This window comes from Flavobacterium sp. FG19, from assembly GCF_057809475.1.
In genome coordinates this window covers 115,344-173,014 of the sequence record NZ_JBMDKA010000008.1, presented here as the reverse complement: position 1 = coordinate 173,014, position 57,671 = coordinate 115,344, and the positions used below count along the sequence as shown (strand labels likewise).

The 57,671-nt window shown below is 36.0% G+C and carries 41 protein-coding genes (2 of these 41 cut by a window edge); 36 read left to right on the top strand and 5 right to left on the bottom strand.

The window, feature by feature from the left end; genetic code table 11:
- Positions 1 to 312 carry the 5' end (the start) of a helix-turn-helix domain-containing protein gene (locus ACODST_RS10415; protein WP_488932054.1) on the bottom strand. 720 nt of this gene lie to the left of the window's left edge, so the window shows 312 of its 1,032 coding nt (coding positions 1-312); the start codon lies at positions 310 to 312; its stop codon lies off the left edge, out of view.
- Between the two features lie 107 nt (positions 313 to 419).
- Here ACODST_RS10415 and ACODST_RS10410 point away from each other — a divergent pair, with 107 nt between their 5' ends.
- The 3 genes from ACODST_RS10410 to ACODST_RS10400 all read left to right on the top strand — a co-directional run bounded on the left by ACODST_RS10410 (position 420) and on the right by ACODST_RS10400 (position 5,613).
- Positions 420 to 2,813, top strand: coding sequence for a TonB-dependent receptor (locus ACODST_RS10410; RefSeq protein WP_488932053.1), 2,394 nt, complete (start codon positions 420 to 422; stop codon positions 2,811 to 2,813).
- A 25-nt stretch (positions 2,814 to 2,838) separates the two neighbouring features.
- Positions 2,839 to 4,080 (top strand): DUF4374 domain-containing protein, encoded by a 1,242-nt coding sequence (locus tag ACODST_RS10405; protein ID WP_488932052.1) that lies wholly within the window; start codon positions 2,839 to 2,841, stop codon positions 4,078 to 4,080.
- Between the two features lie 75 nt (positions 4,081 to 4,155).
- Positions 4,156 to 5,613 (top strand): PepSY-associated TM helix domain-containing protein, encoded by a 1,458-nt coding sequence (locus ACODST_RS10400; RefSeq protein ID WP_488932051.1) that lies wholly within the window; start codon positions 4,156 to 4,158, stop codon positions 5,611 to 5,613.
- An 84-nt stretch (positions 5,614 to 5,697) separates the two neighbouring features.
- Here the strand turns inward: ACODST_RS10400 and ACODST_RS10395 are convergent, their stop codons facing one another.
- Positions 5,698 to 6,639: an alpha/beta hydrolase gene (locus ACODST_RS10395; protein ID WP_488932050.1), complete on the bottom strand. Its 942-nt coding sequence runs from the start codon at positions 6,637 to 6,639 to the stop codon at positions 5,698 to 5,700.
- A gap of 400 nt (positions 6,640 to 7,039) precedes the next feature.
- Between ACODST_RS10395 and ACODST_RS10390 the strand changes: the two genes are divergently transcribed.
- The 9 genes from ACODST_RS10390 to ACODST_RS10350 all read left to right on the top strand — a co-directional run bounded on the left by ACODST_RS10390 (position 7,040) and on the right by ACODST_RS10350 (position 18,238).
- Entirely contained in the window at positions 7,040 to 8,506 is a 1,467-nt protein-coding gene (locus tag ACODST_RS10390) for an MFS transporter (RefSeq protein ID WP_488932049.1), read from the top strand.
- A 47-nt stretch (positions 8,507 to 8,553) separates the two neighbouring features.
- On the top strand, positions 8,554 to 9,870 hold the full coding sequence (locus ACODST_RS10385) for an MFS transporter (protein WP_488932048.1): 1,317 nt from the start codon (positions 8,554 to 8,556) through the stop codon (positions 9,868 to 9,870).
- Positions 9,871 to 9,968: 98 nt separating this feature from the next.
- Positions 9,969 to 10,808: a 5-dehydro-4-deoxy-D-glucuronate isomerase gene (kduI, locus tag ACODST_RS10380; protein WP_488932047.1), complete on the top strand. Its 840-nt coding sequence runs from the start codon at positions 9,969 to 9,971 to the stop codon at positions 10,806 to 10,808.
- A gap of 4 nt (positions 10,809 to 10,812) precedes the next feature.
- A complete protein-coding gene (locus tag ACODST_RS10375) occupies positions 10,813 to 11,604 on the top strand; it encodes a gluconate 5-dehydrogenase (protein WP_488932046.1) in 792 nt (263 codons plus the stop codon).
- Between the two features lie 24 nt (positions 11,605 to 11,628).
- On the top strand, positions 11,629 to 13,032 hold the full coding sequence (gene uxaC / locus ACODST_RS10370; protein WP_488932045.1) for a glucuronate isomerase: 1,404 nt from the start codon (positions 11,629 to 11,631) through the stop codon (positions 13,030 to 13,032).
- A gap of 178 nt (positions 13,033 to 13,210) precedes the next feature.
- The gene (locus tag ACODST_RS10365; RefSeq protein WP_488932044.1) at positions 13,211 to 14,233 is read left to right on the top strand and encodes a PfkB family carbohydrate kinase; all 1,023 of its coding nucleotides are present in this window, start codon (positions 13,211 to 13,213) and stop codon (positions 14,231 to 14,233) included.
- Between the two features lie 12 nt (positions 14,234 to 14,245).
- The gene (locus ACODST_RS10360) at positions 14,246 to 14,914 is read left to right on the top strand and encodes a bifunctional 4-hydroxy-2-oxoglutarate aldolase/2-dehydro-3-deoxy-phosphogluconate aldolase (RefSeq protein ID WP_488932043.1); all 669 of its coding nucleotides are present in this window, start codon (positions 14,246 to 14,248) and stop codon (positions 14,912 to 14,914) included.
- A 214-nt stretch (positions 14,915 to 15,128) separates the two neighbouring features.
- A complete protein-coding gene (locus tag ACODST_RS10355; RefSeq protein ID WP_488932042.1) occupies positions 15,129 to 16,577 on the top strand; it encodes a tagaturonate reductase in 1,449 nt (482 codons plus the stop codon).
- Between the two features lie 38 nt (positions 16,578 to 16,615).
- Positions 16,616 to 18,238 (top strand): UxaA family hydrolase, encoded by a 1,623-nt coding sequence (locus ACODST_RS10350; RefSeq protein WP_488932041.1) that lies wholly within the window; start codon positions 16,616 to 16,618, stop codon positions 18,236 to 18,238.
- A gap of 358 nt (positions 18,239 to 18,596) precedes the next feature.
- On the opposite strand, the gene ACODST_RS10345 is transcribed toward ACODST_RS10350, so the two are convergent.
- On the bottom strand, positions 18,597 to 19,625 hold the full coding sequence (locus ACODST_RS10345; RefSeq protein WP_488932040.1) for a LacI family DNA-binding transcriptional regulator: 1,029 nt from the start codon (positions 19,623 to 19,625) through the stop codon (positions 18,597 to 18,599).
- A gap of 290 nt (positions 19,626 to 19,915) precedes the next feature.
- Between ACODST_RS10345 and ACODST_RS10340 the strand changes: the two genes are divergently transcribed.
- The 14 genes from ACODST_RS10340 (at position 19,916) to ACODST_RS10275 (ending at position 39,343) form a co-directional block, all read left to right on the top strand.
- Complete coding sequence (locus ACODST_RS10340; RefSeq protein ID WP_488932039.1) at positions 19,916 to 21,343, top strand: glycoside hydrolase family 28 protein; 1,428 nt, start codon at positions 19,916 to 19,918, stop codon at positions 21,341 to 21,343.
- Positions 21,344 to 21,383: 40 nt separating this feature from the next.
- Positions 21,384 to 24,515 carry a SusC/RagA family TonB-linked outer membrane protein gene (locus ACODST_RS10335; RefSeq protein WP_488932038.1) on the top strand — a complete coding sequence of 1,044 codons (3,132 nt, stop codon included), beginning with the start codon at positions 21,384 to 21,386 and terminating at the stop codon, positions 24,513 to 24,515.
- 12 nt (positions 24,516 to 24,527) lie between these two features.
- On the top strand, positions 24,528 to 26,213 hold the full coding sequence (locus ACODST_RS10330; protein WP_488932037.1) for a RagB/SusD family nutrient uptake outer membrane protein: 1,686 nt from the start codon (positions 24,528 to 24,530) through the stop codon (positions 26,211 to 26,213).
- 106 nt (positions 26,214 to 26,319) lie between these two features.
- The gene (locus ACODST_RS10325) at positions 26,320 to 27,255 is read left to right on the top strand and encodes an alpha/beta hydrolase fold domain-containing protein (protein ID WP_488932036.1); all 936 of its coding nucleotides are present in this window, start codon (positions 26,320 to 26,322) and stop codon (positions 27,253 to 27,255) included.
- A gap of 87 nt (positions 27,256 to 27,342) precedes the next feature.
- Complete coding sequence (locus ACODST_RS10320) at positions 27,343 to 28,566, top strand: glycoside hydrolase family 88/105 protein (RefSeq protein ID WP_488932035.1); 1,224 nt, start codon at positions 27,343 to 27,345, stop codon at positions 28,564 to 28,566.
- Between the two features lie 21 nt (positions 28,567 to 28,587).
- Positions 28,588 to 29,808, top strand: a complete 1,221-nt coding sequence (locus tag ACODST_RS10315) for a glycoside hydrolase family 88/105 protein (protein WP_488932034.1) — start codon at positions 28,588 to 28,590, stop codon at positions 29,806 to 29,808.
- A gap of 61 nt (positions 29,809 to 29,869) precedes the next feature.
- Positions 29,870 to 31,468 (top strand): glycoside hydrolase family 43 protein, encoded by a 1,599-nt coding sequence (locus ACODST_RS10310; RefSeq protein ID WP_488932033.1) that lies wholly within the window; start codon positions 29,870 to 29,872, stop codon positions 31,466 to 31,468.
- A gap of 7 nt (positions 31,469 to 31,475) precedes the next feature.
- Positions 31,476 to 33,476: a pectate lyase gene (gene pelA, locus ACODST_RS10305; RefSeq protein ID WP_488932032.1), complete on the top strand. Its 2,001-nt coding sequence runs from the start codon at positions 31,476 to 31,478 to the stop codon at positions 33,474 to 33,476.
- A gap of 23 nt (positions 33,477 to 33,499) precedes the next feature.
- A complete protein-coding gene (locus ACODST_RS10300; protein WP_488932031.1) occupies positions 33,500 to 34,855 on the top strand; it encodes a glycoside hydrolase family 28 protein in 1,356 nt (451 codons plus the stop codon).
- A gap of 167 nt (positions 34,856 to 35,022) precedes the next feature.
- A complete protein-coding gene (locus tag ACODST_RS10295) occupies positions 35,023 to 35,766 on the top strand; it encodes a rhamnogalacturonan acetylesterase (RefSeq protein WP_488932030.1) in 744 nt (247 codons plus the stop codon).
- Positions 35,767 to 36,277: 511 nt separating this feature from the next.
- Positions 36,278 to 36,862 (top strand): collagen-like triple helix repeat-containing protein, encoded by a 585-nt coding sequence (locus tag ACODST_RS10290; protein ID WP_488932029.1) that lies wholly within the window; start codon positions 36,278 to 36,280, stop codon positions 36,860 to 36,862.
- Positions 36,863 to 36,864: 2 nt separating this feature from the next.
- Positions 36,865 to 37,263: a hypothetical protein gene (locus tag ACODST_RS10285; RefSeq protein ID WP_488932028.1), complete on the top strand. Its 399-nt coding sequence runs from the start codon at positions 36,865 to 36,867 to the stop codon at positions 37,261 to 37,263.
- Positions 37,264 to 37,448: 185 nt separating this feature from the next.
- Complete coding sequence (locus ACODST_RS10280; protein ID WP_488932027.1) at positions 37,449 to 38,741, top strand: DUF4861 family protein; 1,293 nt, start codon at positions 37,449 to 37,451, stop codon at positions 38,739 to 38,741.
- Between the two features lie 425 nt (positions 38,742 to 39,166).
- Positions 39,167 to 39,343, top strand: a complete 177-nt coding sequence (locus ACODST_RS10275) for a histone H1 (RefSeq protein ID WP_012026201.1) — start codon at positions 39,167 to 39,169, stop codon at positions 39,341 to 39,343.
- A 109-nt stretch (positions 39,344 to 39,452) separates the two neighbouring features.
- Here ACODST_RS10275 and ACODST_RS10270 read toward each other — a convergent pair whose 3' ends face one another.
- Entirely contained in the window at positions 39,453 to 40,208 is a 756-nt protein-coding gene (locus ACODST_RS10270; protein WP_488932026.1) for a response regulator transcription factor, read from the bottom strand.
- Between the two features lie 222 nt (positions 40,209 to 40,430).
- Here ACODST_RS10270 and ACODST_RS10265 point away from each other — a divergent pair, with 222 nt between their 5' ends.
- Positions 40,431 to 41,612, top strand: coding sequence for a serine hydrolase domain-containing protein (locus ACODST_RS10265; RefSeq protein ID WP_488932025.1), 1,182 nt, complete (start codon positions 40,431 to 40,433; stop codon positions 41,610 to 41,612).
- 84 nt (positions 41,613 to 41,696) lie between these two features.
- Here ACODST_RS10265 and ACODST_RS10260 read toward each other — a convergent pair whose 3' ends face one another.
- Positions 41,697 to 42,737, bottom strand: a complete 1,041-nt coding sequence (locus tag ACODST_RS10260) for a GntR family transcriptional regulator (protein WP_488932024.1) — start codon at positions 42,735 to 42,737, stop codon at positions 41,697 to 41,699.
- A 387-nt stretch (positions 42,738 to 43,124) separates the two neighbouring features.
- Between ACODST_RS10260 and rhaT the strand changes: the two genes are divergently transcribed.
- The 9 genes from rhaT to ACODST_RS10215 form a co-directional block, all read left to right on the top strand.
- Entirely contained in the window at positions 43,125 to 44,174 is a 1,050-nt protein-coding gene (rhaT, locus tag ACODST_RS10255) for an L-rhamnose/proton symporter RhaT (RefSeq protein WP_488932023.1), read from the top strand.
- A gap of 26 nt (positions 44,175 to 44,200) precedes the next feature.
- Positions 44,201 to 46,342 carry a bifunctional aldolase/short-chain dehydrogenase gene (locus ACODST_RS10250; RefSeq protein ID WP_488932022.1) on the top strand — a complete coding sequence of 714 codons (2,142 nt, stop codon included), beginning with the start codon at positions 44,201 to 44,203 and terminating at the stop codon, positions 46,340 to 46,342.
- Positions 46,343 to 46,842: 500 nt separating this feature from the next.
- A complete protein-coding gene (locus tag ACODST_RS10245; RefSeq protein ID WP_488932021.1) occupies positions 46,843 to 48,117 on the top strand; it encodes a sugar isomerase in 1,275 nt (424 codons plus the stop codon).
- Positions 48,118 to 48,293: 176 nt separating this feature from the next.
- Complete coding sequence (locus ACODST_RS10240) at positions 48,294 to 49,655, top strand: FGGY-family carbohydrate kinase (protein ID WP_488932020.1); 1,362 nt, start codon at positions 48,294 to 48,296, stop codon at positions 49,653 to 49,655.
- Positions 49,656 to 49,752: 97 nt separating this feature from the next.
- The gene (locus ACODST_RS10235; protein ID WP_488932019.1) at positions 49,753 to 50,493 is read left to right on the top strand and encodes a (Fe-S)-binding protein; all 741 of its coding nucleotides are present in this window, start codon (positions 49,753 to 49,755) and stop codon (positions 50,491 to 50,493) included.
- 189 nt (positions 50,494 to 50,682) lie between these two features.
- Positions 50,683 to 52,083 (top strand): lactate utilization protein B, encoded by a 1,401-nt coding sequence (locus tag ACODST_RS10230; RefSeq protein ID WP_488932018.1) that lies wholly within the window; start codon positions 50,683 to 50,685, stop codon positions 52,081 to 52,083.
- Positions 52,076 to 52,663 (top strand): LutC/YkgG family protein, encoded by a 588-nt coding sequence (locus ACODST_RS10225; protein WP_488932017.1) that lies wholly within the window; start codon positions 52,076 to 52,078, stop codon positions 52,661 to 52,663. Before ACODST_RS10230 ends, ACODST_RS10225 begins: the two co-directional genes overlap by 8 nt.
- Before the next feature lie 196 nt (positions 52,664 to 52,859).
- Positions 52,860 to 56,897 (top strand): two-component regulator propeller domain-containing protein, encoded by a 4,038-nt coding sequence (locus ACODST_RS10220; protein WP_488932016.1) that lies wholly within the window; start codon positions 52,860 to 52,862, stop codon positions 56,895 to 56,897.
- Positions 56,898 to 57,538: 641 nt separating this feature from the next.
- A protein-coding gene (locus ACODST_RS10215; RefSeq protein WP_488932015.1) for a cadherin repeat domain-containing protein crosses the window boundary here: on the top strand, positions 57,539 to 57,671 show its start. It continues 1,265 nt past the right edge of the window; 133 of the gene's 1,398 nt are visible here — the first part of the coding sequence; it begins with the start codon at positions 57,539 to 57,541; its stop codon lies off the right edge, out of view.

Genomic DNA, 57,671 nt, shown 5'->3' with positions numbered 1-57,671 from the left:
GTTTTCTCTTAAATATTTCTCATTGTCAAGTTCCTCAATGCTGGTTTCGATATTGCTGCAGCTTATAAAATCCATTACGACACATTCTTCGGTAATTTCAAATGTATCAGTCTGGGGTTTTGCAAAATACATTTGGGTATCAATGAGTACCATCCCGTTGGTCGAAAGAATATGACTTTTTATTTCTTCGGCATCCTTTTTTTTGATGTCAATATTTTCTTCTTTTAAGATACTTTTTGGATCGTACTGATCGCAGATTTCGATGTTGATAATAGGTTTTTCATGGGCTGATAGTTGCGATTTGATTCTCAAAATTTAATCCGTTTTTACAAAATAATAATCCGTTTTTCCCTAACTTTTTTGAAGCTGTTGATGCTACTTTTGCAGCAAAGTTATTTATAATTAGTCTAATTAAAGATATGTCAACGCCAAAAATTTTATTTTTTATTTCATTTTTCTTCTTATCGTTCTTATCATTTTCCCAGCAAAATCAAGGGGTTACAGTGACCGGACAAGTTGTTGAAAAATCTGGTCAAACTGTTCCATTTGCAACAGTAGTAATAGAAAAAACTGACTTAAGTATGATTTCTGATGAAAACGGAAAGTTTGTTTTTAAAAATGTAAAACCGGGAAAGTATACTTTAAAAATTACAGCGGTAGGTTTTTCTAACCTTAAAAAAAGTATTGAAGTTTCAGGAACTAGTGTGAATATTCCGGTTCGTCTGGAAAACGAATTACAGGAATTAGAAAGTGTAACGGTTTTAGGGCGTTCAGCAGTTGATAAAATCAATAAACAAGCTTATAACGTAACAGCTGTCGATGCAAAAAAACTCCACAACTCCACTTTAGATCTGGCACATGCCCTAGACAGGGTATCGGGTGTGCGTTTTCGCGAATCCGGAGGTGTAGGATCCCGATCAGAACTATCGATTAATGGATTTTCCGGAAACCAGATTAAAATTTTTATTGACGGTGTACCGATGGATAATTTCGGCTCGTCTTTTCAAATCAATAATATTCCAATTAACCTGGCTGAACGTGTAGAGGTTTATAAAGGTGTTGTGCCTATTTGGCTGGGCGGAGATGCTTTAGGAGGAGCTGTTAATATCGTAACAAACAGCAAACCCCGAACCTATTTGGATGCTTCTTATTCTGTTGGATCATTCAACACGTTTAAAACTGCTATAAACGCAGGCTATACTTCAAAAAGTGGTTTTACCACAGAGATTAATGCATTTCAAAATTATTCGGATAATAATTACTGGGTAAATGTTGAAACTAATGATTTAGAAACGGGTAAATATTATCCGGAAACACGGGTAAGAAGATTTCATGATAATTACCATAATGAAACTGTAATTTTTAATATTGGAATTACGGGTAAAAAATATGCCGATAAATTAATGATTGGTTTCACAGCCGGACAAAATAAGGCCGATATTCAAACCGGAGCCAGAATGGTTACCGTATTTGGCGAAAGGTACAGACGAGGGAATACTTTGATGCCTACTTTAAAATACCAGGTAAAAGATTTGTTTACCAAAGGACTGAATGTAGATGTAACGGGAAATTTTAATTTTGGTTATGAACAAACTGTAGATACTGTAAACAGACGATACAACTGGTTTGGACAATACACACCAAACACAGGCCCGGGGGGAGAAGCTGGCAGATCCCTTTATAAATTTAAAAATAACAACGGAGTAGCCACTTTCAATGCGACTTATGCTATAGGAGAGCGTCATTCTTTTATGTTAAATAACACGTTTAATACTTTTGATCGTAAAGGGAGTGATGAACTTTATCCCGAATCTGTAACCTATCAACAGCCTCAAAAAACACAAAAAAATATTTTAGCAGTGGGCTATAAATTTGATTACAATAAAAAATGGAGTACGTCTGTGTTTTTAAAAGATTATAATTTAAAAACTACTTATATGTTTAGTTATAATCCTTCAGGAAATTGGGGAGATGTCGCTTACCGCAGACTCACTGACAACCGGTCTGTTTTAGGATATGGAGTGGCAAGCAGTTATTATTTAAAGGAAAATCTACAATTAAAAGCCTCTTACGAGAAGTCCTATCGATTACCTAATCCGACTGAAATTTTTGGAGATCCAAATGAAAATATACAAGGTAATACAGAATTAGAGCCGGAATCCAGTAACAATTTTAATCTGGGACTTAGTTATCAAACTAATTTTAACACGGTTAATGCCTTGTCATTTGATGTTAATGGAATATATCGTAATACTACTGGTTTTATTCGTACAGAGCTTAATAATAACCAAAACAAATATATAACTGCTAACCAGGACGATGTAAGAACTCAGGGAATTGATGGCGAGATTCGATATTCTTATAAAAAGAGATTTACTTCCGGCCTTAATATGACGTATCAAAATATTCGTAACAGAACAAGATTTCAGCCTGAACAAAATTATGTGTCTTATCTCTATAAAGACAGACTGCCTAATATTCCTTATTTGTTTGGTAATCTGGATGCAACACTTTTCTTTAATGATGTATTTAAAAAAGGAAATAATTTATCTGTAGGTTATAATCTTCTTTATGTGCATTCCTATTATTTGTATTGGCCAAGTAGTGGAACATCGAATGGAAAACATGATATCCCTGTACAGTTGAAACATGATTTGAATTTGGTTTACACTATGGCTGACGGAAAATATAATGTGGCATTGGAGTGTCAGAATTTAATGGACAACGAACTTGTGGATAACTTTTCGCTTCAAAAGCCAAGCCGTGCCTTTTATGTGAAATTTAGATATTTCTTTAATAAATCGAATAAATAATTTAATATATAAAACAATTAATACTATGAAAACAATTAGCAAATTACCTTTACTATTAACAGCATTGGTTTTGTCATTTTCCTCTTGTGAAAGTTCTGACGATGGGAAACAAGAAGAAGTTAGTGGAGATACATCAAAAACAAAATATATAGTTACTGTTACTACAGGTGCACAAGGTGTAGCTGATTATCTGTTAACAACCAGTGATATTTCAACAGGATCAATAACAACACAAGGAAACGGATTAGAACAAGACGGTACGTATCGTTATTATTTATCAACACAGAACAAATTTTTTAGTTTCCTGTATGGTCAGGGAAATCCGGGAGCTGTTACTACTTATGGCTTAACGGCAAATGGAGACTTAACCAAGACTTCAAATTTCCAGGCGGAGACCGTACAGGTTTTTGCACCTGTTAACAAAGATATCGTAATGGTAAAAGTGCCTAGAAGCGGTGCTTCAATTTCTTATATGTATAAAGTTGATGCAGAACAATCTGTACTTACAGGAACTGTATCACAAGACACGAGACTTTTAATTGGAAATAAAAATCCGGATTTAGCAGAAAGAGCTCATTTTACCTGGGCAACTCAGGTGGGAGATAAAGTATTTATGCCTTATATGAAAATTAATGGTATTGCTCCGGATACTTTTGGCTCAAGACATGCTGATAGTACCTGGGTAGCGGTATATAGCTATCCGGATCTAAAATTAGAAAAAGTAATTAAAGATGACCGTACAAGTTACTTAGGGGCTTATTTCACTAATGGATTGTTTCAGGATGAAAAAGGAGACGCTTATGGATTTTCGGGAGCTATTGGAACTGCTAATGGTGTAGTTACTTCTACAAAACCTTCGGCTATTGTTAAAATTGGTAAAGGTACTACAGAATTTGACAAATCGTATTTCTTTAATGTTGAAGAAAAATCAGGAGGGTACAAAATTTCTTCTACAAGTTATATCTCAAATGGTAAATTCTTATTATTAATGTACGGAAACCCTGGAACTAATTCAGGAGCTGTTAAGTTAGCTGTTGCTGATGTATACAACCAAACCTTTAAATGGGTTACTGGTATGCCTGCTACATTGTCAAATGCTACTACCCGTTATAATATTACAACAGAAGATGGAAATTCAGGTGTTCTTGGTGTAAATACGCCTGATGGAAACTGGATCTACACTATCAATGGTACAACTGCTGTTGCTACACAAGGTATGAAAGTTGAAGGAGGTCAGATTACGGCTATCCAGAAATTAAAATACTAATATTTTTTTGCCGTAAGTCCTTTGTTTTAATGAGGACTTACGGTCTTTTTATTTATTCTATTTATCTATCCAATTATGTTTTCTTCTTCAAAACCAAAACCTAATAATAAGAAAAAAAGTAAGAAATCGCTTTTCAAGCGTATTATGGCCTGGCTGCATTTGTGGCTTGGTTTAGCGTCCGGAATTATCGTAGTCATTGTCAGCCTTACAGGCTGTATTTATGTTTTTGAACATGAAATTAAAGATTTTATCGAAGACTGGCGCTTTGTAAAACCGCAGCAGAAAGAATTTTTACTGCCTTCTCAATTGGTTGCCATTGCAGATAAAAAAATGAAAGATAAAAATGCCACAAGCGTAACTTTTGGAGCAAAAGACGAAGCGGCAATTGTAGGCTATTTTGTTGAGAAAAAAGAAGAAGGCGAAAAGGGAAGAGGAGAAAAAGAAGAACACAAAAAAGGGGATAAAAGAAAAGATATCGCTAAGAATGAAAGTGAAAAAGGAAAATCTGAGTTAAAGACTCCGGTGAATGAAAAAGGAAAAGAGAGCGGAAAAGGGAAGGGAGAAAAAGGTAAAAAAGGCAGGGGCGGAAGAAGAGGAGGCACTTTTATTAGTGTTTACATGAATCCATATACAGGTGAGATATTAAATGTAAAAACGTTTTCAAGAGGAGAATCTCCGGATTTTTTCAGATGGATATTAAACGGCCACCGTGCTTTATGGCTTCCGTATGATATTGGAAGGCCAATTGTAGGTGTTGCAGTTTTAATTTTTGTGGTGCTTTTAATTTCAGGAATAGTGCTTTGGTGGCCAACCAAATGGATCAAATCAATTATCGATAAGAGTTTTAAAATTAAGTGGGATGCGAGCTTTAAACGCGTTAATTATGACTTTCATAATGTACTGGGTTTTTACAGCTGTATTTTTCTTTTCTTTATTGCTGTTACCGGTTTGGTCTGGAGCTTTGGCTGGTGGAGTAAATCATTATACTGGGTTACTTCCGGCGGAAAACCACTAACTGAAAACCGTGAATCTCCAAAATCGGATACAACTAATATTAAAGCTTTTAATATTACTACAGCTGATAAAGTACTGTTGAAAATGCGAAAAGAAAATCCCCAGGCTTCAGGGATTTTAATTTCGATCCCGTCAAAACCTGCAGATCCTATCGGGGCTTTTATTTACAAGCAAAAAAATACATTCTATAATATGGACCGTTATAGTTTTGATCAGCAGTCTCTGAAAGAGATTTCGATTAAAACCCCATTTTCAGGAAAATACATTGAGGCTAATATTCCGGACAAAATCAGACGAATGAATTATGATATTCATGTGGGAAGTGTATTGGGACTAACCGGGAAAATTATTGCTTTTTTAGCCAGTTTAATTTCAGCCACTTTACCCATAACCGGGTTTATTATCTGGTGGGGAAAACAAAAATTTGGAAAAAAGAAACCGGCAGCAAAGCCAAAAACAGCCGTGAAACCCATTCCGGCTGTTAAAAAAAATACAGCAGTCCAGGAAGTAACTGCTTAAGAAAAAATTAAAATTGGTTTTTAATTTCTTTTTTGTTTTTTTTTGATCAAAGGCAAAACTTGTACAGTTTTGCCTTTTTGCTTTTTAATTATATCCATTAGCTTTAAGCCATTCTTCACAATGTTTGGTCCAGTATTTACTGGTGTCATTTACGCCAAGCCCAAAACCATGACCTCCTTTTTCATATAAATGTAACTCCGCTGTAACTCCGTTTTTTTTAAGGGCCAGATAATAATTAATACTGTTTTCAGGTATTACAACCGTATCATCAGTAGCATGTATTAAAAATGCCGGAGGTGTTTGAGGAGTGACTTTCTTTTCATTCGAAAATGAATCCAAAAGCTCGGGAGAAGGTGTATTCCCCAGCAGGTTAACCTGCGAGCCTTTATGAGTAATATCATTCTGCATAGATATAACGGGATAGATCAAAAGCGAAAAATCAGGGCGGGCGCTTACTTTATAAGCAGACTCATATACTTTATCATCATAATGTGTTGACAGGGTAGAGGCCAGATGACCTCCCGCAGAAAACCCAAGAATTCCTATCTTTTTAGGATCAATATTCCATTTAGCGGCATTCTGTCGTACATAACGCACTGCTTCCTGTGCATCCTGCAGCGGTCCTATATTTTTGTTTTTCATAATCAGATCGCTTGGCAGACGGTATTTTAATACAAAGGCAGGTATTCCCAGACTTGTAAACCATTGTGCGACTTTAGTTCCTTCCTTATCAATAGCCAAATGCTGATATCCGCCGCCCGGCAGGATAATCACAGCTGTTTGTCCGGGTTTGGTAACCGCTGGAAAAAATGCGGTAAGGGTAGGAACAGTAACCTGACTGGTGCTTTGTACTTTTCCGTCATTGGTAACTTCCTTCTCTTTGTAATCAGCTGCTTTAATTTCGTCGGGAGTCCTGTTCCAGAGCGGAGTAGTCTGATTTTGTGCTTCCGCCGTCCAGAATATACCTGAAAACAGAAGAAAAATGAAGATTGATTTTCCTGAATATTGCTTTTTTTTAGTTTTCAATTTTTAATGTAATTAGTTGTTATATAAATAGTTGTGAATAATCCGGACTTGTTTCTTAATTTCTGTTTTTAATTGTAAAAAGCGTATTATAAAACAGATAAATTCCTGTACAATTTTACCCCTAAATACGGATAAATTTAGCCTTATAGCTTTTAACAAATATATTGTTTAATGTGTAATTTTGAGTTCTTTTTTTTATGCAATGTATTAATTTTGATCGTTAAAATAATTTTATATATAATTTATTTGGAATATAAGGATTAAAAACTATATTTGTGCAATCGATTACATTATTGTAAAGCTGTAATTTTAAAATCTTGATTTTAAGATGTTTGTAACTTGCTTAATACTGAATCGATTTTCCACGAAAATAACTATCAACTAAAATAACCATATTACCATGAGTCAAACCGATACTGTTACAGTAAATCAAACCCTTAAGTCTGCAGGAAAATACCGCTGGAGTATATGCGCACTGCTTTTTTTTGCCACCACAATTAATTATCTGGACAGACAGGTTTTATCATTGACTTGGAGTGATTTTATTGCACCTGAATTTCACTGGACTAATAATGACTACGGAAACATTACAGCTTTGTTTTCGATATTTTATGCAGTTTCCTTATTGTTTGCCGGAAGGTTTGTAGACTGGCTGGATACCAAAAAAGGATTTCTCTGGGCAATTGGAATTTGGTCGGTAGGAGCCTGTCTTCATGCTTTCTGCGGAATTGCTACATCCGGAATTATTACAGGAGACTGGTTTGTAGGTTTTCACGGTTCAAAAGAAATAATCAGCACTGTAAGTGACACGGCGATGGTAATCAATGTAAGTGTGGCATTATTCATTTTTGCCCGTTTTGTTTTGGCAGTTGGAGAAGCGGGAAATTTTCCTGCGGCAATTAAAACGACAGCTGAATATTTTCCTAAAAAAGACAGGGCTTTTGCTACCAGTATTTTCAACGCAGGTGCTACCGTAGGAGCTTTAGCAGCACCAATTACGATTCCGTTTATCGCTAAATCTTTTGGATGGGAAATGGCCTTTATTATCATCGGAGCATTAGGATTTGTATGGATGGGATTCTGGATGTTTATGTATGATAAGCCGGAAAGACATTCAAAAGTATCGGCCGAAGAATTGGCTTATATTCAGCAGGATGATATTGAAGACAGTAAAATAGGTTTTAGACCAGAGGCTAAAGGAAAAGTATCTTTGGTAGATTGTTTTAAATACAAACAAACATGGGCATTTGCTTTTGGTAAGTTTATGACAGATGGTGTCTGGTGGTTTTTCTTATTCTGGACTCCGGCCTATTTAAGTTCTGTGTACGGAATGGATTCTACAGAAGCAGCATTGCCGTTATTTGTTTTGTACATGATCACGTTGTTGTCAATTATCGGAGGATGGCTGCCAACTTATTTTGTAGATAAAAAAGGCATGAATCCGTATGAAGGAAGAATGAGAGCCATGTTGATTTTTGCTTTCTTTCCATTATTAGCTTTGATCGCACAGCCATTAGGTTATATCAGCTATTGGGTACCGGTTATTATTATTGGAATTGCGGGTGCGGCACACCAATCCTGGTCTGCCAATATTTTTACTACGGTGGGAGATATGTTTCCTAAAAAAGCAATTGCAACTATTACCGGAATCGGAGGTTTAGCAGGTGGAGTAGGATCAACTTTAATTAATAAAGGGTCAGGTGTTTTGTTTGATTATGCAAAAGATACCAACATGGTTTTTATGGGTTTTAAAGGAATTGAAGCCGGGTATTTTATCATTTTTTCTATCTGTGCGGTATGTTATTTAACAGGCTGGATTGTAATGAAAACATTGGTTCCAAAATACAGTCCGATTACCAATCTCTAACCAGGATTTTTCGAAACTAACTAACCAACCTAAACCAAATACCACAAATGAATCAAGCTAATGCAGCAATAGGAAAATACCGTTGGACAATTTGCAGTTTAGTTTTTTTTGCAACAACGGTCAATTATCTCGATAGAAATGTAATAAGTTACCTTAGGCCTTTTTTGGCAGAAGCGTTTCACTGGACACCAGAGCAAGAAGTTATAGATTATTCTAATATCGAGTTGGCATTTAAAATTGCATACGCTTTAGGGATGCTGGTTGCAGGAGGAATTATTGATAAGTTAGGAACTAAATTGGGGTATGCAATTGCAACGGGTTTATGGAGTTTAGCGGCAATTGGACATGCATTGGCAACTGGAACGGGAGGTTTTTTAATAGCCCGCGTGTTTTTAGGAGTTACAGAAGCGGGAAATTTTCCGGCCGCAATTAAAGCAACAGCCGAATGGTTTCCGCAGAAAGAAAGAGCTTTAGCAACTGGAATTTTTAATTCAGGAAGTAATATTGGGGCTATTATTGTTCCGTTAACAGTTCCTCATATTGCAGAAAAGTATGGCTGGCAATGGGCTTTTATTATAACTGGAATTGTTGGTTTTGTATGGCTTGCGTTATGGTTTTTATTTTATGAAGTACCTCAGAAACAAAAACGTTTATCTCAAGCAGAATTAGAATATATTACGTCAGATAAGCTGGATGAACCAGTAGAAGAATCAAAAGAAAAAGTTTCCTGGATAAAGTTGCTTTCATTTCGTCAAACATGGGCTTTTGCTATTGGTAAATTGTTGACAGATCCGGTTTGGTGGTTTTATTTGTTCTGGTTACCAGATTTCCTGATGAAACAATATAAGCTAACAGCTACTGAAATTATTTGGCCTTGTGCTTTGGTTTATATGATTGGAAGTATTGGAAGTATTGGTGGGGGATGGTTGCCGTTGAAATTGATAAATAATAATTGGCCGGCTTATAAGGCTCGTAAAACAAGTATGTTATTATATGCTTTTGCAGTTTTACCTGTTTTATTTGCACAGCAATTAGGAACAATAAATATTTGGTTTGCTATTTTGGTTATTGGTCTGGCAGTTTCAGCACATCAGGCATGGAGCGCAAATATTTTTACAACGGTTTCAGATATGTTTCCAAAAAAAGCAACTGCATCTGTTACAGGATTAGGAGGAATGTTTGGAGCGCTTGGCGGAATTTTGTTAACCGTTTTGGTTCAGAAAAATATGTTTGTGTATTATACAAAACTAGGAAAAGTAGAAACAGGTTATTTTATTATGTTTTGTATTTGTGGAGCATCATATTTACTGGCTTGGCTGATTATGCATATCCTGGTTCCAAGAATGAAAAAAGTAGAATTATAAAAGCAAAAATAGTTGAATTGAAATAATTTTTGGTTTGAATTATGGTTTTTCAATATAAAAAATTAATTTTGTGCAATCGATTACATTAAATAAAAATTATGACAAAATATAGTTCAAGATACGCGTCAAGCCCGGAAGCTGTAAAAAAATATGACACACAGCAATTAAGAGAAGAATTCTTAATTGATGACTTAATGCAGGAAGATGAAGTTGTATTGGTTTACTCTCATTATGATCGATACATTGCAGGATCTGCAGTTCCTGTAAAAGGTGATTTAGCTTTAGAAACAATTGATCCTCTTAAAGCGCCTTATTTTTTAGAAAGAAGAGAATTAGGAATCATCAATGTTGGAGGAACCGGTTCTGTGGTTGTTGAAGGAACAACTTATCAATTAGGTTTTAAAGACGCTCTATATATCGGAAGCGGTAATAAAGAAGTAATCTTCAAAAGTGATGACAGCAGTAATCCGGCTAAATTTTATTTAAACTCTGCACCGGCACATACAACATACCCAACTAAAAAAGTAAGCTTAGCTGAAGCTAATAAATTGCAATTGGGAACAATGGAAACGGCAAACCACCGTACAGTAAACCAAATGATTATTGGAAGTGTGGTGACGACATGTCAATTGCAGATGGGAATGACAGAATTAAAACCGGGAAGTGTTTGGAATACTATGCCGGCACACGTTCACGATCGTAGAATGGAAGTGTATTTTTATTTAGATATTCCACAAGATCAAGCGGTTTGCCACTTTATGGGACAGCCTCAGGAAACAAGACATATCTGGATGAACAATCATCAGGCAGTAATTTCTCCGCCTTGGTCAATTCACTCTGGTTCAGGAACCAGCAACTATACTTTTATCTGGGGAATGGCAGGTGAAAACTTAGATTACGGAGATATGGATGTTTGTAAAATCACTGATTTAAGATAAGAAAATGACAAATTTATTTGATATACAAGGAAAAGTTGCTCTTATCACAGGAAGTACACACGGACTGGGAATGGCAATGGCAAAAGGATTAGGTCAGGCGGGTGCAACGATTGTTGTAAACGGAAATTCTTCTCAGGAAAAAATTGATAATGCTGTAGCAGAATTAAAAAGCGAAGGCATCAATGCGGTAGGTTACAAATTTAATGTAACAGAAGAGCAGGAAGTAAAAACGGCTGTTCAGAAAATTGAAAGTGAAGTCGGACCAATCGATATCTTGATTAACAACGCTGGAATCATCAAAAGAATTCCGCTTCTTGATATGGAAGTTTCAGACTTCAGAGAAGTAGTGGATATTGATTTAGTAAGTCCGTTTATCGTTTCTAAGCATGTTGCAAAAGGAATGATCGAAAGAAGACAAGGAAAAATCATCAACATCTGTTCTATGATGAGTGAGTTGGGTAGAAACACCGTTTCTGCTTATGCTGCAGCCAAAGGCGGTTTAAAAATGCTGACTAAAAACATGGCAACAGAATGGGCAAAATACAATGTGCAGATTAACGGAATCGGCCCTGGATATTTTGCAACAGAACAAACAAAACCAATTAGAGTAGACGGACATCCGTTTAATGATTTTATCATTAGCAGAACCCCTGCGGCAAAATGGGGAGATCCAAGCGATTTAGCAGGAGCAGCAATATTTTTATCTTCCAAAGCGAGTGATTTTGTAAACGGTCATATTTTATATGTCGACGGCGGAATTCTTGCTACAATTGGAAAACCTTCAAACGAAGAATAATTCTCAAATTATATTTAAAAAGACATGAGCGCAAATACATTCATACATGACAATTTTTTATTAGAAAATAAATACGCTGAAGAGTTATATCATAATTACTCTAAAAATCAGCCAATTATTGATTATCATAATCACTTAAATCCGCAGTTTATTGCAGAGGATAAGATTTTTGATAACATTACCAATGTATGGATCAATGGAGATCACTACAAATGGCGTGCAATGCGTACATTAGGAATCAACGAACAGTTTGTAACCGGAAATGGTTCAGATAAAGATAAATTCTTAAACTGGGCAAAAACAGTTCCGTACACAATGCGTAATCCTTTGTACCACTGGACACATTTAGAATTAGCGCGCTATTTTGATATTTATGATTTGCTGAATGAAAAATCGGCTGAGAAAATTTATACTGAAACTACAGAGAAAATAAATTCTCAGGCTTACAGTACACAAAACCTTCTTAAAAAAGTTAATGCTGAATTAGTTTGTACCACAGAAGATCCAATTGACAGTTTAGAATTTCATAAAAAGTTCGCCAACAATTCAACCGGAATCAAAATGAGTACGGCTTTCAGACCTGATAAAGCCATCTTAATTGCTAATGATGGTTATAATGCATATCTGGACACATTAGGGGATGTGTCCGGATTTGCAATTAATTCTTATGCTGATTTATTAGCGGCATTAAGAAACAGAATTGAATACTTTAATGCAAACGGCTGTAAATTAAGTGATCATGGATTAGATCAGATTTACTTCGAAAACTTTACAGAAAGTGAAATCAATGCTATTTTTAAAAAGAAAAGAGAAAACGGGGAATTATCTCCGGAAGAAGCATTGAAATTCCAAAGTGCTGTTTTGATTTTCTTATGTGAAACCTATCATGAATTTGGATGGGTACAGCAGTTTCACTTAGGAGCATTGCGTAACAACAATGCCCGTATGCATAGAATTTTAGGTCCGGATACGGGATGGGATTCGATTGGTGATTATCCGCAGGCACAAAAATTATCAGGCTTTTTAAATGCTTTAGACAGTAAAGATAAATTGACAAAAACGATTATCTATAACTTAAATCCAGCGGATAACGAAGTTATGGCAACTATGATTGGAAACTTCAACGACGGAAGTGTTCGCGGAAAAGTACAGTTTGGTTCAGGCTGGTGGTTCTTAGATCAGAAAGACGGGATGACGAAGCAGTTAAATGCGCTTTCAAATATGGGCTTAATCAGCTGTTTTGTGGGGATGCTGACAGATTCAAGAAGTTTCTTATCGTTCCCAAGACACGAATATTTCAGGCGTATTTTATGTAATCTTTTAGGAGACGAAATTAAACGTGGAGAACTTCCAAATGATATGGAGTGGATCGGGAAATTAGTTGCTGATATTTCATACAACAACGCAAAAGAGTATTTCAAATTTTAATTTTTCTAACCATTAAGAAATTAAGAAAATTAAGTTTTTGCTCTAAATAAGTAGTTACTTAAATAATAAAGATATTTAAGCAGGTCGGCTTTATAATCTTAATCTTTAATAGTAAAGAAAGCATACAGTTAAGCTTAATTTTCTTAATCTCTTAATGGTAAAATATAAAAAAGATAGTATGAGTAGAGTAGTTGCATTTGGAGAAATCATGCTGCGCTTGTCAACAGAAAGACATTTACGCTTTTCGCAGTCTGCAGCATTTGGTGCTACATACGGAGGCGGAGAATTTAACGTATGTGTTTCTTTGGCTAATTATGGTGTTAACGCTGAGTTTGTAACAAGATTACCACAAAACGAGATTGGTTTATCGGCTTTGAAAGAAATCCGAAAAATGAATGTCGAATCCAAAAACATTGTTTACGGAGGAGAACGTTTAGGGATCTATTTTTTGGAAACCGGAGCGGGAACGCGCGGCAGTAATGTAGTGTATGACCGTGCACACAGTGCTATGTCAACCATTGAAAAAGGACAAGTTGACTGGGACAAAGTTTTAGAAGGAGCTGAATGGTTTCACTGGAGCGGTATTACTCCGGCTATTTCTCAGACTGCGGCAGAAGCCTGTTTAGAAGCAATTAAAATCGCTCATAAAAAAGGAATTAAAATTTCCTGCGATTTAAACTATAGATCGAAACTTTGGCAGTACGCAAAAACTCCGGACGAGGTAATGCCGGAAATGCTAAAATACAGCAGTGTTATTTTAGGAGACATTGATACCGCTTATTTTATGCTGGGAATCCCTAAAGTAAATCCAAATTATCAGGACGAAAAAACACTTCCGGCTGTGTACGATAAATTGTTCGAATTGATTCCGAATCTTAAAATTGCGGCAACAACACTTCGTTATTCGGTGAGTGCTTCACACCAGAGAATTGGCGGAATTTTGTACGACGGAAAAGCAGTTTACAGCGCAGCAGTAAAAGAAGTAACACCTGTGGTGGATCGCGTAGGAAGCGGTGATGCTTTTATGGGCGGATTAATTTACGGATTGTTAGAATATCAAAATAATAATCAAAGAGCTTTAGATTTTGCAGTCGCTGCCTGTTGTCTGAAACATACAATTGCAGGAGATTATAACCTGGTTACTTTAAAAGAAGTTGAAAATATGATTGATGGCGATGGTTCTGCATTAGTATCAAGATAATTTATTAAAAATATGGCAAGATATTCAAGAATAGAGGTAGCACAGACAATGAATGATAACGGAATGGTACCGTTGTTTTTTCATTTTGATATCGAATTAAGTAAAAAAGTTTTAAAAGCCTGTTATGACGGAGGTTCCCGATTAATGGAATTTACCAGCAGAGGAGATTTTGCCCATGAAGTTTTCGGAGCTTTAAACAAATATGCTTTGGCAGAACTTCCGGGAATGATTTTAGGCGTTGGTTCCGTTACAGACGCAGCATCAGCTTCATTGTATATGAGTCTGGGAGCAAATTTTATTGTAACACCGGTTTTCAGGGAAGATATTGCCATTGCCTGCAATCGTCGAAAAGTACTTTGGTCACCTGGCTGTGGTACACTTAGTGAAATAGCAAGAGCAGAAGAATTAGGCTGCGAAATTGTAAAATTATTTCCTGCCGATACCTACGGACCGGAATTTATCAAAGCCATAAAGGGACCATGTCCGTGGACGAATATTATGCCTACCGGAGGAGTTTATCCAACAGAAGAAAGTCTGAGTTCATGGCTTAAGGCGGGAGCAACCTGCGTAGGTCTGGGGTCTCAGCTAATCTCAAAAGATATATTGGAAAATAAAGATTTCGACGGTTTAACGACAAGGGTTAAACAAGTTCTGGAGATTATAAAAAAGATACGAAAATAAATAAGGAGTAATCATGCCGATTCCTTATTTGAATGCGTTTTTTTTAGATTTTAGAGATTGTAACTGAGCATTACGCTTGGAGAATAAAATCTGTGATTCCTCACAGCAGATTTTGTTTTAATTACAAGTGTAATGTTTCATTTACAATGCAGGATCCATAAAAAGAAATAAGGTTTTAAGTGATTCTTTATAACACTTTAAAGAGAGAATTAAAATGGAAAAAATTAACAGATCAAATTCAGAGTTTTCAAACAGGCTTCCTATTAAAATTGTACAATTTGGAGAGGGTAATTTCTTAAGGGCTTTTGTAGAGTATGCTATTCAGAAATTAAACCAAAAGGCAGATTTTAATGCCGGAATTGCTGTTGTTCAGCCTATTGATAAAGGGCTGGTGAATATGATCAATGCGCAGGATGGATTGTACACTTTGTTTATGAAAGGTGTAAAAAAAGGCGAGGAAATCCAGGAAAAAGAGTTGATTACCAATATTGTAAAAGCAGTAGATCCGTATGCTTCTTTTCAGGAGTATTTAGCTTTGGCTAAAGAAGAGGAACTGGCTTTCATTATTTCTAATACTACCGAGGCAGGAATCGAATACATCGCTTCTGACCTTCCGACTATGCAGCCGCCGGTATCTTTTCCTGCTAAATTAACCGTGCTTCTGCATGAAAGATTTAAGCACTTTAATGGCACAGCAGATAAAGGATTAACAATCATTCCGTGCGAGTTAATTAATTATAATTCCGATACTTTAAAAGAAATTATTCTAAAGTACTGTGTAGACTGGAAATTAGAGCAGGAATTTGTTTCCTGGCTGCTAAACAGCTGCAGTTTCCATAATACACTGGTAGATCGTATTGTTCCGGGCTATCCAAAAGACCAGATCGAGGAATACAACAGTCAGTTAGCGTATAAAGATGATCTGATTGTAAGTGCCGAAACGTTTTTCTTATGGGTAATTGAAGGTGATGATGAACTGAAAGCCAAACTTCCGTTTGATGAAACAGATCTTGATGTAAAGATTGTTGAAGATATGCAGCCGTATCGTACCCGTAAAGTTAGAATTTTGAACGGAGCACATACGGCTATGGTTCCTTTTTCTCTGCTTTACGGAAATGAAACCGTAAAAGAAACAGTGGATAATCCTTTTACAGGGGAATTTATTAATAAAGCCGTTTTTGAAGAGATCAATGAAACTCTGGAAATGGACAAGGATGAGCTGGTCAGTTTCTCTGAAGAAATCTTAGATCGTTTCAGAAATCCTTTTATCAAACACTTATTATCTTCTATTGCTTTAAATTCTGTTTCGAAATTTAAAGTACGTGTGTTACCAAGTTTAACAGGATATGTAAAAATCCATAAAAAACTTCCGGTTCATTTAACATTTGCTTTTGCGGCCCTGATCCGTTTTTATAAAGGAACATGGAACGGCGAGAGTCTTCCGGTAAATGATAGTGAAGATATCGTTACATTTTTTGATGGTTTGTGGAAATCAGATGATTATGAAAAAATAGCAAGGTTAACTTTGCAGAATAAAAGCTTTTGGGAGGAAGATTTAACAGAAATTCCTTCATTAACAAAAGCGATTACAATTGCTCTGGAAGAAATTGATGCTCACGGTGTTGAAGCCGGGTTTGCTAAATTTCAGGAAAGGATAAAATAAAAAAAAACAAAAAAAGACAAAAAGAACAAGGGTTGATTATGGCAGTGCAGAAAAAATTAATAAAAGTACATCCAACGGATAATGTTGCGGTGGCTTTGGTAGATCTTACAGCAGGTGAGATAATTGATTTCGAAGGGGAATTAGTTACAGTTGAGTCTGATGTAAAAATGAAACATAAGATTGCGATGGTCCCTTTTAATGTAGGGGACAGAATCATTATGTATGGTGTTTTAGTTGGAAAAGCAAGCGAAAGAATCGAAAGAGGAGGACTGCTTTCTACGGCCAACGTAAAACATGAAAGTGATAAGGTGACGGGTAAAACCGAAACTATTGGCTGGACAGCACCCAATATTGACAAATGGAAAGACAGAACCTGGCAGGGGTATCACAGGGAAGACGGACAGGTTGGAACTGAGAATGTGTGGTTGTTTTTTCCATTAGTATTCTGCGAAAACAGAAATATCGAGATCTTAAAAGATATTTTTGAGAAAGAGCTGATGAAGCCAAAAGAAAATGATTATCAGTTATTGCTGCGTTCTCTGGTAAAATCTGAAACAGGTGGTACAGGTAACGAAGCGGCTTCAAACGATGCAGATTTATTCAATAACATTCAGGTAAAGTTCATTACACACCAGGGAGGATGCGGCGGAATTCGTCAGGATTCTCATAGTCTGGCTAAATTGCTGGCAGGGTATGTAAACAATCCAAACGTGGCGGGAGCTACGGTCTTGAGTTTAGGATGTCAGAACCTTCAGATTCAGATTTTCAAAGATGCTTTAGATGCGATTAATCCGGACAGCAAAAAGCCGGTTTTAATTTACGACCAGCAGTCTATTGGGAAAATCGAAACGATGTTAAGCAGCGTAGTAAAAGATACTTTTGAAGCGATTAAAAAAGCCAATCAGATTCAGAGAGAACCAGCTCCATTGTCTAAATTAAGAATTGGTTTAGAATGCGGCGGATCTGACGGATTCTCAGGAATTTCTGCAAACCCAACATTGGGAGTGTTATCTGATCATTTAGTTGCTTTGGGAGGAACAACAATTCTTTCTGAATTTCCTGAGTTATGCGGAGTAGAGCAGGAATTAGTAAATCGTTGCATAGATGATAAGGATGGGAAACGTTTCTTAGACTTGATGAAATGGTACGAAAAAACAGTTGTTGATGCAGGTTCAGGATTTGATATGAATCCTTCTCCGGGTAACATTAAAGATGGTTTGATCACGGATGCCATGAAATCGGCCGGTGCTGCTAAAAAAGGGGGAACATCGCCAATTACAGGTGTTTACGATTATGGAGAATATATTAACGAACCAGGTTTTACGTTGTTATGTACACCAGGAAATGACGTAGAATGTACAACAGCTATGGTAGGTTCCGGTGCCAATATGGTATTGTTTACAACCGGTTTAGGAACGCCTACAGGAAACCCGATTGCTCCGGTTGTTAAGATTTCTTCTAATAGCCAGCTGGCTAGTAAAATGTCGGATATTATCGATATTGATACAGGTGGAATTATTACAGGAGAAAAATCAATTGAAGAAATGGCAGATGAAATGTTAGAATTTATCATCCAGATTGCCAGTGGTAACATTACAACAAAAGCGGCTCTTTTAAATCAAAACGATTTTATTCCGTGGAAAAGAGGAGTATCTCTATAATATTTAAACTATAATTCATTAAAGTCCATTCGAAACACGTTTTTGAATGGACTTTTTTATTGGTGAATTTTCTTTTTAAAAACAGTTTGTTTTCCGGGAAATTTTTAAACCATATAAGTTATATGAGTTCATTTAATAGATTCAGAATAATTCACTGTTAAATGCCGGCTTAAATCAACGCATATGTTTTTTATGTTCCTGTTTTAATGCTGCACAGTATTAAGCGCACAGTCTAAATAAACTTATATGCCCTTATATGGTTGTTCAATACGTTACGTTTTTTATGGTACGCAGTAGTATTAATACACAGTTTAAATGAGCTTATGCATACTTACATAGTTAAATTCATCAAAGCCTTTTAGAAATTTTTTCGGGAAGACGATTTGCGGATATGCAGTTCCGGTGCCAGTACCACCTTTTTCTCAATTTTAATAGTATCGGTTTTGTCAACCTGTTCCAGAAAAACACGCGCAGACATTTTACCCATTTCAAGAGGTGACTGGTCAACAGAAGTAATTGATAATTCCATGAATTTCGTAAACGGCTCGTTACTGAAACCGGCTACACAAAACTCACCTGGAATACTGATGTTTCTTTCCTTCAGTTCCTGAATGGCGCCTAATGCAGCAAAATCACTGGCAGAGAATATAGCATCTGGGGGAGTTTCTAACTGCAGTAATTTATCGACAGCTTCTTTTCCGGCTTCAACACTACTTTTAGTGTAGATTACATATTCTTCTTTAAAATCGATATTATGATCCAGTAAAGCCTGTTTGTAACCTAAAAACCTGTTTTTGAAGATTTCAAGAGACTGGTCTCCCGAAAAATGCGCAATATGACGGCAGCCTTCATTGATTAAATGTTTGGTGGTCAGGTAACCGCCTCTGAAGTCATTTATGGTAACAGAGCTTACTCCTTCAATATGTTTGCTTCGGTCAAAAAAGATCAAGGGAACATTTTTCTGTAATACATATTGAAAAGCACCGTCGTTTTCGTCAGTTACATCCGTTACAGACATTAAAATGCCATCGACCTGTGCATCGATTAAAGTATATAGATTTTCGTTTTCTCTTTTTTTACTTTCATGGGTCTGGCAGATAATTACCTGGTAACCATGCGGGTGCAGTTCCTCTTCGATTCCCCTGATGACAGAGGCAAAAAAGTTGCTGTCTATACGCGGAACAATGACCCCGATATTATTACTTCGGCCGCTTTTTAATGCTAAAGCAAGTTTGTTCTGCTTATAGTTCATTGAGGCTGCGGTTTTGATAACCAGCTCGCGGGTGCTTTCCTTTATCTTCGGGTTGTTATTCAATGCTCTGGAAACAGTAGCGGCAGTGATATTCAGTTTTTCAGCAATATCATAAATGGTTACTTTTTCGCTCATCAAAAAGAGTTTTACAAGTTAAATTAAACGACAAAAATACATTTTTTTTTATGTAATCCGATAGGTAATGTTATCGATTACCACAATTAATAACTATAAGGTTTTATATTTTACAATGATAATAAATTATAATAATTTTTGCATTAAATGTAATTATAATTCTTAATAAAAATTAAAAATACAATATTTTTCTAAATTAATTTGGTTCATTAGAACATATTTTCTACTTTCGTGTAATCGATTACATGAAATTTAAGGCTCTGGCCTTATTAAACTTGAACTCTGCACAGATGATTAGAAATAAGGATATAGCGTTTAAATTCATTGTTTTCTTAGCTTTTACAGTCGTTTTGACCATATCCTGTGCTAAAAGAACAGGAGATGTTTCAGAATTGGATCCATGGAAAAGAATGGAATTGACGATTAAAAGCATTCCCGCGGTTCATTTTCCTGATAAAACCTATAATATCAATGATTACGGTGCGGTTGCCGATGGTAAAACTATGAATACTGCCGCGTTTGAAAATGCCATTAAGGCCTGTGCTCAAAATGGAGGAGGAAAAGTTCTTGTTCCCAATGGAAAATATCTTACAGGAGCCATTCATTTAGAAAGTAATGTAAACCTTCATTTAGAAGATAAAGCAGAAATTCTTTTCAGTTTAAATCCAAACGATTATCCTATAGTACACACTTCCTGGGAAGGTACAGAACTCATGAATTATTCCCCGCTTATTTATGCAAAAGGAAAAACAAACATAGCTGTAACCGGAAAAGGAACTCTAAACGGACAGGCCGACAGTACCAACTGGTGGATCTGGTCGGGAGGCAAAGGATACGGCTGGAAAAAGGGAATCCCTTCTCAAAATGATCCTGCCAATCGTGAAGTCCTTGTTGATATGGCTGAAAAAGATATTCCGGTGGCTGAAAGAATTTTTGGAGACGGAAGATACCTGCGTCCCAATTTTATTGAGTTTTTTGAGTGTAATACGGTTTTGGTAAAAGATATTACCGTTATCAATTCTCCTTTCTGGATTCTGCATCCCATAAAAACAAACAATATGATTATCGACGGGGTAACCGTAAACAGTCACGGTCCAAATAACGATGGCTGTGACCCCGAGTATTCCCAAAATATTGTAATCAAAAACTGCACTTTTAATACCGGTGACGACTGTATTGCTATTAAAGCCGGACGTGATGCGGATGGTCGTAGAGTGGCAGTACCAAGTAAGAATATCATTGTTCAGAACTGCAAAATGATTGACGGTCATGGCGGAGTTGTTATTGGAAGTGAAATATCTGCCGGAGTAAATAATGTATTTGTCGAAAACTGCGTAATGGACAGTCCTAATCTGGATCGTGCTATTCGTATTAAAACCAATTCAAGACGGGGAGGCATTATCGAGAATGTTTTTGTAAGGAATCTGAAGGTCGGAACAGTGAAGGAATGTGTATTGAAACTGAATATGTTCTATAATGTTTACGGATCACAAACCGGAAATTTTATACCCATAATCAGAAACATAAACCTTGAAAATGTAACGGTACAAAATGGAGGGAAATACAGCGTATGGGCAGAGGGTTATAAAGAATCTCCTGTTGAAAATGTTACGCTGAAAAATGTAAAAATAGAAAAAGTAGACTCTGTTTATTTATTAAAAAATGTAAAGAATATCAATTTTATAAATACCTATATCAATGGAAAGAAAGTAGAATAATAAAAAACTTGTAACATTTAACCAAACCACAAAACCACTTATGAAAATTAAACAACTACTAAAGAAGAGAGTAAAATACAATCTCGTATTTTTATTCTTTCTGAATTTTCTGCTGAGCACCGCAATGAACGCTCAGTCTACTGTAATAGAAGGAAAAATTACAGATGCTTCCGGATTATCGCTGCCAGGTGTTAATATCCAGGAAAAAGGAACCAAAAACGGAACTTCTACCGATTTTGAGGGAAGTTTTAAAATTAATGTAACCAGCAGTAAAGCGGTTTTAATAATCAGCTATTTAGGATTTCAGACACAGGAAGTAAGCGTTGCCGGAAAGAAAAACATTACGGTAAGTCTTGCTGAACAATCTAATTCGTTAAACGAAGTGGTTGTAGTAGGATACGGTTCTGTAAAGAAAACCGACCTTACAGGATCAGTTAGTACCATTAGCGCCGCTACTATTACCGAAAGAAATACCATAAGTCCGCTGGAAGCTATTCAGGGAAGTACTCCCGGAGTGCAAATTTCCTCTTCTACAGGTCGTGCCGGAGACGGATTTAAAGTGGTGATCAGAGGAAACAATTCCCTGATTGCTGATTCAAGTAACTCCAGTATGGTGGGGTCGTCACCTTTGTATGTCGTAGACGGTGTGCCTATGGACGGAATTGATTTTCTGAATCCGCAGGATATTGCCCGAATGGACGTTTTGAAAGATGCTTCTTCAGCAGCTATTTATGGTTCAAGAGGATCTAACGGAGTTGTTATTGTAACTACTAAAAGCGGTACGAGTGCTAAAGCAGGAATCAGTGTGACTTTTGATACTTCTTACGGAAATAAAACAGCAGCCCGATTACCTAAAATGATGACAGGGGAAGAATGGTGGAAATTTCACCAGGTGGCGTATATGAGTGCAACACCTCAGACACAAACCCCGGCTCAATTAGCGGCGCTGGCCGGAAATCAAAGTCCGTTACTGGTTTCCCGTGCCAACAGCGGTTATAATTTTGACTGGTATGATGCCGTACTTCAGAGTGGTATGACCGAGAATAACTATCTAAACATTTCAGGCCGTTCAGATTCAGGTCTGAGTTATAACCTTGGATTTGGAATTCAGAGTGACCGCGGACTTATCGATAACGATTCAACCGATAAATATTCCTTTAAAGTAGGGTTAAATCACAAAATTAACGACAAGTTTTCTACCGGGGTTAATGTTACCATTGCCCGATTAGACAATCAGCTGGGGAGTGATTTAGCCATGCAGGATGCTTTTAGGTTAAGTCCGCTGATGTCGCCATGGGCAGTGGATGCCGACGGAAATGAGAGTGTGGGCACCCTGTTTTTTCTTCCGGGTAAATTAACGTATCCTGACGGTTCATGGGCCGTTAATAAAACGAGTACCGTAAATCCGTTAATGGAAATTGCCAATTCTTCGCAAACCGAAAAAACATGGCAGACTGTGGGAAATGCTTATTTTCAGTACCAGCCTTTAAAATGGCTTTCGTTTAAAACGACATTCGCGGCCGGGGTAATGGATACAAGAGAATCAGCCGCTTACAAGGCACAGACCAATGCCGGAGTAACCCTTAACGGGAAAAATTCGGCAACACTGGAAAACTTCAATAATTTTAATTATACCTGGGACAACCAGATTGACTTAAAACATACTTTTAATGAGGTACACGATTTCAGCTTATTGTTACTGCAGAGTTTGTATTCCAATGTAGACGAATACTCCTCTTTGTATTCCAATAATCAGCCTTTTGATGTAGGGACAGACAATATGGGCTCCGGTGTTCAGACCAGTTATGTAGTAAAATCTTCCTATGCTAAAAATACCCTGAATTCTTATGCTGTTCGTTTAAATTATGCCTTTAAAGACAAATATTTAATTACGGCTTCAACCCGATGGGACGGTTCTTCGGTTTTATCGGCAGGAAACAAATGGCAGAGTTTCCCTTCTGTAGCTTTAGGATGGAAATTAAGTAAAGAATCTTTCTTAGAAAACAGTTCTTTTGTTTCGGATTTAAAACTGCGCGCCAGTTTAGGATATACCGGAAATGATAATGTGGCTCCTTATACTTCTCAGGCTCTGCTAAATCAGCAGACATTTTATGCCGCAGGACCAAACGTAGTTTCGGGCTGGCAGTCTGAAAATCTGGCCAATGCCGACCTGACTTGGGAAAAGACCAGAGAGTATAATTTAGGAATTGATTTTGGATTCTTAAGAAACAGAATCTCCGGTACCATTGATGTGTACGACCGTTTATCTGATGATTTGATTTACAAGCAGCAGTTACCGGCAGAATCCGGCTGGAAAAATACATTTGCCAATGTGGGGTCTGTAAGTAACAAAGGAATTGAGGTGATGTTAACTACGAAAAATGTAAAATCTGAAAACATAAACTGGGAAACCACTTTTACTTTTACTAAAAACGTAAACAAGCTTGAATCTATTTACAATCAGGATAAAGTAAGTGATATAGGAAACAAACTGATACTGGGTGCTCCGCTGAATCCAAATTACAATTATGTGTATGATGGCGTATGGCAGGAAAGTGAAGCAGCACTTGCGGCTTCTTACGGACAGGCACCGGGTCAGGCCAGACCAAAAGATCTAAATGGTGATGGTAAATTTAATCAGGATGACAGAACGGTTATTGGAAATCCTAATCCGGAATGGCAGGGAAGTTTATATTCTAAATTAACGTTCTGGAATTTTGATTTTAATTTTTCAGTTCTTACCAGCCAGGGACAAACAGTACTGAGTACATTTCACCAGAACTTTGCCGATGTAAGCGACAGAGGACGCCAGAAATTAGCGATGGACTATTTTATTCCCACAAACGGTACGGGGATCGAAGCCAATGCCAATAATACCAACCCAAGGCCAGGACCGGTAGCAACGGGGGCAGGAGCGTACTGGACGTCATTATTTGGGTATTACAGAGATGTTTCTTATGTAAAAATCAAAAATATATCTTTAGGGTACACCTTTAATTCTGAGTTACTTAAAAGACTTAAAATTACTAATTTAAGAGTGTATGTAAATGTTTTGGATCCATTTGTATTTACAGATTTTGACGGGTATGATCCGGAATGGGCAGCTTCGCCTTTTGGAGTAAACCGTCCGGCATCTGTAACAACTCAATTGGGACTAAGTGTTAAATTTTAATGAAGATATCAAATGAAAAAAATAATAATAATGTTAGGAATATTGGCTGTATCGGTTAGTTCATGCAGTGATTATATTGAGGAAGACAGCCGTTCTTATGTACCGGCTGATGCGACCTATAAAACAGCATCCGGTTATCAGCTGCTGATCAATACCAATTATGCCTGGTTAAAAAGTATTTACGGCGGAAATCCTTGGCTTTTTGAAGCAGGAACCGATATGTATGCCGAAGGAAGAACTCCGGAGCCGGCAGGTTTGAGTCAGTACACACTTTTAATTCCTTCATCAGATAATGTGGCTGATTTGTATACACCTTGTTACCAATTGATTCAGTCTGTAAATAAATCAGTTTATTATTCGACAGTAACAGAACAAACGGCCAATTTGAACACTTTGGTTGGTGAGGCCAGATTTTTAAGAGCGCAGGCCTATTTTTTACTGGTACAAACCTATGGTGGTGTACCTATTGTAAATGAGCATATCACCACACCGGTTTTGTCGTTTTACAGAAACACTGCCGAAGAAGTGTATACTCAAATCATATCCGATCTGGATTTTGCACTGGCTAATGTGGGAACAACAGCTTACAGTACCGCAGGTAAAGTAAATAAAAGAGCGGTTAATGATCTTTTGGCTAAAGTATATTTAACAAGAGGCTATGAGACTTTTGGTAAAACCGATGATTTTTCGAAAGCGGCGGCTTATGCAGATGCTGCGATTGCAGGTCAGGGATTAAATATTCCTTTTAGTGATTTGTTTGTTACAACAGCCAACAGTGACAACGATTTAAATGCTGAAACCATTTTTTCAGTACAATATGATAAAGCATCTACAAGTACAGATCCTACGAAACTTGGAAATAATCAATTTTATTATTTTAGTTCGTATTTAGGAGGTGCTGAAACGGGTGCTCCGTTAAGAAGCTATAATTTATGCCCGACAGATTACGCTTTAGGTTTATATGAAAAAGGAGATGAAAGATGGAAAGCTACTTTCATGACAGAAATTCTTGAAGAAACAGTAACTGCAGATGGAAAATCTAAAACAACCCTTTATTATCCTTATTACAGACCAACCAATGCAAGTGCTGTAAAAGTTAGGCATTTTTACGAACCAAAGTGGTTCACCCCGGCAGACAAAGAGGCCTGGATGACAGAGAATGCCTCCAGATTATCTTCTACATTTGTATACCATCCCTGGGGGGAATACTCGGCAGCTCATACCTTAATTAAAAATTTAGATTGTTATACCATTCCAGTTAAGAAGTTTGATGATGCAAACCCTACGACTCCTTCCAGTACAGGTCCTGTGAGCACCAGAGATATTATTGTAGCAAGATTAGGCGAAACTTACCTAATTGCGGCCGAAGCCTATTTAAAAGCCGGACAGCCTGCAACAGGTTTAAACCGTTTAAATGAAGTAAGACGAAGAGCAGGAGTGACCAATGCGCTGGCTGCAGAATTTAATATTGATTATATTCTGGACGAAAGAGGAAGAGAATTATTAGGTGAATACAAACGCTGGTTTGATTTAAAACGTACCGGAACTTTAGTAGCAAGGGCTTCAGCACATAATTATAAAATAAAGGCCGCTAATTTTGTTGGTGTAGACGGTCAGCTGAAGATTTTGAGACCAATTCCGCAAACGGTACTGGATTTAAACCAGAATAAAGATTTTCCTCAAAATCCGGGTTATTAATAATTAGTTAGTTTTTTGAGAATATTTGTTTTTTTGAAGAAGTTAAAAAGGAGCCGGATCAAAGTGTCGGGCTCCTTTCTTAACTAAAAAGTAAAAGGTTTTTTTAATGCGAAAATTAGTATATTTAATAATATTGTTTTCCTGTGCTGTAAGCGCACAGACTGCTTATAGCGTTGATACGTCCTATACAGTAAAAAGTACCTATAAAAAAATAATCAAAAAATATCCTTCGATTACTATTCCGGTTTTAGAAAAGGCAAAAAATGTAGATCAGTTTTCGGATATTGAATATTTTTCGGGAAAAGAAAGACAGCTGCATCTGGACGCATTTATCTGTAATTCAAAAAAGAAAAACCCGGCGGTCATCATGATTCACGGCGGTGGATGGCGGTCAGGAAATAAAAACCAGATGAACCCTCTGGCACAGGAAATAGCGGCAAAAGGATATTCCTGTTTCACCATTGAATACAGGCTGTCACTCGAAGCTAAATATCCTTATGGAGTACTGGATGTAAAAAATGCGATAAAGTTTATAAAAGATAATGCAAAGAAATTCAGAGTAGATCCGGACAAAATTGCGGTCTTAGGCTGTTCTTCAGGAGGCCAGATGGCAGCTTTGATTGGTACTACAAATGATAATCCGCTTTTTGAAGATCCGGCTTATGCAGGTAAAGCTTCTTCAAAAGTAAATGCCATTATCAATATAGACGGTGTTTTAGCCTTCAGACATCCTGAATCTTCAGAAGGTGAGATGGCTTCTTTTTGGCTCGGAGGTACTTATGAAGAAAAAACAGAAAACTGGAAGAATGCTTCGGCTTTAAGCCATACCAATAAAAATACACCTCCGGTATTGTTTATAAACAGCAGTATAGACCGGTTTCACGCCGGACGGGATGATATGATTACAATTTTGAATCAATACAATATTTATAATGAGGTTCATACTATTGCCGATTCACCTCATTCCTTTTGGTTTTTTCAGCCCTGGTTTGACCAGACAGTCGAATTTACCACTCATTTTTTAAAGAGAGTATTCAAATAATTACATACAATCATAACAAAAATGACAGCCCGAGTTGTATTGAATAAAAAAGAAAAAATCTAAACGAACCTCAAAAAGCAAATGCATATGTGTATTTCATGTTTTACTAAAATTAATTTCAGAAGACCGGTTCTGTTTGTATGTCTTGTTGTAACGACTGTTATTTTTGGTCAGGAAAAGTCAGAAAATGGTACAGACGTTCTTCCGGACGGCTTAAAATGGTCTGAAAGAACAGCACTTTCGATACTTAATAAATATCCTGAAGCATGGCGGCTTGATGGAAACGACAGCCCTAAGTGGGATTACAAAATGGGCTTTGTATTGTCCGGTTTCGAAAAATTATATCAGGAAACCAAAAATAAAAAGTACCTTGATTATATTAAAAACTATGTAGACGAAAGGATCGACAGCGATGGAAATATTAAAAAGTATGAGCTGAAAGAATACAATATCGATAATCTGAATCCGGGAAAACTACTCTTTAATTTGTATGACCTGACCAAAGATTCCCGTTATTTTGAAATTACAGGAAAATTGAGAAATCAGCTGGAAAGTCAGCCCAGAACAGCCAGCGGCGGATTTTGGCACAAACAGATTTATCCCAATCAAATGTGGGTTGACGGTTTGTATATGGCAGAACCTTTTTATACTCAATTTACCATGAAATATGAAAAAGGAAGGAGTTTAAACGATATTGCAAAACAGTTTGAGCTGGTACATGATCATATGATTGATAAAAAAAGCGGACTGGTGTATCAGGCCTGGGATGAAAGTAAAGAAATTGCATGGGCAGACAAACAAACAGGAACTTCGCCCACAGTCTGGGGCAGAGGAATTGGATGGTATATGACAGCATTGGTCGAAACACTGGATTATTTCCCGAAATCACATCCAAAATATAAAGTTCTGGTACAGTATTTAAACGAGATAGCAAAAAGTGCAGATCAGTACAAAAGCGAATCCGGTCTATGGTATCAGGTAGCCGATAAAACGCAGCTATATGCCAATTATACAGAACCATCTGCTTCAGGAATGATTATTTATGCTTTTGCAAAAGGAGCGAATAAAGGGTATCTGCCTTCGGCTTATAAAAGAACAGCAAAAAAATCATTTGAAAGCTTTATAAAGGAATTTGTAAAAGTGGATAAAAAAGGAGAAGTCAATGTTCTCAATGTATCGTCAAATGTGGGGCTGGGAGGCAAACCTTTTCGGGATGGCACAAATGATTATTATCTTATTGCCAAAACAAAAGAAAACGGAGCAATTGGTTTAGGTGCCTTTTTATTGGCATCCATAGAATTAGAAAAATAGTAGAATTAAATATATTTTGAAATGAAGAATAGCAGGAAACACAGTTTGATGTCGGTTGTATTAGTTTGCCTAATGGCTTTTACGGGCTGTAAAGTAACGTCTCAGGAAGCGGCAGGAAAAGAGATCATGATATCCAAAGACATGAAATGGTCAGATAAAATGGCCTTAACCTTAATGAAACGCCACCCGCAGAGTTATATGCTCGATGATGCCAAAAAGCCCAAATGGGACTATGTACACGCACTGGTTTTACATTCAATAGAAGAATTAAATAAGAAAAACCCGGACCCGAGATACAAAGCTTATATAAGAGGATATGTAGACGAACTGGTTCAGGAAGACGGAAGTATTAAAACATACGAACTGGATAAATTCAATATCGATTTAGTAGTACCGGGACGTTTGCTTTTTGCTATTTATGACGAAACAAAACAAGACAAATATTTAAAGGCGTTACAATTAATACGTAAACAGCTTACAGAGCAGCCTCGTACACCAAGCGGCGGATTCTGGCACAAGCAGATTTATCCAAACCAAATGTGGCTTGACGGCTTATATATGGGAGAACCATTTTATGCTGAATATACTTTAAAATTTGAAAATGGAAAAAGTTTTGACGATATCGCAAAGCAGTTTGAGCTGATCCAGCAGCATGCTACCGATCCTAAAACGGGATTGTTATACCACGGCTGGGACGAAAGTAAACAAATGCCCTGGGCGAATAAAGAAACCGGAAATTCACCAAACTTCTGGTCAAGAGCATTAGGATGGTACGTAATGGCTTTAGTAGATGTATTAGATTATATGCCAAAAGAACATCCCAAAAGAAAAGAGCTTATCAAATACTTAAACAATGCTTCGGCAGCTTTAGCCAAATATCAGGATAAATCAGGTTTATGGTATCAGGTAACCGATAAAGGCGGAGAAAAAGGAAATTATCTGGAAGCTTCAGGTTCTTCAATGTTTGCTTATGCTTTCGCAAAAGGAGCAAACAAAGGGTATCTGCCTTCAAAATATAAAAAACTGGCCAATAAAGCTTTTGACGGACTAACTCAGGTTTTGATTAAAAAAGTAGACGAAGACGGCGGTATTACCTTAACAAACTGCTGTCAGGTTGCCGGCTTAGGAGGAGATCCTTATCGTGACGGCTCTTATGAATATTATGTAAACGAAAGAAAAAAAGACAACGACCCTAAAGCAACAGGTCCTTTTATTTTAGCCGCTATAGAACTGAACCGATAACAAGTTTCACAAACCCGACAGGTTTTTAAGATCTGTCGGGTTTAACTAAAGTAATACCAAGATGAAAAACATAAAAATCGTCTTTTTTTTCCTTTGTATTTTTTCATTTCAGAAAAATACGGCACAAGTCTGGACACCTGACAATGGAGACGGAACCTATACCAATCCTATTATTCATGCTGATTATTCAGATCCTGACGTTGTTAGGGTAGGAGATGATTTTTACATGACAGCATCGTCTTTTAACTGTATTCCGGGACTGCCGATCCTGCATTCAAAAGATCTCGTAAACTGGAAAATTATAAGTTATGCCCTGCCTAAACAGCCGCCATTTGAAACGTATGACAAAGTACAGCATGGAAACGGAGTTTGGGCGCCCTGTATTACCTATCATAACAATGAATTTTATATTTATTATCCGGATCCCGACTTTGGAATTTATATGATAAAATCTAAAAAAGCAGAAGGCCCGTGGTCAGAACCTGTTTTGATAAAAGGAGGAAAAGGATTGATTGATCCGAGTCCGCTTTGGGATGACGACGGAAAAGCCTATTTAGTGCACGCCTTTGCCGGAAGCCGTGCCGGAATTAAAAGCCTGATCGTGGTATGCAGTATGAATACTGACGGCACTATGGCTAATAATTATGAAGTAATGGTTATTGACGGCCACGATGGTGAAGGAACCATTGAAGGACCAAAATTCTACAAACGAAACAACTACTATTACATTTTTGCACCAGCAGGTGGTGTACCTACCGGCTGGCAGACCGTTTTAAGGTCTAAAAATGTTTTTGGTCCTTACGAAAAGAAAAAAGTTCTGGAACAGGGATCCACTAAAATCAACGGGCCTCATCAGGGAGCCTGGGTACAGACACAAACGGGAGAAGACTGGTTTATTCATTTTCAGGATAAAGGAGCTTACGGAAGAATTGTGCATTTACAGCCCATGAAATGGGAAAAAGACTGGCCGGTAATGGGACAGGATTTTGATAAAAACGGAATAGGAGAACCGGTTACCACTTTTAAAAAACCAAATGTTGGTAAAAAATATCCAATAGAAAATCCTGAAACGTCAGATGAATTTAATGAACCTAAATTAGGATTACAATGGCAGTGGCAGGCCAATTCACAAATCAACTGGGGTTTTCCAACCAGTATGGGATATCTGAACTTGTTTTGTCAGAACACCTTAGATGAAAATAAGAAAATATCAGATGCTCCTAATTTACTGCTTCAGAAGTTTCCGGCAGAAGAATTTACAGCAACAGCAAAAATAACTTTTAATACAAGAGTAAACGGAGAATCTACCGGTTTGATTGTTATGGGATTAGACTACAGTTATCTGTGTTTTAAAAACGATAATGGAAAAGTATACTTAACCCAAAGAACAGGAACTTTTAAAAAGACCACTCCCGAAACAGAGTCAAAACCGATTCTGATTTCTGAAAATACCATATATCTGAGAGTTAAAGTAAAGAAAGGCGGAATCTGCAGTTTCTTTTACAGCCTGGATGATAAAAAATATCAGGCAGCGGGCACTGATTTTACAGCAGCAGAAGGAAAATGGATTGGAGCCAAAATGGGTCTTTTTGCTTTAAGCGAAAAAACGACCAACGATTCAGGAAATGTTGCTGTAGACTGGTTTAGAATAACAAAATAACTTGACAATGATTCAGTTAAAGAAAAGCATAATTGTATTTATTTTAGGATTGGGGTTTAGTGCGGGCGCTCAGAACACCTATAAAAACTGGCCGGATATTATTCGTAAAAACGAAGCTTCCTGGTTTGGTACCGAAGAAGCAAAAAAGATTGCCGAAAATGTTCTGTTGTACCAGAGGGATATTGGTGGCTGGCCCAAGAATATTCAAATGCAGAATGAACTTACAGTCTCTCAGAAAAAAGAACTGCTTGAAATAAAAAAGACCACCAAAGAAACCACAACAGACAATGGAGCAACCACTCAGGAAATGCTTTTTATGTCAAAAATGTATGCACAGGTAAAAGAGGAACGTTACAAAGCGTCTTTCTTAAAAGGACTGCATTATTTACTGGAAGCTCAGTATGCCAATGGCGGCTGGCCTCAGTTTTATCCGTTGAAAAAAGGATATTATACCCATATCACTTATAATGATGATTCTATGGTGCGCATTCTTACTGTAATGAAAGAAGTAGCCAATGAAACTGATTTTTACAGTATTAAACCCTCAAAGGAAATGGTATTACAGGCAAAAACAGCTTTTGATAAAGGAATCGACTGTATTCTTAAAACCCAATACCAACAAAATGGTGTTTTAACGGCCTGGTGTGCCCAACACGATGAAGTAACGTTACTGCCTGCCAAAGCAAGGGCTTATGAACTTCCTTCACTCAGCGGGAAAGAATCGGCCAAAATTGTCCTGCTTTTAATGTCTGTTGAAAAACCTTCACCGGAGATTGTTACCGCTGTAAAAAATGCTTATGCGTGGTTTGAAAATACAAAAATCACCAATCTGGAAGAAAAACGTATTGTAAACGAAGCAGGAAAAATAACAGACAAGAAAATGATTCCGGTTCAGAATGCACTTCCTATCTGGGCAAGGTTTATGGAACTGGACACTAACGAACCTTTTTTTTGTGATCGTGACGGAATTAAAAAGAAATCGCTTGATGAAATTGGTTCCGAACGCAGAAACGGTTATGCCTGGTATACAGATGAGCCTAAAGAAGTTTTAAAAAAATACGCTGCCTGGGCCGTAAAAAACGGTACGAAGGTTTCGGAATCAGATAAAAAAAGTATTACTTACATTACCGTAGCACAAGACGGTTCAGGAGATTTTGAAAAAATTCAGGACGCTGTATACGCTTGTCCGGCATTTCCTTATGAGAAAGTTACCATCTATGTTAAGAACGGAACTTATAACGAAAAAGTCCGAATTCCGGAATGGAACACCAATGTTGTTTTACAGGGAGAGAGTAAAGAAAAAACCATTATCACCTTTGATGATAATTTTTCTAAAATTAGTTTAGGCAGAAACAGTACTTTTTATACTTATACCGTTTTAGTCGAAGGCAATGATTTTTCGGCTTCTAATTTAACCATTAAAAATGCATCGGGAGATAAAGGGCAGGGAATTGCCTTGTCCGTTACCGCTAATCGCGTTAAGATTTCAAACTGTATTATGCTGGGGAATCAGGATACTTTATATCTCTCAGGGCAAAACACAAAACACTATTTTAAAGACTGTTATATCGAAGGAACTACTGATTTTATTTTTGGAGGAGCTACTGCTTTGCTTGAAAACTGTACTATTCACAGTATTAAAAGCTCCTATATAACAGCAGCTTCCACTCCCGAAGGCATTCCATACGGTTTTGTTTTTAAAAATTGTAAACTGACAGCAGAACCTTCTGCCAATGCCGTTTATCTGGGAAGACCCTGGCGTATTTATGCCAAAACGGCTTTTATAAACTGCGAAATGGGAAAACAAATAAAACCCGAAGGCTGGGAGAACTGGTCAAAACCAGAAGCAGAAAAAAAAACTTTTTATGCAGAATACAACAACAGCGGAGAAGGATTCCAGCCGGCAAAAAGGGTATCATGGTCGCATCAGCTTAAAAAGGCAGAAGCAGAAAAATACACAATAGAAAATATTCTAAAAGATGCAATTCCTAACTGGTATTTAAAATAAAGACCGGAATAAAATACAATAATATGACTGTAAGACTTCTGTTATTTTTAGCTGTTTCATGGACTTCTTTTGCCCAGCAAAAAGACTTTCCCGTTTCTAAAGCTGATTCGATTGTAAAACGGATTCAGCTTCCCGTTATTCCGGCCTATGAGGTCAATATTCTCAAATTGGGAGCAAAAGGAGATTCAGTTACAAACAATAAACCTGCTTTTGATAAAGCAATGGCACTTTGTAAAAAGAACAAAGGAGGAACGATTATAGTGCCTAAAGGGATTTTCAAAGTAAACGGCCCTATTCACTTTGTAAGCAATGTAAACCTTAAAATTGAAAAAGGAGCCAGAATTAAATTCAGTGATAATCCCAAGGACTATCTGCCGCTCGTTTTAACAAGCTGGGAAGGAACTATGCTTTATAATTACAGTCCCCTTATTTATGCTAACGAATGCAGCAATATTGCCATAACCGGTGAAGGAACCATTGATGGTGAAGGAGGGAAAACCTGGAAAACCTTTAAAGCTCAGGAAGGGCCAGGCAAAAATTTGAGCCGGGACATGAACCATAATGCTGTTCCTTTAAAAGACAGGAAATTGGGAGAAGGATATTTTTTACGTCCCCAGTTGATACAATTTCTAAACTGCCGGAATATTCTGGTAGAAAATGTACGAATTGAAGATTCGCCTTTTTGGTGCCTCCATCTTTTAAAGTCACAAAGCATTACAGTGAGAGGTATAAGTTATAAATCCCTGAATCATAATAATGATGGTATTGATCCCGAATATGCAAAAGATGTTGTAATTGAGAATGTAAACTTTGACAATGGCGATGATAACGTAGCCATAAAAGCAGGCCGGGATCACGAAGGAAGAGCTAATGCGGCAGTTCCAAGCGAAAATATTGTCATTAGAAACTGTAATTTTAAAGGCCTTCACGGAGTAGTAATAGGCAGCGAAATGTCAGCAGGAGTGCAGAATGTATTCGTAGAAAACTGTAAAACAACAGGATATTTAAAGAGAGGTATTTATTTAAAAACCAATGCAGATCGGGGAGGATACATAAAAAATGTTTTTGTTCGAAACCTGCAATTAGATGAAGTAGAAGACTGTTTATATATTACATCGAATTATCATGGAGAAGGAGAAGGATACCAGTCAGATATTGCCGATATTCATTTTTTAGATATCATTTGTAATAAAGCTTCTGAATCCGGAATTGTAATTCAGGGATTTGCTGATAAAAAGATTCAAAATATCACTTTAAAAAATATCGAAATCAAAGAAGCTAAAAACGCCTTGTCTAACGAAAATGCTGAAAACGTATTGATGACGAATGTTTTTATCGGAAAAAAGGCTGGTGTGCCGACAGCAGTTTCAAAGCCTTAATTTAGGTATAGAGATACAGAGGTTCAAAGCGGCAAAGCTTTAAAGTGGTATATCGTAAAAATAGTATACAATGTGATTTTAGATTAACTTTCAGGATTGTACCTTTCCATAAAAAACAAATCCTTTTGCATAAAATTTAGCGTCTTTACGGTTTTAAAAAGAATACAATGAAAAAATACATACTAACAGCATTTCTGATAACATCAGTTTGTTTTGCTCAAAAAACGACCCTATATACAATTGGTGATTCTACAATGGCCAGTAAAAAAGATCCCGACCGAAATCCCGAACACGGATGGGCACAGGTGTTACAATCTTTTTTTAAGGAAGATATTGCAGTAGTAAACAAAGCGGTAAACGGAAGAAGTACCAAAAGTTTTATCAATGAAAAACGCTGGGACTCCATTTATAAGAAATTAAAAAAAGGAGATTATGTATTTATTGAATTCGGACATAACGACGAAAAGATTGAAGATTCAACCCGTTATACCAATCCTCATACCATGTACCGATACAATTTGATCCGGTTTGTGACGGAAAGCAGGGAAAAAGGAGCAGTCCCGGTTTTGTTAACCTCAATTGCCCGTCGCAATTTTAACGAAAAAGGAGTTTTGGTTCCCACACATGGCGATTATCCTCTTGAAACCCGTTTGGTAGCACAGGAATATAAAGTACCTTTTATAGATTTGGAATATTATACCGAATTACTGGAACAGTCTTACGGACCGGAGAAATCAAAACTACTGCATCTGCATTTTAAAGGAGGAGAAAATGCCTACTACGATAAAGATAAGGCTGATGATACGCATCTTTCATTATTGGGAGCAATGAAAACGGCAGAGATAGTAATAGAACGGTTAAAAAAAATGCAGGATCCTTCTTTACAAAAATTAAAACAAAATATTAAATGAGAATTTGACCGTAAAAAGGTAAATTCAATAAGAAAAATCAAAAGTTTTTTGATGGAAATTTAAATGAATAAAAATTGATTTCTAAAATAAAGATAAAATTTCATTTTTTTTATGAAAATGTGTTTTAAGTAGTTGAATAATATTTAGTTATAAAAAAGGAGAAAGTTAAAAGCTTTCTCCTTTTTTTATTTATACGTTTTGTAACCTGTTTTTCTTTTTTAGAATATTTTTTATTTAAGAATTATCTTATGTTTTTGTTCTCCTATTGTAAAAACGGCAGGTTTAGCATTTAAAAACCTACAGATTTGTCTTAATCTATAAGTTTAAAAACTTTTAATGGCAAAAATAAAACCTATTTGAGGAGAAATTTGCACACTGAAAATAAGTTTTTGATTATAAGATTGTTGTAGTGAATGTTATGAGGTTTTGATCTACAATTTGTTGGTATGTTACTGATAATCATTTGCTTATAGTCTAAAAATAGTTTAAAACGTATAATAATTAAAAGGTCATGAAAAATAAATTACTTCCTTTATTTGTTGTTTTGGGGTCGTTTTCTGCTTATTCACAGGTTGTTGTAGGTAAAATAGAGCCTACTACAGAATCTGCTCAGTTAGAAGTTTTTTCTAACAATAAGGGAGTTTTGATTCCAAGAATTGCATTAAAGAGTACTACTGATGTGAGTACAGTCACTCACGGTAGTGGTGGCTTGCCTTATGAAAATAGTTTACTGGTTTTTAATACGGCTGCAACTGCTGATATTACACCAGGGTACTACTATTGGTATATTGATAGATGGAATAGAATCACTATTTCAGGTGAAAACGGAGCAGAGCCGGCTACTGCAGGTGGAGACGGGCCTCCTGGAAACAGAGGAGAAACCGGATATCCAGGCAGAAGTATAATTGTGTATAAAGACAATAACACAGGAGATATTTATGTTCAGAATCCTGATGGTACCTGGACCAAGATCAATGGTGCCAAAGGTGATAAAGGAGATAAAGGAGATGCAGGTGTTGTAGGTGTGCAGGGGTTACCTGGTACAAGTGGTACACCAGGTATTCCGGGGTCAGCGACAACAAAGGAGTTTTTTTAAAAATGTTTAAAAGAAAATTTAAAAACGAGTTTGAATTTTCGGAAGATTCTTTCTTGCTTAAGAATGAAAGTAAACCGAAAGATTTTGAACGCTCTATATTTGTTGTATATGAGAAATTTGAATTAATCGATTTTTTGAAGCTTGATAAAAAAGGAACCAACGTTATGATTTGTTTTTTTAATGCACATCTCCATAACAGTTTACTTTATTTTGATGAAATTAAAAATTTAAAGCTAATTGACGCTTCAAAATCAAGAACCGAAATTTTAAAAGATCTAAAATCTTATTTTAAAAACAATTCCGGTTTTATTCCTAAAATACCTGAAATTAAATTTACAGATCACAGTATCTATCAGCATAAAATAGATCATCTTCAAAAAGCACTTTGTTTTATGATGTAATTTTGATTTCCCATAAAGTCATAATTCGTCATACAATGAAATCCCGGCAGCAGTATTGCAGCCGGGATTTTTAGTTTTATTCTTTTTGTAAAAGAAAGCAGGAAGGGACAGGATGCCGGAAACGTTTCATTACTATAAATTTATGGGTGTTTAAAACTAAACGATTAAAACTGGATTCAAAAAGAATGAAGTATAACATCAAATTTTTCAGGCCCATAGTATTTTCTATGGTATTTTTCGTCAGCTCTAATGCCCAGCAAAGATCAGGAGAAACTACCATTGTTTTAAAGAATACTTCTGATTTAGAATTATCACAAAAAGCTGTTTCAATAAAAAAAAGCATATTTTCTTTAAAACGGGATTCAGGATTTTTTCCTGTTTTACTTTATAAAAATGATACTATTCCGGCACAACTCAATGATTTGAATGAAGATGGAGAATGGGACGAACTTTTTTTAGTAACTGATTTTTCTCCAAAGGAAGAGAAAAGAATAGTATTAAAGTGGTCAGAAACAGATCCTAAATTTCCAGTAAAGACCAGTGTGAGATTTGGGAAAAGAGAAGCAAAAGATCTTCCGGTTCATCCGGATACACAAGAAGTTTTATTAGCTGATCAGGTTTATAAAAAGTTAGGCTACCAAAAATACCAGACTGATGGACCTACCTGGGAAAATGATAAAGCAGGGTTTAGGCATTATTTAGACGGAAGAAATTCTAAAGACGTTTTTGGAAAAAAACTGCCGGGAATTACCCCGGAAGATGTCGGTATAAACAGTAAAGGAGCAGTTGAAGATAATTACCATATAATGTATGATTGGGGAAGAGATATTTTTCCGGTTGGTAATTCTGCTGGTTTGGGAGGTTTTGCCCTGCTGACAACTGACAATAAAATCAACAGACTCGGGATAATTGCAAATGATACCCTAAATAATATTGAAAAAACAACCTTTAAAATAGTGAGTGAGGGACCTGTCAATTCTGTTTTAAGATACACCTATCAAAACTGGACTGCTTCGGGAAATAAGTACCAGGCTCAGGAAACTTCTTCAATTTGGCAGGGTATGTACGGATATGAGAATACCGTGTCGATAGATGGCTTAAAAAATAAAGACTTGCTTTTGATTACCCTTTCTAATCTCAACAATCAAAACCCGCTGCAGGTAATAGATTCAGGCGATTTTGTTTGTTTTATACAACATGATAAACTCACTTATGAGCGTCAGTGGATTTTAGGAACAGCTGTAATTGTACCTAAAAACATTTATAAAGGTTATATTGAAGCTCCAAAAACGGGTCAATTAACTGATTCTTATTTGATAAAACTGCAAGTCAAGAATAAAAAGAAAGTAAGTTATTATCCAATTGCCGGCTGGGAATTAAGTCAGGATAAAGGTTTTAAAGATTCAGTATATTTTACCAATTATGTTACAAACTTAGCCAGAGAGCTTTCTGCTAAAATTAAAATTAAGGTAAAATAATGGAAGTCTGTTCGGGATAAAACTTAAACGAAATAATTAGAAACTTATATATTGATAAAAGTGTAATAAATAGTTTAAAATTTAAGATTGTAGATGTGAATCGTCAATTAATTAGGATATTTTTCGGATCATCCTCAATGTGATGAATTTTTTACGCAGTAAATTCTTTCATTTTTTTATTGTTTTAAATTTGAACTTTAATTTTTTTTACAGCGGCTGCAAGTCACAGAAAAGCCATCTTTGTTTTGTTTTTGATAATAAAGGTTTGATTAATAATGGGTTGTGGACGCTGGTTTTTTCAAAAAAATAATTGTAAAATTTGAGTTAATTAAAACCTTGAAAAACAATTATAATTTTAACAGCAAATTTGTTGTAACTACCGATCAAACTTCTATTTTTGCGCCTTAATTTAATAATTATAAGCAATGAAAGATCTATTAGTAAAAATCAACGCCGAAATTGAAACATTCAAAGCAGAAGCGGAATCTTTAACAGAAAAAGGTATTAAAGCTGCAGGTCCAAGAGCACGTAAAGCTACTTTAGAAATTGAAAAACTTTTAAAAGAGTTCAGAAAAGTTTCTATCGAAGAATCAAAAAAATAATACAACTAAAACCTCGTCAGCAGACGAGGTTTTTTTATGGTTAAAAGCCATGGCTTACTGATATGGCAGTTATCAGTTAAATAATTTGGCAGCTCAGTATCTCAAAAAATTATATCCATTTTAGTTTTAAAGCAAGTGTACAGGCTTCGGCAGTATTGTTAACTTTCATTTTTTCAATGATATTCTGTCTGTGCCTGCTTACTGTGTTTATACTGATAAAAAGAAGGGAGGCAATTTCTTTACTTTGTTTTCCTTTTTGCAGCATTTTAAGGATTTCTTTTTCCCTTGCCGAAAGGAAAGAAGTATTTTCCGTTTCATTTTGCCGGATAATTTCACCGTTTGCTGTGTTTATAATTTTCCCTTCGTAATGTAAAGCAGCAGAAAAATCAAAATTATAAAGACATAAAGCCAGCTCTACATCTTCATATTGATTTGAAAAATAAAACATTTTGTGTAATAAAGATCTATGGGCGCTTTTGTCTTTAATTCTTAATTTGCTTATGACACAAAAGTCTTTACGTTCTTCTACCGGAATAGTTTTAATAAACTGAAAAAACTGAAGTTCAAGAAGGTATTTCTGAAGTACATCTTCGGAATTGAGCTGTCCAAAAAGTTCTTCTTCCCAAATTGATTCAATTTCCTGAACTTCATTTTTTTTAAAGATACCCAGTTCGTCTGCGATCTTACCTGAGTAGATATAACTCTTATTATTATACAAATCGCTCAGAACAGCAATTCCGTTTTCCAGATCAGCAAAACGCTGTGCAATTTCCTGATACGTTTTTAATCTGCTTTTATTGTGTAAATTCCCCAGATTGTTTTGCTGAAGCAGCTGTTGATTCAAATCCTTTTTTGCGTTTTTCATTTTTGAAAAATGGTTATTAATAAGTATTGTCTTATGCTTTAACGGGGGATATATTTGTATGATTTTTAGCATTGAAATATAATAAAAAATGGGATTTAAAGTAATTATAAAATTCTTGATTTTTTTATTGGACTTATTATCAGGCTGTTTTATGTAAATAATTGTTTGATAGATTTTGATAAAAAAAGGAATTAGTAAACCAAAATGTAATACATCTGAAACATGAAACATTTTTTTTCAGCTATCTTTTTAGCAGGTATTTTTTCTGTTCATTCACAAACGAACACTTTAATTAAAAGGCTTGACGGCAGTACTATTTCGTCTGACAGTTTATCTGCTTCGATCGAAAACCTTATGGCAAAAGCCGATGTAAAGGGAATGGCTATAGCTGTTTTTAATTCCAAAAAACCGGTCTATATGAAAACATTTGGTTACAGCGATGTGGAAAATAAAAAGAAACTGGATTTGAAAACCAATTTATATGGGGCTTCGTTGAGTAAAGCTGTTTTTGCAGTACTGGTTATGAAAATGGTCGATGATGGTGTAATTACTTTAGATAAACCATTGCAGGACTATCTTCCGAAAGCTATTTATGAGTACGAACCTAAAATATGGCATGAAGATTTTAAAGAATTAAAAGCATATCCGGAATATCGAAAGATAACAGCCAGAATGTGTCTGGATCATACTTCGGGTATGCCTAACTGGCGTTGGTTTGAAGCAGATGAAAAGCTAAAAATTAAGTTTGAACCCGGAACCAGATACAGTTATTCCGGCGAAGGATTAACGTATCTTCAGGTCGTTTTGGAAAAAATTACAGGAAAACCTCTTGAAGAACTCGCTCAGGAGAAGATATTTAAGCCGTTGGGAATGATCAATTCCAGTTATAAATGGCAGGAAAAGTTTGAAAAAGATTATGCTTATGGATACGATAACGAGGGAAAGGTACAGGAGAAAGACAAAGATAATGCGCCCAGAGGAGCCGGAACACTCGAAACCACTATTGAAGATTACAGTAAATTTTTGACGGCAGTTTTGAACAAAAAAATAATAAAAGAAAAATCGTATACAGAATTATTCAGTCCGCAGATCCGTATTCGTTCTAAAAATCAATTCGGGCCGGGCGCAATGGAGGATGGAAACTGGAATGATAAAACGGAGCTTTCCTATGGTTTAGGATGGGGATTGGTAAAATCTCCTTATGGAATAGGAGCTTTTAAAGAAGGCCAGGGTTCGGGTTTTCAGAATTACAGTATCATCTTTTCAGATAAAGGCACAGGAATGCTGATTATTTCCAATAGCTATAAAACGGGTGAAATAATGAAATACCTTTTAGAAACAGGTATTCAGGATACTTATACTCCCTGGGAATGGGACCAGTATATTCCGTATGATAAAAAGTAAAAGTTAGTTTAAGATACTGAGTTACTAAGATTTTTTTAAATTTTTAGTAATTCAGTATCTCAGTATTTCAAAACCTAAGTATTTTTAAATCGAATTTCGGTCTATAAAATTAAAAGGGACTTTAAAATGTCCTTTCTCTTTATTCAGAATCATCTGAGCAGCAGTTTCTCCCATAATATTAAAATCTGTTGACATTACCGTTATGCCAAGCAAATCCTTTAATGGCGTATCGTTGTATGAGATAACACCAATATCTTTGCCTAAGACAAATTCCTCATCACGAATTTGTTTTACTAAATTCACAAGATCAGATTCTTCAATAGTAATAAACAAATCACCTTTTTTAAGGATCATATCATCATAAACCTCACTCAGGATTTCAAAATTGATTTCGTGTTCTACGCAGAATTTTCTAAAACCGTGTAAAATTCTCCTCGGATAAGGATAAACCGCTTTGTCCGGATATACCAATATTAATCGCTTGTATTTGGTTATTTTCGAAAGACCTTCTTTTAAAGCATTGTAAATGTCATTTTCAAAATCCTGATAAATCTTAATGACATTATCACCGGTTCCCAATTTAATATTATCAAGAACAACCAGTTTTTCCTGCGGGATTTTTTTAATGGCATCAACCACTTCATCGGTAAAACTCAGGTGTTTTAATTCATCAGTTTTAAAGTGGGTGGTAATAACGTAATAATCGTAAGCGCCTTCAAACTTGTCCAGAATATTTAAAAATAAAGTTTCGTCGCAGTGGTAAATCTGCAGGTCAACATGGGCATTGGCTCCCAGAGTATTAATGAAAGCACTATAGGTTTTCATTTTATAAGAACTCAGTTTGTTGGTCAGAAACAGGATATTTACCTTAGATTCCAGTTTGGTTCGGGTAATATAATACCCTTTTCCTCGTATGGAAGAGATGATTTTTCGCTCTTTTAGAATATTATAAGCCTTTTCTACAGTATCACGAGACATATAGAATTCTTCGCTGAAACTATTTATTGAAGGAATTTTTTGATTGATTTTTAAATTTCCGTTGGCGATGTTCTGAAGAATAGAGTCAACAATCTGTTTGTATTTTGGAACTCGTGAATCTTCGTCTATTTTAATTAGTTTAATCATGATTATGTCTGGAAATTTGTTTCACGTTTCCATGAAACCCATTTTAATTCTCATTTTTCTTCAAAAAAATCAATAAGTAAATAGGCTGCCGTTCTAAATGTGTCGCTTTTTAATATAAAAAGAGAATTAAGTAAAACCTGTACTATTTTTTTTATAAATTATTAATAATGTTCCAAATATGGATTTAATAATTACGAAATCGATTGCTAAAATAGCTATTTTAAATTTATTTATCCAATAATTACCGATCGTTATTTCTAATATTCTTTAGTTTTAACAAAAAACACAAATAGTATAAAGGATAGTACAGGACAGTTTTGTTTTTTACATTCTCTTATTTTACAAAACCAAATTAACTATCACCATTAACCACAAACAAATTATTAAATGGAATCATTATTAGGAATCATTTTTCATTCTGTCGGAGGATTTTCTTCGGGTAGTTTTTATATGCCTTTTAAGAAAGTAAAAGACTGGGCCTGGGAAAGCTACTGGCTGGTAGGAGGATTTTTCTCTTGGCTGATTGTGCCTCCGCTTGCGGCCTATTTAACGATTCCTGATTTTACCGAAATTATTGCTGCAGCTTCTCCTTCTATCAAATTCTTTACTTTTTTAATGGGATTAATTTGGGGAATTGGGGGTTTAACTTATGGTCTGGGCGTTCGTTATTTAGGAATGTCTTTAGGAAACTCCATTACATTAGGATTCTGCTCTGCATTTGGAGCTTTGGTTCCATCAATTTACTACGATATTGTTCCAACAGAAGGTAAAATTTCCTTTACCCATATGCTTTCTAATTCTGGCGGTCAGCTGGTTTTATTAGGAGTTGTAGTGTATCTTATTGGAATTGCTATTTCAGGAAAAGCGGGAATGCTGAAAGAAAAAGATTTTGCAACAGGTCATGAAGATAAAGACAAAGATTTCAATCTGGTAAAAGGTTTGATCGTAGCTGTGATTTCGGGAATTTTAAGTTCCTTTTTTAATTACGGCATCGAAGCCGGAAAATCAATGGCTGAGGAAGCTGTAATTAATGGTGCCAATCCGTTATTTCAAAATAATGTGACTTATGTTGTACTGCTTTGGGGCGGACTTACCACCAACTTTATCTGGTGTCTTTATTTGAATTTTAAAAATAAAACCATTAAAAACTATACCGATAAATCTACTCCAATAACTAAAAACGTTTTGTTTTCTGCGCTTGCCGGAACCATGTGGTTTTTACAGTTTTTCTTTTACGGAATGGGAGAGAGCAAACTGGGAAATGGTGCCAGTTCATGGATTCTGCACATGGCAACCATTATTTTGACGGCAAATTTTTGGGGATTTTATTTGAAAGAATGGAAAGGGGTTTCTAAAAAAACATTAAGAACTTTTTTCTGGGGGATCGGGCTTATTATGCTTGCGATCGTTTTGGTAGGAATTGGTAACTCATTATAAATAATACAAGAAATAATATAAAGTATATGTCGAATACAAAAACAATTAATACAAATTTTAAGCACGTAAGCTACCTTTGGGATGATGCTAAAGCCGCAGAATTGGCGGGAGATGAAGTAGCGCTTTTTATTTATCGTTCTAATTTATTAGGAGCCGATTTAAGACTGACGAATTACGGAGGAGGAAATACTTCTGTAAAGATTACTGATAAAGATCCTTTAACCGGAGAATCTTCTGAAGTAATGTGGATTAAAGGTTCCGGAGGAGATATTGGAACGTTAACAAAATCGGGTTGTGCGGCTTTGTATTTGGACAGACTTCGTAATCTTGAAAATGTATACAGAGGTATTGATTTTGAAGATGAGATGGTAGAACTATTTAATCACTGTATTTTCGATTTAGCTTCAAAAGCGCCTTCTATCGATACGCCTTTACATGGTTTTTTACCATTTGCCCATATTGACCACCTGCATCCGGATGCAGCAATTGCGATTGCAGCTGCAAAAGATGGAAAGAAAATCACAGAAGAATTATTTAACGGAGAAATTGGCTGGGTAGGCTGGCAGCGCCCGGGCTTTGACCTTGGTCTTCAGTTAAGAGCTTGCTTAGAAGAAGCGGCTAAAAACGGTAAACAATTACGCGGAATCATGTTAGGTTCTCACGGTTTATTTACCTGGGGAGATACTGCATACGAAAGTTATATCAACACATTAGAAGTAATTGAAAAATGTGCTGAATATTTGGAAAGTAACTATGGTAAAAAACGTCCGGTTTTTGGAGGTAAAAAAATCGATAGTCTTCCTGAAGCAGATCGCAAATTAAAAGCGGCGAAAGCAGCTCCAATTTTAAGAGGTTTCTGTTCATCAGAGCGTCAAATGATCGGACATTATACAGATGATACCAGAGTTTTGGAATTCATTAATTCTAATGATTTAGCAAAATTAGCTCCATTAGGAACTTCTTGCCCGGATCACTTTTTAAGAACAAAAATCAGTCCTTTGGTTTTAGAATTAGATCCAAACGAAGATTTATCAGATGTTGCGGCTGTAAAAGCAAAATTAACTCCTGCTTTTGAAGCATACCGTGCAATGTACAAAGACTATTACAATGCCTGTAAAAAATCAAATTCACCGGCAATGCGTGATCCGAATCCAGTGGTAATTTTATATCCTGGAGTTGGTATGTTCACTTTTGCCAAAGATAAAACTATGGCTCGTTTAGCATCTGAATATTATATCAATGCTGTTAATGTAATGAAAGGGGCAGAAGCCGTTTCTGAATATACTTCATTACCGCACCAGGAAGCTTTTGATATTGAATATTGGTTATTAGAAGAAGCTAAATTACAGCGTATGCCAAAACCAAAAGCTTTATCAGGCAGAGTAGCCGTTATTACAGGTTCTGCGGGCGGAATTGGTAAAGCTATCGCTAAGAAATTTGCTCAGGAAGGTGCCTGTGTGGTAATTAATGACATCAACGAAGAACGTTTAGAAGGGGCGACAGCTGAATTTATCAAAGCTTTTGGTAAAGATGCCGTTTCTAGTACTTTATTAAATGTTACGGATGAAGTAAGTACAGAAAAAGCGTTAGACGAAGCTTGTTTAGCTTTTGGAGGTGCTGATATTATTGTAAACAACGCAGGAATCAGTATTTCTAAATCTATCGCAGACCATACTTTAGAAGAGTGGGACAGATTATACGATATTTTAGTTAAAGGACAGTTTATCGTTTCTAAAGCCGGAATCGAAGTAATGCGTAAACAAGGTTTTGGAGGAGATATCGTCAATATCGTTTCTAAAAACGCTGTGGTAGCAGGTCCAAATAACCCGGGTTACGGTTCGGCTAAAGCGGCTCAGGCGCATTTAACACGTTTAATGGCTGCCGAATTGGGAGCTGATAAAATTCGTGTCAATACCGTAAATCCCGATGCTGTAATTTCAGATTCAAACATTTGGTCCGGAGGATGGGCAGAAGGCCGTGCAAAAGCGTATGGTATTACAGTTGAAGAGTTACCGGCTTATTATGCCAAACGTACCTTGTTGAATGAAATCATATTGCCTGATGATATTGCAAACGCTTGTTTTGCCTTTGTTGGCGGTTTACTGGATAAATCGACAGGAAATGCTCTAAACGTAGACGGAGGCGTTGGAATGGGCTTTTACAGATAAAGATTATTTAAGTTTTTTTATAAGTTTGTTTAAGCAAAAGTGGTTTTTTGTGGTCTAGCGTTCGAATCTTTCGGACGTTAGATTTTTTTAGCATATAACAATTCGCTTTAACAACGAAAACTTAACAAAAAAGTGAAGTAAAACCAGAGTTTGGCTTATATAAAATCTATAGGTTTAAAAATTGCACACTTGGAACGCAGATAAAATGAATTCGCGATCATTAAGACGTTGAAAAAAACGGATTTTTTTGTTTCTCGCAGATTTAGACAGATTTAATAGGTATTTAAATCTAAGATAAAAAAATCTGCATTTTCTACTAAAATCCTTTTTAAATCTGCGTGAAACCAGAAAACAAAATCTATATTAATCAGTCCCGAAGCGTCGGGATTGCGATAGTGAATCCGCGTCATCAGCGGCAGAAATCTAGGTATTGTGTGTTAAAAAAATATTCTAAACATTATAAATTTATATATTGTAGACTCTAAAAAAGATAAATAACTATGTTAATCTCATCAAACCACATTGATTCTCACAATGAGGATTTATTAAAAAAACACCAAAACAAATTAGTTTTTACAGCATCAGAAATAAATGAAACAGAAGCGATTATCCAAAAACTAATCGACTTTCAAATTGCTATTCCTTCGTGGGCCTTAGGAACAGGCGGAACACGTTTCGGACGTTTTGCGGGAGGTGGAGAACCACGTTCTTTAGAAGAAAAAATCGAAGACGTTGGTTTGCTTCACAAATTAAACAATGCTTCAGGTGCGATTTCCCTTCATATTCCCTGGGATATTCCGACCAATTACGGAGCAATCAAAACACTGGCAGGGCAGCACGGTTTGAAATTTGATGCTATGAACTCTAATACTTTTCAGGATCAGGCAAGTGCAGAGCATACTTATAAATACGGTTCTTTACAAAACGTAAACAAAGCAGTTCGTAAACAGGCCATTGCTCACAATATTGAAGTAATTAAACACGGAATCGAATTAGGATCTGAGTCTCTTACAGTCTGGCTGGCAGACGGCTCTAATTTTCCGGGACAGTTAAACTTCAGAAAAGCGTACCAAAACACCTTAGAAAGTTTAGAAGAAATCTATGATGCATTGCCTTCTAACTGGAAATTATTTTTAGAATATAAATGTGCAGAACCTAATTTTTATTCTACCACAGTAGCAGATTGGGGACAGTCCTATTCATATGTAAAAAAACTGGGAGACAAAGCACAGACACTAGTCGATTTAGGACATCATTTACCAAATGCGAATATCGAACAGATTGTTTCTTTATTATTGATGGAAAACAAATTAGGCGGTTTCCACTTCAACGATTCCAAATACGGTGATGACGATTTAACGGCCGGAGCCTTAAAGCCATATCAGTTATTCTTGATTTTTAATGAATTAGTAGAAGGAATGGATGCCAGAGGAATGAATCACGCTAAAGATTTAGGCTGGATGATCGATGCTTCTCACAACATCAAAGATCCGTTAGAAGATTTATTACAATCTGTTGAAGCTATTATGATTGCTTACGCACAAGCGCTTTCTGTTGACAGAAAAGCATTAGTACAAGCTCAGGAAGAAAACGACGTGGTAAAAGCGCAGGAAATTCTTCAAAATGCTTTCCGTACCGATGTTCGTGCACTTGTTGCAGAAGCTCGTTTTCGTTCCGGAGCAGCTTTAAACCCTGTAGCATTATATCGTTCGCTTCAGGTAAGACAAAATCTTATCGAAGAAAGAGGTTTAAAAACAATGGCCACAGGATTATAATTATGAGTTATCAGTTATGAGTTATGAGTTAAAAGTTTTTAAGTTGATAAACTATTTTTGTTTGTATTGTTTTTTGATGTAAAACAAAATCATTAGACAATATAATATTGAATTTTTCAGCAAAAAGCACAACCCGTAACTCATAACGCATAACTCAAAACTCATAACTAAAAAAAATGAATGTAGTTGCGATTTTTGATATTGGTAAAACAAACAAAAAGGTTTTTTTATTTAATGAAAATTATAAAATTGTCTGGGAAAAATCAGTTAATCTGGAGGAAACAAAAGACGAAGACGGTTTTCCCTGCGAAGATATAGAGGTCCTTCAAAAATGGATTTTAGACCGATTAGAAGAAATTAAAGAATTGACTAATTATGTTTTAAAAGCCATCAATTTCAGCACTTACGGAGCCAGTTTTGTTTATATAGACGAAAACGGAAAAGTTTTAACTCCTCTGTATAACTATCTAAAAGATTATCCGGAGGAATTAAAATCTGATTTTTATAAAAAATACAAAGGAGAAGAAAAGTTTGCCGTAAAAACAGCTTCTCCGGTTTTAGGAAGTCTAAATTCCGGAATGCAGATTTACAGGTTAAAAGAAGAAAAGCCTGAATTATTTCAAAAAGTAAAATACTGTCTGCATTTGCCACAGTTTTTGAGTTTTCTTTTGACTAATGAAGCTTACGCTGATATTACCAGTATTGGCTGTCATACCAATTTGTGGAATTTCAAAAAAATGAAATATCATAAATGGTTAAAAAGTGAAGGAATTGACACTAAATTGCCTCCAATTTATTACGGTAAAGATGTTATCAGAACAAAAGAAGGATTATCGATTGGTACAGGACTTCACGACAGTTCTTCAGCAATAATTCCGTATACCATAAACTTTACAGAACCATTTGTTTTATTATCAACTGGAACTTGGAGCATTTCCCTGAATCCTTTTAATAATAAACCGTTGACTTTTGAAGAGTTACAGCACGATTGTTTGTGTTATATGCAATACACAAACAAGCCCGTTAAAGCGGCACGTTTATTTGCCGGAAATGAACATGAAGTACAAACCAAAAGATTGGCAGAACACTTTAAAGTGCCAGTAGATACTTATAAAGAGGTTTATTTTGATAAAAAAATCACAGCCAATTTACGTTCACTGAATTATCAGATTTTCTATCCAAAGAAATACGATTTTGATATTTTGAATGAATGCCCGTTTCAAACAAGAGATTTATCGCAATTTAAAGATTACGAAACAGCCTATCATCAATTAATGCTGGATTTAGTAGAACAGCAGTTTTTCTCTACTAATTTGGTGATCCAGAATAGTCCGGTAAAAAAGATTTTTGTAGATGGCGGATTCAGTAAAAATTCCATTTACATGAATTTATTGGCAGAAGCTTTTCCGGATGTAGAAGTTTACGCAGCCTCTATGGCTCAGGCAAGTGCGTTGGGCGCTGCATTAGCCATTCATGAAAACTGGAATCCAAAACCCATTCAGAACGATTTAATTGACTTGAAATTCTATAAACATTAGGTAAAAACGGTCTGTATGTTGTAAATTTGCCGAGAAACGTATTTTTTACATTTTTTTACCCTACACGCCTAATGAACAACACACTAAATACTACAATATGAAAATTGGACTTTTTATACCTTGTTATGTCGACCAATTTTACCCAAAAGTAGGTATAGCCACCTACGAATTACTTCAAAAATTAGGTTGTGAAGTGCATTTTCCGATGGGACAAACCTGCTGTGGACAGCCAATGGCGAACAGCGGTTATGCTCATTTAACTAAAGGATGTGATGCCAACTTCATAGCCAATTTCTCAGGATTTGATTATATCGTCTGTCCTTCGGGAAGCTGTGTTTTACATGTAAAAGATCATTTGCACGACGAAAAGCAAGAAGAGAAGGCAGCAGCCATTCGAAATACGGTTTACGAACTTACTGAGTTTATCACTGACGTTTTAAAAATTGATCATATTGACGGAAGATTTCCGTTTAAAGTCGGAATGCACGTAAGCTGTCACGGTCAGCGTGGATTGAAGCTTTCGCAGATGTCAGAATTAAACGCACCATTTTTCTCTAAACCGGAACAATTATTACATAGTATAAAAGATCTTGATCTGGTTGCTTTAACCAGAAAAGACGAATGCTGTGGTTTTGGAGGTACATTTTGCGTGACCGAAGAAGCGGTGTCTGTAAAAATGGGACAAGACCGTATCAAAGATCACGAAAGTCACGATGTGGATTATATTACAGGTGGAGATATGTCCTGCTTAATGCATTTAGACGGAATTCTAAAAAGACAGAAAAGCAGAATTAAAACCATCCATATTGCCGAAATATTAAATTCACTCGAAAACTAATTTTTTTTTCTACCATTAAGATATTAAGTAAATTAAGTTTTAGCGGTAAATATTTATTTGGTAGAAAATAAGAGATTTAAGTTATTTTAAAGTAAGCTTAATTTTCTTTTTATCATTAAGAAATTAAGGACATAAAGTTTAGCTTAATTTACTTAATGCCTTAATGGTAAAAAAAACAACTTTTAAAAGATGTCATCAGAAAAAGTAATACAGCACAGCGAAGCAGCGGCAAAGTTTAATAAAGATACAGAACGTGTCAATTGGCACGATGAAACACTTTGGTTTGTCCGTGCTAAAAGAGATAAATCGGCGCATCAGATTAAAGATTGGGAATTGCTGCGTGAAACAGCTTCTCAAATAAAATTTAATGTACTTTCTAATATTCACGATTATTTAGTGGAATTTGAAGCCAATGCGCAACGAAACGGCGTAATCGTGCATTGGGCAGCCGATGCCAAAGAACATAACGAAATTGTACATTCGATTCTGGCAAAACATGAGGTTAAGCAAATGGTAAAATCCAAATCGATGCTTACAGAAGAATGTCATTTAAATGATTATTTAGCCGAAAAAGGAATTGAAGTTATTGATTCAGATTTAGGAGAATATATTGTACAGCTTCGTAAAGAACCGCCAAGCCATATTGTATTGCCTGCTATTCACTTAAAGAAAGAAGATGTAAGCGAAACTTTTCACGAGCATTTAGGTACCGAAAAAGGAAATTTTAACCCCCAGTATTTAACCGAATCGGCACGTCAAAGTTTGCGAAATACCTTTTTGACCAGAAAAGCAGCTTTAACAGGAGTTAATTTTGCTGTTGCAGAAACAGGAGAATTTGTGGTTTGCACCAACGAAGGAAATGCCGATATGGGGGCACATTTAGCCGATGTTCATATTGCCTGTATGGGATTTGAGAAACTAATTCCGAAAAGAGAACATTTAGGTGTTTTTCTAAGATTATTAGCCAGAAGTGCAACCGGACAGCCGATTACCACTTTTTCAAGTCATTTTAAAAAACCAAGAGACGGAAAAGAAATGCATATCGTAATTGTAGACAACGGAAGAAGTAAACAATTAGGAAGAGAAGAATTTAGAAATTCCTTAAAATGTATTCGTTGTGGTGCTTGTATGAACACTTGCCCGGTTTACAGACGAAGCGGAGGGCACAGTTATCACAATGCAGTTGCAGGACCAATTGGTTCTATTTTGGCACCAAACTTAGATATGAGCAAAAATGCCGATCTGCCTTTTGCCAGTACGCTTTGTGGTTCCTGTACTAATGTTTGTCCGGTAAAAATTGATATTCACGATCAGTTATACAAATGGCGTCAGGTTTTGGTAAAAGAAGGACATACGCCAAAAGCAAAAACAGTGGCTATGAAAACCATGGCAACCGTTTTAGCCAATCCAACAGTATTTAATATTGCTGGAAAATCGGGACGATTTGTAATGAAGAATATTCCGGCAATGGTCAATAATAAAATGAACAAATGGTACGATCAGCGCGAAATGCCAGACGTTCCGCAGGAATCTTTCAGAGAATGGTACAAGAAAAATTCGAAAGAATCTAAAGAAAAAGGAAATGAGTAGTAAAGGCGAAATTTTAAAAAGAATAAAAGCAAATCAGCCCGATTTGGTTTCGGAACTGCCTGATTTAAAAGTTTTAGGTTCTGAGCAATTTGATGTTTTAGAAACCTACAAAACAGTTTTAAAAGGTATAGGTGGTGATCCTGTAGAAGTCGCTGATTATAATGAAATCATCAATTATATAAAATCCAATTACAATCTGGACAAAAGATTGATTACAACACTTCCGGAGCTTTCAGAAATAGCTTCTTTGGACTGGAAAACAGTGGATCCGCATTCGCTTCAGGATGTTGAATTAACGGTTATTAAAGCCCATTTTGGAGTCGCAGAAAACAGTGGACTTTGGGTTACCGATGATATTTTAGGACAACGTGTAGCGCCATTTATTGCGCAATATTTAGCGATTGTAGTTCATAAAAAAGACATTCTGCCAACGATGCAGCAGGCGTATCACAGAATTGGAAATATGGAATATGGTTTTGGAACTTTTATAGCAGGTCCGTCCAAAACAGCCGATATTGAACAATCTTTAGTTTTAGGAGCTCACGGAGCCAGAGGACTGATTGTTTTTTTATTGGATTAAGAAACAATTTTATTATAAAAAGAAGAGGATTTTGATAATCCTCTTTTTTCGTTTATAGGGATTATTTTATTAAATGAATTCAATATCTGTAGAATTTTACCAGCAATAGCAAAAACCGCTTTTTTATCCCTTTATTTCTTCTGAAAATCTCTAAAATTAACTTATAATTGTAACTTGTTACATTAAAAATTGCATTTTGAAACATTTTGTTTTATATCTTCTCTTTCTGACGGGTTTTTCTTTTTGCGGATATTCACAAGATTACCCGGTTAAATTTCTGGATATTTCCGACGGTCTTTCTAACAATTCCGTTACGACTATATTTCAGGATAGTGAAGGTTATATGTGGTTTGGTACCTACGACGGACTAAACCGTTATGATGGTTATAATTTTAAAGTTTTCAGAAATCGCATTAATGATAAAAAATCACTTTTATTTAATTCAGTTTATAATATAGAGGGGGATTCCCAAAAAAATATCTGGGTAGGAGGAACAAACGGAATCTGTATTTATGATAAAGCTTCGGCTTCGTTTCATACGGTTGAATATGCTTTTTCAGGTAAAAAACCGGAAGTTTTAAGAGATATCATACACCAGATGCGGACTGTCTCGGATAAGCTTGTACTGGTGGCTTCTCAAAATTTGGGATTAATTGCCTTTGAAAACGGCTCTTTTACCGGAAAACCCATTCCGCTGATTGTTTTAGGTAACCGAATCAGCGTGAATAATTATGATGCAATAGCCATTCAGGAAAACAAAACAAAATCAGGCTGCTGGGTATATGTTCGAAACGTAGGGCTCTGTACATATGCCTATAGTTCCAAAAAGCTTCAGGTTGTTTTTCCTCTTTTAATTGGTGTAAAAGCAATGAAACTGGCTTCAGACGGCAGTCTCTGGCTGGGAACCGACGAAGGACTCTTTTTATTTAATACTAAAACAGGCATACTTTCAGAAAATTACTTTTCCGGTAAATGCAGTGTGACTGATATTGTGGTTGACAGAAAAGGAGAAATCTGGCTTACAACTGATGGCTGCGGTATTTTTCAGGTAAATGGTGTCAATAAAACGGTCGTTCCTTATAATGTTGTAAAGGGCAATCAGCTGGCCAAAAGCAACTCGGTTTGGAGTTTGTATGAAGACAAATCAGGTAACAAATGGTTTGGTTCATTGAGAGGGGGAGTAAGCATGCTGAGTGATACTCCCAAGAATTTTAAGAGTGTAAAGTACAACGCCAAAGACCCTGCAGATAACTTTATTCTGTCTTTTTGTGAAGACGAAAAGAAAAATGTCTGGGTAGGAACAGACGGAGCAGGTTTAAAGTACTGGGACAGAAAAAATAATACGTATATTAATTACAACAATGCCCTTTCCAGCAGTTTTATTACCGGAATAATAAGAGATAATAATAACGATATCTGGCTTTCAACCTGGGCAGGCGGAGTGAATAGGATTAATAGAAAAAACAACAGCGTAACACCATTTTCATGTTATAATCCGTATACCAGACAAATAGAAAAAAACATCTGGTTTTTATACAAAGATTCAAAAGCCAATATTTGGGCCAGCGCAACTAACGAAGGTGCTTTATATCTTTTTGACAGAGTTAAAAACAATTTTGTTCTTTTTGATAAAGACATTACCAACCTGCAGTCGTTTATAGAGACAAGTGATGGAAAACTTTGGGCAGGAAATTATGGTTCTTTGTTTTCTATAGACAAAAACACCAGAAAAATTACCAAAACGTCCATTGGTAACCCAGTACGATGTATTCATGAAGACAAAGATAAAAATCTCTGGCTGGGAACACAGGAGGGAGGTTTACTGCTGTTTGACAGAAAAACGAATACATTTAAAAGACTTACAACAGATGACGGACTTCCGTCCAATACTATTTTACGATTATTGGAAGACAAAGAAGGCAATCTCTGGATGAGTACCTACAACGGAGTCTGCCGATTTGATAAAAAAAGAAAAACATTCCGTAATTTTTCTGTAAATGACGGACTGCAGAGCAATCAGTTTAGTTTTAATGCCGGATTGAAATTATCAACAGGGGAGTTTCTTTTTGGTGGAATCAACGGCTTTAATATCTTTTATCCGGAAGCAATAAAAGGATTCAACCAGAAGAACAATTTGCTGCTGACTGATTTTTATGTTAACAATCAGCCTGTAGAAGAAAGTAAGGCAGAAATCACCACAGAAACTGATCAGCTGAAAGAAGTTAGTTTAGCATACGATCAGACCACCTTGTCCCTTGAATTTGTGGCGCTGGATTATAACAATGCAGATAAAATCAATTATGCCTATTTCTTAGAAGGCTGGGATCAGCAGTGGAATTATGTGGGGCAGACCCGAAAAGCCAATTATTCGAGACTTCCGGAAGGAAAATATATTTTTAAAGTAAAAACCAACAATTTTAAAGGCGGCTGGAATCCTGAGGTCAGCCTGATTGCAATAGAAGTTTTACCTCCGTGGTACAGAACCTGGTGGGCGTATTCGTTATATGTACTAGCCATAACCGGTTTGCTGTTTGTGTATCTGGATTACCATAAAAACAAAGAGAAATTAAAGTATAAAGTTAAAATTGCTGAATTAGAAAGTAAAAAGGAGAAGGAAATTGCCGAAAAGCAGTCTTCTATGTTTACTTATATCTCACATGAATTCAGAACACCACTTTCGCTGATTATAAATCCGCTGAAAAAAGCCGTTCAGAAAGAGAATGTGCAAAACGGCTCTTCGGGGAGCGATCTGGCGATTGCACACCGTAATGCCAGAAGACTTTTGAGTCTGGTAGACCAGCTGCTGCTTTTCAGGAAAGCAGAAAATGATGCCGATTCGCTTCGATTATCTCCAATCAGTGTCAATCATCTTTGTAACGAAGTATACCAGTGTTTTGTAAATCAGGCAAAGGATAAAAACATCAACTATGGTTTTACGATTCCGGACCATGAAATTGTTATTATAGGCGATTATGAAAAAATCGAAATTTCGTTGTTTAATTTAATGTCCAATGCTTTTAAATATACACCGGTTGGAGGTGACATCAGCCTTGTCGTGAAAGAAGATGATAACGAGTTAGTAATGGAAATCTCGGACAGCGGCGACGGAATTGAGAAAAAAGACATTGATGTTATTTTTGAAAAATTCAGACAGATCAACTCCAAAGTATCCATTGGAACCGGTTTTGGAATCGGATTGTTTATTGTAAAATATTTTGTTGACAAACACAAAGGAAGTGTAACCTGCAGCAGTGAAATTGGTAAAGGAAGTATTTTTAAACTTACTTTTCTAAAAGGAGACAGTCATTTTGAGAACATAGAAATTACAAATGATACCCCTGCAAGAAGTCAGTTATTCGACGAACTTATAATTGATGATACTGAAGAAAACAGTACGAATTTCTCCGTTCCGGAAAATGATTTTCAGAGAATCATGCTTACAGAAAAACGTACCGTATTGATTATTGATGATAATGCCGAGATAAGGGCTTATCTGATAAAACTATTCTCAGATAATTATGTGGTATACAGTGCAGAAAATGGTGAAGAAGGTTTGAAGCTGACCAAAAAGCACATGCCCGATTTAGTAATCAGTGATATTACGATGGAAGAAATGGATGGTCTTGAATTATGCCGAAAAATAAAAGAAAGCAATGAATTATCGCATATTCCGGTAATCCTGCTTACAGCATCTCAAAATCCGGAAACCCATTTACAGGGAATTAATGACGGGGCAGACGATTATATCACGAAGCCATTCGACGACGATATACTCAAAGCCCGTGTAGAATCTTTACTCCGAAACCGAAGCAACCTGCGTACGTATTTCTTAGATAGTATCACTTTAAAAGAAAACACTCAAAAAGTTCCAGTAGAGTATCAGGAAATGCTCAAAAAATGTATTGATATTGTAGAAGCGAATATTCATAAAAGAGACTTTACCATTAAAAATTTTGCGCTCGAAATGGGAATGAGCCACAGAACGCTCTATACCAAAATTAAAATTATTTCCGGTCAGACTTTAAATGCTTTTATTCGTTCAGTTCGTATTCGACGTGCAGCGATGCTGATGCTGACCGAAGATATGAATATTACACAGGCCAGTGCCGAAGTAGGTTTTGAAGACCCGAAATATTTCAGGCAGCAGTTTGTAAAACTCTTTGGTATGACTCCATCAGAATACATCAAAAAATACAAGAGTTCCTTTAATTCAGATCTCAATATAATCAAATAATCTAAGCCCAAAATGCCTGTTTCTATGAATTGTCTTTACTCTTTTGTAACAGATAGCGTCTTTTCTTTGTATAAAATCAAACGTTTGAGTGATAAAGGCGGTTAAAAATTACAATTATGTAATGTTTAAAAAAATGTAGTTATTTTTTTATAGTTGATAATTTTTGGCTCTAAATAATGGTTAATTGCAATTTTGACCTCCTTTTTTTTCCATTTTACCCCTCATTATAAGTGTTATTTAGACATTTCTTTGCAGTAATAGTAATGAAGTTAGTCACATTGCTATGCTATAATAATAAGTGTTTGTTTCGATAAGTTTTTTAGCAGTTTAAAGAATTGAGCCTTCTTTAAACTTTAAGGTAAGAGTTGGTTTTACATTATTACTTATCATACCCGCAGTTTGAAACTGCGGGTAAACTAACAAACAAAATTCGGTAAGGAAAAAAAAAGAAAAAGATATACTAACAATTAACCAAACTCAACCATTATGAAAATAGCCACGTAATCATTTTTTTGCACTTCTGTTTTTCTGCCTCATAAAACAGACGGGCAAATCTTCAAAAAATGACCTACACACTTACACCAACTTTAACTTTTAGAAAAGACAAACAAACTAACTAACCTAACCTTAAAAATTGAGAAATGAAAAAAAATGTATTTTTATTTTTTCTTGCGCTTTTTGCCATTCTTTTTACCGGATGTCAAAATAACGAATCAGGCTTTCCAAGTTCTGATAACCCTACGGTAGTGGTATCAACAAAAGAAATTTACGGCG

Coding starts and splice junctions, on each gene's coding strand:
- ACODST_RS10335 (WP_488932038.1), top strand. CDS start 21,384: ATGAAAATTAAACAACTACTAAAGAAGAGAGTAAAATACAATCTCGTA.
- ACODST_RS10245 (WP_488932021.1), top strand. CDS start 46,843: ATGTTAATCTCATCAAACCACATTGATTCTCACAATGAGGATTTATTA.
- ACODST_RS10275 (WP_012026201.1), top strand. CDS start 39,167: ATGAAAGATCTATTAGTAAAAATCAACGCCGAAATTGAAACATTCAAA.
- ACODST_RS10295 (WP_488932030.1), top strand. CDS start 35,023: ATGAAAAAATACATACTAACAGCATTTCTGATAACATCAGTTTGTTTT.
- ACODST_RS10240 (WP_488932020.1), top strand. CDS start 48,294: ATGAATGTAGTTGCGATTTTTGATATTGGTAAAACAAACAAAAAGGTT.
- ACODST_RS10360 (WP_488932043.1), top strand. CDS start 14,246: ATGGCAAGATATTCAAGAATAGAGGTAGCACAGACAATGAATGATAAC.
- ACODST_RS10355 (WP_488932042.1), top strand. CDS start 15,129: ATGGAAAAAATTAACAGATCAAATTCAGAGTTTTCAAACAGGCTTCCT.
- ACODST_RS10375 (WP_488932046.1), top strand. CDS start 10,813: ATGACAAATTTATTTGATATACAAGGAAAAGTTGCTCTTATCACAGGA.
- ACODST_RS10315 (WP_488932034.1), top strand. CDS start 28,588: ATGAAGAATAGCAGGAAACACAGTTTGATGTCGGTTGTATTAGTTTGC.
- ACODST_RS10265 (WP_488932025.1), top strand. CDS start 40,431: ATGAAACATTTTTTTTCAGCTATCTTTTTAGCAGGTATTTTTTCTGTT.
- ACODST_RS10400 (WP_488932051.1), top strand. CDS start 4,156: ATGTTTTCTTCTTCAAAACCAAAACCTAATAATAAGAAAAAAAGTAAG.
- ACODST_RS10250 (WP_488932022.1), top strand. CDS start 44,201: ATGTCGAATACAAAAACAATTAATACAAATTTTAAGCACGTAAGCTAC.
- ACODST_RS10260 (WP_488932024.1), bottom strand. CDS start 42,737: ATGATTAAACTAATTAAAATAGACGAAGATTCACGAGTTCCAAAATAC.
- ACODST_RS10405 (WP_488932052.1), top strand. CDS start 2,839: ATGAAAACAATTAGCAAATTACCTTTACTATTAACAGCATTGGTTTTG.
- ACODST_RS10330 (WP_488932037.1), top strand. CDS start 24,528: ATGAAAAAAATAATAATAATGTTAGGAATATTGGCTGTATCGGTTAGT.
- uxaC (WP_488932045.1), top strand. CDS start 11,629: ATGAGCGCAAATACATTCATACATGACAATTTTTTATTAGAAAATAAA.
- ACODST_RS10340 (WP_488932039.1), top strand. CDS start 19,916: ATGATTAGAAATAAGGATATAGCGTTTAAATTCATTGTTTTCTTAGCT.
- rhaT (WP_488932023.1), top strand. CDS start 43,125: ATGGAATCATTATTAGGAATCATTTTTCATTCTGTCGGAGGATTTTCT.
- ACODST_RS10300 (WP_488932031.1), top strand. CDS start 33,500: ATGACTGTAAGACTTCTGTTATTTTTAGCTGTTTCATGGACTTCTTTT.
- ACODST_RS10365 (WP_488932044.1), top strand. CDS start 13,211: ATGAGTAGAGTAGTTGCATTTGGAGAAATCATGCTGCGCTTGTCAACA.
- ACODST_RS10290 (WP_488932029.1), top strand. CDS start 36,278: ATGAAAAATAAATTACTTCCTTTATTTGTTGTTTTGGGGTCGTTTTCT.
- ACODST_RS10410 (WP_488932053.1), top strand. CDS start 420: ATGTCAACGCCAAAAATTTTATTTTTTATTTCATTTTTCTTCTTATCG.
- ACODST_RS10280 (WP_488932027.1), top strand. CDS start 37,449: ATGAAGTATAACATCAAATTTTTCAGGCCCATAGTATTTTCTATGGTA.
- ACODST_RS10230 (WP_488932018.1), top strand. CDS start 50,683: ATGTCATCAGAAAAAGTAATACAGCACAGCGAAGCAGCGGCAAAGTTT.
- ACODST_RS10270 (WP_488932026.1), bottom strand. CDS start 40,208: ATGAAAAACGCAAAAAAGGATTTGAATCAACAGCTGCTTCAGCAAAAC.
- ACODST_RS10345 (WP_488932040.1), bottom strand. CDS start 19,625: ATGAGCGAAAAAGTAACCATTTATGATATTGCTGAAAAACTGAATATC.
- pelA (WP_488932032.1), top strand. CDS start 31,476: ATGATTCAGTTAAAGAAAAGCATAATTGTATTTATTTTAGGATTGGGG.
- ACODST_RS10325 (WP_488932036.1), top strand. CDS start 26,320: ATGCGAAAATTAGTATATTTAATAATATTGTTTTCCTGTGCTGTAAGC.
- ACODST_RS10385 (WP_488932048.1), top strand. CDS start 8,554: ATGAATCAAGCTAATGCAGCAATAGGAAAATACCGTTGGACAATTTGC.
- ACODST_RS10350 (WP_488932041.1), top strand. CDS start 16,616: ATGGCAGTGCAGAAAAAATTAATAAAAGTACATCCAACGGATAATGTT.
- ACODST_RS10235 (WP_488932019.1), top strand. CDS start 49,753: ATGAAAATTGGACTTTTTATACCTTGTTATGTCGACCAATTTTACCCA.
- ACODST_RS10285 (WP_488932028.1), top strand. CDS start 36,865: ATGTTTAAAAGAAAATTTAAAAACGAGTTTGAATTTTCGGAAGATTCT.
- ACODST_RS10225 (WP_488932017.1), top strand. CDS start 52,076: ATGAGTAGTAAAGGCGAAATTTTAAAAAGAATAAAAGCAAATCAGCCC.
- ACODST_RS10390 (WP_488932049.1), top strand. CDS start 7,040: ATGAGTCAAACCGATACTGTTACAGTAAATCAAACCCTTAAGTCTGCA.
- ACODST_RS10320 (WP_488932035.1), top strand. CDS start 27,343: ATGTGTATTTCATGTTTTACTAAAATTAATTTCAGAAGACCGGTTCTG.
- ACODST_RS10310 (WP_488932033.1), top strand. CDS start 29,870: ATGAAAAACATAAAAATCGTCTTTTTTTTCCTTTGTATTTTTTCATTT.
- kduI (WP_488932047.1), top strand. CDS start 9,969: ATGACAAAATATAGTTCAAGATACGCGTCAAGCCCGGAAGCTGTAAAA.